The organism is Rhizobium sp. SRDI943, assembly GCF_057653695.1.
Window position 1 is genome coordinate 1,004,738 of record NZ_CM172787.1, and the last position, 54,073, is coordinate 1,058,810.

Below are 54,073 nucleotides of genomic sequence, written 5' to 3' on the forward strand. Positions count from 1 at the left end.
GATGCTGTCGAAATTCTCGATCCGCATCATGCTCGGCATCGCCATCCTCGGCAACGCCGTCAACCTGCTGCTCTTTACCGGTGGCCGGCTGACGCGCGAGGTGCCGCCGATCATCCCGGCGGGTCTCGACAGCTTGCCCGCAGGCACGGCCAACCCGCTGCCGCAGGCCCTCATCCTGACGGCGATCGTCATCTCCTTTTCCTTCCTTGCCTTCCTGCTGGTGCTGACCTACCGCGCCTATCAGGACCTCGGCACCGACAACACCAGCGACATGCGCGCCGCCGAGCCCGACGACCGGCCGCTGCCGCCATTGGGGTATTGAGGATGTTGGTGCGGATGCTCACTACACGGCAAACCCTCTCGTGCGATAGCGGAGGCGCCATCTGATGGCTGCCGCCACCTCCACCGTCGATCTCTCCGCTGCCCTGATCACCGCCCCAGTGCCGATCGGTCACTGGCTTGCCATCCTGCCGGTCGCCCATTGCATCACGCTCGGCGCCGTCCTGCTGATGCTGCGCGCCTATCCCCGCCTGCAGGCCTGGCTTGCCATCCCTGGTCTTGCGGCGCTGGCGCTGATCGATGCGGCGCTGCTCGCCAAGGTCGCGGCCGACGGGCCGCTGACCATGGTCATGGGCCGCTGGCTGCCGCCCTTCGGCATCGCCTTCACTGTCGATCTCTTCGGTGCGCTGATGGCTTTTACCGCGGCCCTTGCCGCACTCGCCGGCGGCATCTATGCGCTGGCCGATATCGGCGAAAGCGGCCGGCGATATGGTTTCTTCCCGCTGCTGATGCTGCTGATGGCCGGCGTCACCGGCGCCTTTCTCACCGGCGATATCTTCAATCTCTATGTCTGGTTCGAGGTGCTGCTGATCTCCTCCTTCGGGCTGATCATCCTTGGTTCCGAACGTGAGCAAATCGACGGCGCGCTGAAATATGCGGTGCTCAATCTGATCGCCACGACCCTGTTCCTGGTCGGCGTCGGCATTCTCTATGCCGCCTTCGGCACCCTCAACATGGCCGATATCGCTGCAAAAGCTGGTGATTTGCGCGGCACGGCGCCGCTGATGACGCTGGCAAGCCTCTTCCTGCTCGCCTTTGGCATGAAGGCGGCGGCCTTCCCGGTCAATTTCTGGCTGCCCGCCGCCTATCATACGCCGCGTATCGTGGTCTCCGCACTGTTTGCCGGCCTGCTCACCAAGGTCGGCATCTACGCGCTGATCCGGGTGATGGTCATGCTGTTGCCGGTGGAGCGCCAGGAATTGAGCCCGGTGATCGCGCTCGCCGCCGCCGCGACCATTGTCGTCGGCGCTCTCGGCGCGCTTGCCGAAAACGATATCCGCAGGCTGTTCGGCTATGTCGTCATATCGGGCATCGGAAACATGCTGGCCGGCGTCGCCCTCGGCGGCCTTGGCGGCATCAGCGGCGCTGTCTTCTATGCGCTCCATTCGATGGTGCTGATGACCGCACTTTATCTTGCCGCCGGCGAGATCGCCCGGCGCGGCGGCGGCTTTTCGCTGTCGGCCCTCGGCGGGCTCTACCGGCAAAGCGGCGGTTTCACCGCACTCTCCCTCGTGCTCTTCCTGGCCGCCTGTGGCCTGCCGCCCTTTTCCGGCTTCTGGCCGAAGGTCATTCTCGTCAAGGCCTCGCTCGATCTCGGCGCCTGGTGGCTGGCGGCCTCGATCCTCGTCGGCGGTTTTCTGACGACGATCGCCTTCGGTCGTCTCTTTCTGCTCGCCTATTGGCGCCCGGCGGCGATAGCACTGACGCCGTCCGGACCGAGGTGGCGCACGGGCCTGCCGCTCGCCGCGCTGACCGCGCTGGTCATCGGCTTCGGCATCTTGCCGGAACAGTTGCTGGCGCTGTCGCAATCGGCCGCCGCCGGCTTGGCCGATCCCCACGCCTATCTTCATTCGGTCTTCCCGGAAGGGCGTGCGCCGTGATCTTCTTCCTCTTCAACCTGCTGCTTGCTACTGCCTGGGTCACTGTTACCGGCAGCGCCTCGCTGCACAATCTCGTCCTCGGCGTCCTGCTCGGGGCCCTGGCGCTGGTCATCATCCGCGAATCCTTCGGCGGCAAGGGACGCATCCCCCGCGTCCTCCCGGTATTCTCGCTCGCCGCTCTGTTCCTCAAGGAGTTGTCGCTGTCGGCCTGGAAGGTCACGGTCACCGTGCTCTCGCCCGATATGAAGCTGAAACCCGGCATCTTCGCCTACCCTTTGACGGTGACGAGCGATTTCGAGATCACTTTGCTGGCAAACCTCATCACGCTGACTCCAGGCACGCTTTCGGTCGACGTCTCCACAGATCGCCGCACGCTCTATGTGCACGCGCTCGATTGTTCCGATCCGGAGGCGACCAGGCGTGATATCGCCAACGGTTTCGAACGCAAGATCATGGAGGCCTTCCGGTGATCACACCTGCCGCCATCGTCGCAGCCGCATCCTCGGCCGCACTCGTCATCCTCGGCCTGGCGCTGATCCTCACCGTCTGGCGCGTCGTTGCCGGCCCGACACTGCCGGACCGGATCCTCGCCCTCGACATGCTGACCGGCATCGCCATCGGTTTCATCGCCGTCATTGCGGTCAAGACCGGATTTTCGCTCTATATCGATATTGCCATCTCGCTCGGCCTCGTCGGTTTCCTGGCGACCGTCGCCTTCGCCCGATTCGTGCTGTCGCGCGGCAATATCAAATCGAAGCCGTCCGCATCTGCGGCAAATGGCAACACGCAAAAACGCCGGGCAGGGGGGAAGAAGCGATGATCGATTATATCGTGGCTGCCGTCACCGCCTTGCTTTTGATCGTTGGTTCGCTCTTTACGCTTGCGGCAGCGATCGGCCTGGTCCGGCTGCCTGATCTCTATACGCGCATGCATTCGGCCTCGAAGGCGGGGACTGTCGGCTCCGGCCTGTTGCTCCTTGCCGCCGGCCTTTATTCGCAGGACCCGGCGATTCTCGCCCGCGCCATTGCCGGTTTCGTCTTCTTCCTGCTGACGGCACCGGTGGCGGCCCATCTGCTTGCCAGAGTTGCCCATCGTTCGGGATATGATCTCGGTGCACTCTCGGTCCGTGACGATATCAGGGATCGTTGAGGCTATGCTGTTCGGCGACTTTACCAGATTTATGCAAAACTTATGCACAGGAAGCTGTGAGTAAAGCTTGCCGAAGAGCCCCTCAATTCTTCATCTGTCATTTTTTCTCAAGAAAAACGACAAATAATAATTGGCCTTTCGACCAAACGATGGTATTTGAAAATGCAAGTAGAGTTCTGATTGTGAATTGCAATCGTACTGCTTCCAAGTCCCTCAGTTTTGATTTTTAATGTCTAAACTGGGGCCATCGCCTGGAGCATGACGTAGTGGTTTCCAGTCAGGCAGTATAAGAACAGGTCAGGCTCTTCGGAATCTAGGGGTGGATTTCGCGTTTTTCGAAACAGAAGGTCGCTTCCTGTGCTTTTGCTGTTCGCTTCTACGAGGCGGGTCTTTGGCGTGTCAGTCAAAGACCGTTTGAGCATGCTAACAGGAGAAAGAATATGACGGATATAGCGACCGGCAGTGCGCCGGAGCTGCTTGTGGAACTGACAGCCGACATCGTCGCAGCTTATGTCAGCAACCATGTTGTACCGGTCAGCGACCTGGCCAATCTGATTTCCGACGTGCATTCGGCACTGAGCAACACGTCCGTACCGCAGCCTGCTGCGGCGATCGTCGAAAAGCAGAAGCCTGCAGTTTCTGTCCGCAAGTCCGTACAGGACGAGCAGATCACGTGTTTGGAATGCGGCGGCAATTTCAAGTCCCTCAAGCGTCACCTGATGACGCATCACAGCCTCTCGCCGGAAGAATACCGCGAGAAGTGGGACCTGCCGACCGATTACCCGATGGTAGCGCCCGCTTATGCCGAAGCGCGTTCGCGCCTGGCAAAGGAAATGGGCCTCGGGCAGCGCCGCAAGCGCGGCCGCGGCTGAGCTTTTTCGAAAGCATCAACGACAAAAAGCCGGGTCTTGTGCCCGGCTTTTTTGTGCCTTCGCAAGGGGAAGAAATACATTTTCCGGTATTTGAAGCGTTGCGTCTGATTCGGCCGGACGCCACGACTGCGCAAGAGATCCCGTCTTATGCTTTGCCGACAGGCTTTGAATGTATTCCTATACTATGAGCAAGTGTTAATATACTCGATTGCAGAGCCGGCACTGACCCGCTTGCTCGCCTTATGGCTCTGAAAGCCGGCCAGCCACGATCGCGGTCAAGCCGCAGCGCGGACTCTTGCCTCTTCGCGGATCCTGTTCACCATCGAGCGCAATCCGTTCGAACGCTGCGATGACAGGTTCTCCACCAGGCCGATCTTCGAGAATATCTCGAAGGCATCGAGCCCGGCGATCTCCGATGCCGTCTTGCCGGAATAGGTGGCAAGCACGATGGCGACGAGGCCGCGCACGATATGGGCGTCGGAATCACCCTCGAAGCTCATGACCGGATTGTCGGGATCGCCTGCCGTATGAGTCACCAGCCAGACCTGGCTGGCGCAACCCATCACCTTGTTCTCCGAGGTGCGCTTCTCCTCGGCCAAATCAGGCAGCGCCTTGCCGAGTTCGATGACATAGCGGTAGCGATCTTCCCAATCGTCCAGGAAAGCGAAGTCGTCGATGATCTGGTCGAGGGATGCCATGGAGAAGCCTTTCACTATTAAAGCAGTTCCAGCAAAAGTGCGCAGCGGTCTTGCGTCCGGAATGCGTCAGGAAATGCTCTAAGAGTGCATATAGGTGAAAGACCGGCAGATTTGAACCGTTAAAAAGAAACGCCGTGAGGGATGGGCATCCTCACGGCGCAGCAACATGCTGAATTAAACAGGGCAGGCACGTCAGGCATGGGGCATCTCCGCGTCATGCGGACCACCGATGCAAGCTGGTTGAGGGTCAGGTCGCCGGCTTCGGCGTCGGCAGCGGAATAGCGCCGGTCACCACCGTCTCAGAGGAGGCGTCATCTTCGACCGGCGGACGGTAAGGCATCGGCTGGTTGAGCGCTGCCTTGGCCTCGCGCACCTTTTCCTGGATGGCAGGCGTGGTGAGGGAAGGCATGTTGAGCGCCACTGGCACCTGCGGGTCGGCAAGCTTTGCGGTTGCCGGCGTCTCATCCTTGAACTGGCTGTCGAGAAGTTCATAGGCAACGCGGGCGCCTTCACGGGCCCGGTAGCCGAGTGCGGTGAGGGTCTCGGTACCCTTGGCGCAGACTTCGGGCTTCTCCGAGCACATGCCGGTCAAATAGTCGTAGGCGCCGCTTGCCGCCGTGAACGCGTCGGAAAGCTGCAATTGCGGGCCGCTGGCCAACTTGTCGGAACTCTCCGTGCTGAAGACGGAAAGAAGCACGAGCACAAGGCCAAACCAGAAGGATCCTTTGATCAGAAACCACATTGTCGTCGCCCATCCTGTTTCCCCGTCCGGTTCTTGTTGCCGAATCAGGCCGGTTGTCCGGTGTGTTTTCACCCTACCGCCAAGTTGCGAATGCCGCTTTTCGAAACTCACGCGCATTTGCGGCAAATTTAGTTCAAATTTTAGCGAACGGCATTTGAGCCGCATTTTAGTCGAATGCGAGCGATCGCCGTTAAGCATCAGGGCAGCACCTGCTTGCAATTGCAGGACTTTTGCCGGCTCGCCTTGCCACAGGAGTTAACGCAATGCTGAAATATGAGGAAAATCCGTCGCTTACCCCCTATTAACCACAAAAAGCAAAGAGCCTTCCAGATGCTTCAAAACGAGAATTTCAGCCGTTTCAGGCTGTGAACAGCGCTTTTGCCTTATCCTTTCTTTAAGTCGCCAAGGCCTATTGTCCGGATCGATCGACAGCCTTTCGGGCGGGTATTGCGTGCGTGTATTGAGTAACATTGGCGGCTGGATGACGGCCCTCGTAGACCGGGCAGCGACAAGCTGGCTCTCCCGGACGGGCGGCGGTGAAGCCGTGCGCCAACGCGAGCTCGCGATCCTGCGCCGCCTCGTGCTGCTCTCGTCGGCCGCTCTCGTTGCCGCTCCCATCGGCCTTTCGGCAGTCACCAGTCCTGCCGTCGCGCTGCCGGCAGGTGTCGCCATGGTCTGCGCCGCCTTTCTTTTTTCCGCCGTCGGCAGCATCGCGCTCGCCCGTCAGGGCTCGGCAGCCGGTATCGCCACGCAGTCGGCCGAGGATTTCTTCCTTGCCGCCACCCCGGGCCTCGTCTTTTTCCTCGACCCGCACGGCAGTGTGGCGACCATCGGCGGTCGCGACCGGCGCGACTTCCTCGGCTGGATGCGTGATCCCAAGGGCAGGGGCTTCCTCGAGCAGGTGCATGTCTCCGACCGCATCCTTTTCCTGCAGGCGCTCGATGGCCTGCGCCGGGGCGAGGATGCTCAGAGCGTCGATCTGCGCCTCGACCGGCCCTCGGTCTCGCGCGATCAGCGCCAGTTTGCATATCTGAGAATGGACATGACGGCCCGGCGCGATGCCGACGGCGAACTTGCCGCCATCATTGCCCAGCTGCGCGATGTCTCCGTCGAGCAGCAGCTGCGTGACGAAGCCCAGAACCGTGCGGCGGACGCCGAATCCGCAAACGACGCCAAGTCGCGCTTCCTCGCCGCGGTCAGCCATGAGCTGCGCACGCCGCTGAACGCCATTCTCGGTTTTTCCGATATCCTGATCGGCGAATATTTCGGCAAGTTCGAAAACGACCGTCAGCGCGAATATGTCGGCCTGGTCCGCGAATCCGGCGCGCATCTGCTGTCCGTCGTCAACACCATGCTCGACATGAGCAAGATCGAAGCCGGCCGCTACGAGCTGATCCTCGAAGCCTTCGATATATCAAGCTCCGTCAAATCCTGCGAGTCGATGCTGGCATTGCAAGCCAAGACCAAGGGCCTCACGCTGACCAGCCGTATTCAGCGCGGCCTCGGCGAGGTCGTCGCCGATCAGCGCGCCATCCAGCAGATCCTCATCAATCTCGTCGGCAATGCCATAAAGTTCACCGAGGCCGGCGGCGTTGTCTCGGTCGATGCGGCAGCGCGCGACGGCATCCTCAAGCTGACGGTCAGCGACACCGGCATCGGCATCCCGGCCGACAAGCTGGCATTGCTCGGCCAGCCCTTCGTCCAGATCCAGAACGATTACACGCGGCGCTTCGAAGGTTCCGGCCTCGGTCTCTCCCTGGTCAAGGGACTGGTGGCGCTGCATGGCGGGTATTTCGCCATCGCCAGCCAGCCGGGCGAAGGCACGATTATCACCATCGAGATTGCGACGGACGGCTCGGGTGCTCAGCACGCCGAAGACGCCGGTCATGGCGCGACTGTCGAGTTTCCGCCGCGGCTGAAGGGCGCGGTCAATAGTGGTGCAGGATTGGAAGAGGGGCGTTTCGATGGCCGCGCGCAAGCGAAAATCGCCTAGGGGAAAACGGCAGCAGCCGGGCCTTCTGATGTCAGGCGCTGCCGCCCTCGGCGGGCTCGGCCTGCAGGGCGCATCCGTGCTCGGCGGGGTCGGCCTGCAGGGCGCCTCGGTGCTCGGCGGCGTCATCGGCCGCAATCCGTCGGTCGCCGGCGGCGCGATCACCTTCGCCGTCATCTTCTCCTTCGTCGCCGCCAATGCGCTCTGGTATCAGCCGGGCCTGCATCCGCATCCGATCTTCCGCACCCGCGATCCGCAGTCTCCGACCGTGATCGGCGCCCGCCGCCCGGCCGAGGAGCAACAGGGTGACGTCACCACCTTCCGGATCGAACGACCGCAGGATACCGCCACCACCAACGCGACACCGGCGCCTGCCCCACCCGGCCAGCAGCCGAGCCAGCTCGTCATGGACATCCAGCAGCAGCTGGTGCGTCGCGGCCTCTATAACGGCATACCCGACGGCATTATCGGCCCCCGCACCAGTGCGGCCATTCTGTTCTTCGAGGAAACCGTCGGCATGACCCAGACCGGCGATCCGACACCGGAGGTGCTAGTGGCGCTGAAGACCGATGCTGCCGGCCCCTCGACCGTACCCGCCGAAAGGCCGCACGAGGATGTGAGCTCGAAGGCGGCGGCGGAAGACCCGGTGGCCGCGGCGATCCGCAGCGCCGAGAAGACCGTCAAAACGGTTCCGTCGGCGGCAAAGCAGGTTCCATCAAGCCAAATCACCAATGTCGACCTGGTGTTGAAGATCCAGAAGGGTCTTTCCAACATGGCCTATGCCAATGTCGGCGTCGACGGCGTCGCCGGCGAGCAGACCCGCGCGGCCATCCGCCATTTTCAGAAGCACTACAACCTGCCCGAAGACGGCGAGCCGAACCAGGCGGTGCTGAAGAAACTCAAGGAAATCGGCGCGATATAGAGCAATTCCAGCAAAAGTGCGCAGCGGTTTTGCGTCCGGAATTGCGCAACCAAAATGTTAGAGCATTTTCGCGACTTGGAGCAAAACGGAAATGCTCTAACCACTAGGATGCCGCCTTCAACAGCCGGTAATGTGTCGTCATCGCCTGGCCCTCGACATCCACCACCTCTTCGATCGGCCCGGCCTCGCGGGCCATCGCCACGCGATAGCGCCTGGGCGCCATACCCGTCATCCGCTTGAAAGCGTTGCTGAAGGCGCTTTCGGATGTGTAGCCGAGCGAAAGCGCCAGCGCCGAAACCGGCATGCTGCCCTCCCGCAGCTCGCGTTCGGCAAGGCGCATGCGCCAGCCGGTGAGATAGGTGAGCGGCGCCACCCCCGCCACGGTCTTGAACCGCAGGGCAAAGCTCGTGCGCGACATGCCGGCCGCCTTTGCCAGTTCGCTAAGCTGCCAGGACCGGCCGGGGTCGCCATGCATCAGCCGCAGCGCCGGCGCAATGCGATCGTCGCCGAAGGCGCGGAGCCAACCGACCGTCATTGGCGCCGAGCTCATGATGTGCGCCCTCAGCACCTGCACGAACATCAACTGCGCAAGCTGGGTCGAGGCGAGCAGGGCGCCTGGCCGCTTTGCCGCCATCTCCCGCACCAGCTGGTCGAGCAGCCAGCGCAGCACGCCGGCTTCGGCAAGGGCGGCGCGCACCTGAATGATCGGCGGCAACACGTCGGACAGCAGCTCCATGCCCTGCGGCCCGAGCGCGATGTGGCCGCCGAGATAATGGAAATCCTCGCCAACGCCATGGCGCGCCATGCCGTCGACCTTCTCCTTGAAGGCGCCGACCGCATCGGCGGGCGCAACGGCAAGGTCGCTCGCCAGGATGAAGGAATGCCGGCCGTTCAGAAGCGCAACGTCGCCCGCCTCGAGCAGAATGGGTTCGCTGCCATTGTCGAGGCAAAGCCAGCAGCGCCCTTTGGCGACCGCGCTGATCTTGATCCGGTTCGGCCGGGGGAAGCGCAGCCCCCAGGCGCCGCCGGCGATCAGCCCGCCCGACACAAGGCAGCGCGCATCGAGCAGATTGAGCATTTCGGAGAGCGGGTCACTGATCATTTTTGAACGATGAAGCAGGAAATCGGGATTTGCAAGCATTCAGAATCCCGTTTCCCGAGCGTACATAAGGCCATCTTGCAACAACGGAGGGCATGCCATGTCCACCCCACAAGCTCCCATCGGTTCCGCCTTCGGTGCGGCATCAACCGCCGCCGACGTCATTGCCGGGCACGATCTTTCAGGCAAGGTCGCGATCGTCACCGGCGGTTATTCCGGTCTTGGCCTCGAGACGGCTCGTGTGCTCGCCGGCGCCGGCGCCAGGGTTGTCGTTCCCGCCCGCAATCTCGAAAAAGCCAAGGCGGCCGTGGAAAGCATTCCCGGCCTTACGGTGGAAAAGCTCGACCTGATGGACCCCGGCTCGATCGACGACTTCGCCGACCGCTTCCTCGGCAGCGGCGAGCCCCTGCATCTGCTCATCAACAATGCTGCCGTCATGGCGAACCCGCTGACGCGTGACGCCCGCGGTTACGAATCGCAGTTCTCCACCAATCATCTCGGCCATTTCCAGCTCACTGCCCGCCTCTGGCCGGCGCTGGTGAAGGCCGAGGGGGCGCGCGTCGTCGCCGTCTCCTCGCGCGGTCACGTCTTCGCCGGCGTCGATTTCGACGATCCGAATTTCGAGAACCGCGAATACGCGCCCTATCTCGCCTACGGCCAGTCGAAGACGGCAAATGCTCTCTTTGCGATCTCATTGGACGCTTTGGGTGCGAAGCACGGTGTCAGGGCCTTCTCGCTGCATCCCGGCGGTATCGTCACCACCAATCTGGTCCGCCATCAGTCGAGCGACTTCCTCAAGGCGAGCGGTTATGTCGACGAGCATGGCAAGCCGGTCATCGATCCGGAAAACAACAAGAAGACGATTGAGCAGGGGGCGTCGACCATCGTCTGGTGCGCCGTCAGCGAGAAGCTTGAGGGTCTCGGCGGCGTCTACTGCGAGAACTGCGATATCGCCGCCGCTGTCCCCGGCGATTCGACCGAGATGCTCGGTGTCCGTCCTTGGGCAACCGATCCGGAATTTGCCGAACGCCTCTGGCAGCTGAGCGAGCGGCTGACGGGCTTCATCGCCAGCTGATCGGGCGCCACACGGCCGGCCCACAGTCACGGAGTCCGATTTCCCTACAACCTAAGTCTAAGGTGCAGCGGCTGTTTGCAACTTGTTAACCATGTTGCCTGAAGCTTTTCTGATTGGGGCGGGGGAGCGTCGGTCATGCATGCGCTGAAGGCGATAGACGATCTGGCCGGAGAACCGGCGGTCGAAGTGGGGGCGGCCCCAGACCCCGAGGCGCTGCACCACATTTTGCTGCGCCTTGCCGAAGAAGCCTCCACCCTTGGCATTGATCTCGTCGATATCGCCGGCGCCATCCAGGACATGGCGGGAATGTCGGCCCGGCATGCCTCCGCCTTCGATCATGTCACCCGCACCGCGCTGTCGATTGCCGAGACCAACCGCTCGGTCGCCATGTCGCTGCGCGAGACCGACCGCACGGCGGCCGAGGCCCGCCACATGTTGAAGGAATCGGCCGATCGCCTGACCGGCTCCGTCGCCGAGATCGGCCACATGGTCCAGTCCTCCAACGAGATCGGCACTGAGATCGCCGGCTTCTCCAAGTCGCTTGCCGATGTCGACAATATCGCCGAGGAGATCAGCACCATCGCCCGCCAGACCAACCTGCTGGCGCTGAATGCCGCGATCGAAGCGGCGCGCGCCGGCGATGCGGGCAAGGGTTTTGCGGTCGTCGCCGCCGAGGTCCGCGCGCTTTCGCTGCAGACCTCGAAGGCGACCGGCTCCATCCAGCAGACGCTGGACGAACTGCGTGTGAAGATCGACCGGCTGTCGGCCGTCGGCAGCGATGCGCGCGACAGTGCGGCCGGCGTGCGTGACAAGTCGGAGGCGATGCGCGGCGCCTTCGAAAGCATGGAACATGTGATCACCCGCATCCTCGACAGTTCGACTGTCATGGCCAACACCACCGAGGCGGTCGACCAGCAATGCGCCGGCTTCGTCGAGAAACTCGGCGAGATGTCGGCCGAGGTCGTCGGCTCGAATGTCAGGCTGCAGCAGGCGGCAAAACGCGTCGACAGCGTCGTCGGCCTCTCGGAAACCCTGATCCAGCTGACGGCGAGCGCCGGCGTCAAGACCGCCGACAGTCGTTGGATCGAGGAAGCGCAATCGGTGGCAAGACAGATTTCCGGCGCCTTCGAACGCGCCGTCGCTGAGGGCCAGATCGGGCTCGATGCTCTCTTCGACCGACGCTGTCGGCCGATAGCAGGCTCCGATCCGGCACAGGTGATGGCAGCCTTCACCGAGCTCACCGACCGCCTGCTGCCACCGATCCAGGAACCCGTCACCGCCCTGGACGAGCGCATCGCCTTCTGCGCGGCGATCGACGAGAATGGCTATCTGCCGACCCACAACCGAAAATTCTCGCAAGCCCAGCGGCCTGGCGACACCGTGTGGAACACTGCCAATTGCCGCAATCGTCGCATCTTTGCCGATCGCGTCGGTCTTGCCGCCGGCCGCAGCACCGCGCCTTTCCTCGTCCAGACTTACAGGCGCGACATGGGCGGTGGCAATTTCGTGATGATGAAGGATATCTCCGCTCCGATCACGGTGCGCGGACGGCATTGGGGCGGATTGCGGCTGGCAATCAAGGTCTGACTCCGGGGTCAAAATCTGACCCCGCATTGCCGCCGCCCACAGGCCGGGGCTAGCGCATCGCAATCCTTCAGATTCGCTCCTCGCCCTCTAAGTCTTTATTTTTCAGCATGCCGTTATCGCAAAACCGCTACACACTTTTGCGCGACATGCTTTATACCGCACCAATGAGATTACGCGCCGACATCTTCGTTTCAGCCCTCCTGCGCCGCGTCTTTGCCAGCGGCGATTTCGCCGCCGTCGAGAAGAAGGGTGCGGAGGAAGCGGGTGCGATCTTCATCCGCCAGCATTTCCGCAGCGGCCTGGAAACGCTCTATGCGCCGGCGCCGCAGACCGCCTTCGACGAGGGTCAGGCCGGTGACCGCCTGTTCGAGATCCGCCTGTCGCGCAGCGAACCGGAAGCGGTGCGTGCGATGCTGGAGCGCGAACGCAAATTCGACCCCGATCTCTGGATCGTCGAGCTGGAGGCGGAGGAACTGGGGGACATGATCCCGCTTGCCAAGGGCGGCTGACGGCCAGGCGCGTCAGCTCCTCGCCATTTCGAACAGCTCACCAGGCGGTGAGGTTAGTCATTCCAGCTCAGCGAGACCGCCGCCCCATGACGCGCATGTCGCGCTGCGGCGGCGCCTGGCGGATGAAGCGATAGTCGGGCGTTGCCGCCGGCGCAGGCGTATCGGCCGCTTCCGGCTTATAGGTGTAGCGATCCGCACGCCGCCAGGCTTCGACGCGTTCGTGGCATTCTTCCGGGTCGAGCGCATCGAGCACCATCCAGCCGCGCGTGACGTTGTGCTGCTGTTCGGCAAGGTGCGGATAGAGCTTTTCGAGCACGAAGACGGCGTCGAGAAAGCCCATGCCGAGGCTGGTCAGCGTCGTGGCGAGCTGCTGGCCGGAAAGATCGAGCATGATGCGCTCGGCAAGCCAGCGGCTGGCGGAAAGCGCATCGGCAAGCGCGGTTGCGAAATGCGTCGCCTCGCGAGAGCGGGCGAAGCGCACCAGCAGCGCCTCCTGAATGTCTGTGAGCGTGCGCAGACCGAGCCGGTCCTCGTCGGCCCGGCCGAGATGACCGGCAAGCCCGAGGATGCGCTCGCGCAATGCCTCTTCATTGGCAACCCGCTGTTCCTCCAGCGCATCTGCCTCGTTGGTTTCGGCAGGCGCTGGTGAAAGCGGGACCGCCGGCGATTCCATGATCGGTGCCGACGCGCCCGCGGAGCGCGGCTGGCTCTGGCGCAGCGCCACCAGCGCATCAATGACCTTCGGCGAGAGTGAATCGCGGCTGACGATCGCCTTGACATGCGCTGCACCCTGCATGCGCGCGATGGTGATCAGCGTATCGTCGGCGACTGCCTTTGAGGCGGCAAGAAAAGGGGCCGCGATCTCGATCGGCTGGTTGCCGATAAACAGCGCCACGGCCGCCGGCATGTTTTCGCATTGGGACAGTGCCGCGACCGCCTGGCGCTTGGCCTCGTCGGAGGAGGCCTGGAACAGCGGCATGAAAAGTTCGGCAAATTGGCGCAGTTCGGACCGTGTCGGATGAGACAGGTTCTCGAAACTGCTGACAGTCGCCATTAACACCACGTCCTTTTTCCTGACGGCCAAGGGGCCTTCTAGGTCTCGAAACCGGTCACGCACAAAAACACCCCGAAAACGCAAAATAAGGGGACCAAGAGCCGATATGCGCTGGCGGAACGCATGTCAGGCCATACGGTTATGAACAAATCCTACACCGGTACGGTTAATGCATGCTGAAGATTTTATTAAAAAGCAACAGAAATATACACGCGTAGCGTGTGACGACATGGTTAGCCGGCAATATAAAAATGCGTGATTTGAAGGGGCGCTGTGACGGTTGCTCGTCGCCGCTGAGATGGTGAAAAAGTTCAGGCGATCCGATGATCGCGCAGCGCGTGCAGCAGCTTTTCGCGGCTGTCGTAACCGGCCTGATAAAGGTCGAGGGCTGCAGATGCCGCGAACTGCGCCTCGACGCTTTTGATGTCGATGCGCCGTTCCGAGCACCAGGCATCGAGCGCACTGCGCAGCACGTCGAGATCGTCAGGCGAGAAGGATGAATTCACCAGCAAAGACACCGCTTACCCTCCGCATTCCGGCAAGAGCGTGGAAAATCCCCGATCGATCGGTGCCCGGAAACGTCTGATCGATATGGGCGAACATACGCGCATCTGAGCGCCTCGCAATTAAATATTTTCATGACGCATTTTTGCAACACCGCCCCTTTCCCGCCAGGGAAATTGCCGCGCCAATGTCAACTATATGAATTGTTTCTAATTTTATGCGCCGATGCCAGGCCGGGCCATTGCGCGGGCGCGGTGAAACCAAATCAACTCTTCGAGCGTTAAAGGAGAAGTCAAGTGAACTGTGTTTGGCATCCGCCGAACATTAGTAAACTGTTAACTGTCATGTGGCTCAATTCGGATAGGAACGACGCGATTTGAGTAGTTGGATCGTTGAAACTCCGCGTCACGGTATTTCAATCAAGTGCCGTGGGAAAGGCGCGAATGCCCTCGGTCCGGTCATTCCGGCACTGCAGGACGCGCCGGCCCGCACATTGGCGGGCAGGGTGAAATCCATCGCAAGTTCATCCGTCTCGGGCAGTGCATGGAGACGAGAATGGCAATAGTAGTTGCATTGGCGGATCGGCGGCCGCGGGCGCCGCGTCGCCCGGACAAAGAGCCCCGCGAAGCCAAGATCCTCTGGTTCACCGGCGTCCGCTACGAGCGGTTGGCCGAGAGCCCGAAACATCGTCCGGCGCCCGCGCCGCGCGTCAATAAGAAGTAACCGCTTGTTCAACCTCAGCGAGCGGCGAATTGCTCGCAGCCGGCTTCCGTCAGGAAGTTGCGCGCGGCCTCATCGAAGCTCGCCTGCGGCGCCAGCGTCCGCAGCACGGCATAACCATCCAGCCGTGCCATTTCCACCAGGATCGCCTGCTGCAGCTCCTGCGGCAGGTTTTTGCGCAGGTCGGTCAGCTGGATCGGACTGCCGGCCAGCACATCGAGCGCACCGCCGACCGACGTCCTGTCGTTCATGCTGAAGACCTCGTTGGAGGCGCTGTCGTAGATCGCGATCGACCAGAAGGGCACATTGCCCTTGGCAGTGAAATGCACCGGCGCATCCTCGACGTCGAAGGAGCAGACGGCGGTGCGCAGGAAGGGGTCGCCATTGGCAAGGCCGGCTTCGTCATACTGGTCGCCGAGCAGGTAGAAATTGTTGAGGTCGCCCTCTGCCTCCACGCGGGTCGCCGCATCCCTGCCGGTGAAATGCGGCAGCGACAGGATGATCACGAGATGCAGCAGGGCTGCGCCGAAAAGACCGGTCAGGACCGCGAAGAATATCCTAAGCATTGCCGCATCCGGTCTTGGTGAGCTTCGGCATGGCGAGGTCGATCACGCCGGAACTGCCGGCGGTCGGGGTGTCGAACAGCGTCAGCACCAGCCGGAAGGTGCCGGCCTGTGGCAAGGCCAGCCAGTTGCCCGGCTGTGCGACGGCTGAGATCTCGATCGAGAAGCCGCTATCTTGCTGGCGCAGCACCGTCCAGGAATTCAGCGCTGAGGGATGCCCGGTCGTCACCGCCGCCGGATTGCCGCCATTGTCGGCGGTAAAGAGGGTCCAGAGCCGGGCAGGCGGCGTCTGCCCGCTGATGCGGTAGCGGCAGCCGGCATTCAGCCGCGCGCCCTCGTCGTCGACGCTCGCCGTAAACGTCAGGCCCTCGGCGCTGCCATAGAGCAGCTTGCCGGCGCGTGCCCGGTGCGACTTGGCATAAGGATCGGCCTCGACCGTCTGCAGCGCTGGAAAGGCCTCCCAGGCGCCGAGCTTGATCGCCCCGAAACCCTGTGTCGCGTCCAGCGCATAAAGCGAAATCATGATCCCGCCGCCAAAGGCGACGATCAGCGTGATCGCGATAAAGAGGGGGAATCGAAACACGTCAAGACCTTGGAAACCATATCGGATGAAAGGGTTACCACTGATTCTGGCAGGGTGGAATGCCGGGCAGTGACATGAGCGCTGATTGATCCACGTTATGCAAAGTGCGGCAACAGGGCTGTCCGGTTTGCGCGAATGGCTGCCCCTCACCCTAACCCTCTCCCCGTAAACGGGGCGAGGGGACGTGCCCTACGAGAGGTGTGCGGGGAACGGAGAGGTGGCAACATGGTCCCTTCGCCCCGTTTACGGGGGTCCGAAGGACGGGTCGAGACCTGTGGCTCGACCCCGGCTGGTGGCGGCAGCCGGATGAGGGGCAGTCCGGCAATCCCCTGGGCGCTACTCCGCGCTCGCCACCTTCGCCGGCGCGAGCGGGGCGGCATCCTTCAGCTTCTCGCCGAGCTTCTTGAGGATGTCAGTCGATTGAACCGAGAGCATGCGCGGCCGGATAAGCTGCGGCAATCCGTCCTGCGGCTTGGCGGCGGCGGTCTTGGCGAGATCCTTTTCCGAGGGCAGGGGGTTTTCGATGCCGGGGATGGCCCGCAGCGTGACACCTTGATGGGCGTAGTCCATGGCGCGCTTGAAGGTCATCGCCGGCAGCGAGCCGCCGGTCATCTCGTTGGTCGAGGTATAGTCGTCATTGCCGAACCAGACGGCGCAGGTGTAATTGCCGGTGAAGCCGACGAACCAGGCGTCGCGATAGGCCTGGGTCGTACCGGTCTTGCCGGCTGTCACGATGCCGTTGTCGAGGGCTGCCTTGCGCGCCGTGCCCACATAGGGAACGCGCGATAACATCTGGTTCATATAGGCATCGGCCTTTTCGGAGAGCACGCGTTTCGGCGCCGGCTCGTCGCGGTCGAAATCGTAGAGCACGTCACCATCGTAATCGAGGATCTGGGTGATGCCGTGGCGACGCGACTGGTAGCCGCCGGCCGGGAAGGTGGCGTAGGCCGTCGCCTGGTCGAGCACCGTCACCTCGGAGGTGCCGATCGGGATGGTGACGTCGTCGCGGATCGGCGTTTCGACGCCGAGGTTCTTCGCCATTGCCCGGATCGGCTGAATGCCGAGCTTTTCCTTGGCGAGCCGCACCGGCACGGTGTTGATCGACTGGGCGATCGCGGTCTCGAGCGTGATGCGGCCGGCATAGCGGTTCGCATAATTATGCGGGCTCCAATTGCCCCAGGAGATCGGCGCGTCGACGATCGTCGTCTGCGGCGTCATCCCGCTCTCCATCGCCACCGAATAAGTGTAGACCTTGAAGGAGGAGCCCGGCTGGCGTAGCGCCCTGGTGGCGCGGTTGAACTGGCTCTCGCCATAATCCCGGCCGCCGACCATGGCGCGCACGGCGCCACCGTTTTCGATCATCACCATCGCGCCCTGCTTGGCGTGATAGGCCTCGCCATATTCGCGCAGCGACGTCTCGACCGAATCCTCCGCCGCCTGCTGGATGCCCATGTCGATGGTCGTGCGCACGATCAGCGAATGCTGGTGGAAGCGCGACGAAAGCCGCTGGACCTCGTCGAAAGCCCAATCGAGGAAGAAATCGGGCGATTCCACCTCGTTGCGGTCGACGACGGTGGCCGGATTGCGCCTGGCGGCGATCACCTGGCCCTCGGTCATCAACCCGCTTTGGACCAGATTGGTCAGCACTTCGTTGGCGCGGGCACGCGCCGCCGGCAGGTTGACATGCGGCGCGTATTTCGCCGGCGCCTTGAACAGGCCGGCAAGCATGGCGGATTCGGCAAGGTTCACATCGGTGATGTTCTTGCCGAAATAGAACTGCGCCGCCGCCGCCGCGCCAAAAGTACCGCCGCCCATATAGGCGCGGTCGAGATAGGTGGAGAGGATTTCCTTCTTGGAAAGGTTCGCCTCGAGCCACAGTGCCAGGAACGCCTCGGTGACCTTGCGGTCGATCGAGCGTTCGTTCGACAGGAACAGGTTCTTGGCGAGCTGCTGCGTCAGTGTCGAGCCGCCTTGGACGACTTCGCCGGCGCGTGCATTCTCGCTCATGGCGCGGAAGAGGCCGATGAAGTCGATGCCGAAATGGTCGAAGAAGCGCCGGTCCTCGGTGGCGATCACCGATTTGATCAGCGAATCCGGCAGCTCGTCGATCGGTACGGAATTCTGGTGGATGACGCCGCGATGGCCGATGACGTTGCCGTAGCGGTCAGTGAAGGTGACGGCGAAATCGCCGCGGTTGCGCCAGTCTTCCTTGGTTGCCTCGAAGGCGGGCTGGGCAAGCAGCAGCATCAGCACCGAGCCGGCCGCCCCGAGCGTCAGCCCTTCGCCGGCAAGTTCGAAGACCATGCGCTTCCAGCCGCGTACGCGGAAGCGGCGGAAGAAAATGGTAATGTCTTCCCAGATCTCGGCAGCGCGGAAGCCGGCGTTCCAGACGGTCGAATCGATCCAGGAGTCGATGCGCAGTAGAATGTGACGGCTCTTCGCCGGCCGCTTTTCCGCTGCCTCGCTCGCCGCTTTTCCGGGCCTTTTTTCTGGCCCGTTTTCTGGCCCATTTCCTGGCCCATTTCCTGGGTTGTCCGGATCCTGCACGTCCTGTATTCCCGCCTGATCTCGCTTCGGTCATATCCGACAAAAGCGCGAGGCCCGCATATGGCCGCAAATCTCTCCGATACCAGGAGAGAATTCTCCGAGTACCAGGAGTATACTGAAGGATTGATTGATTTTGCGGCCGATAACAAGAGAGATGCATAAGGGTCACGCGAATTTGCGGGTCGCTGTTGCATGAAACGACGATGAACGATCTGCCCTTCTGGAAGAGCAAGACGCTTGCCGAAATGACCGTCGCCGAGTGGGAAAGCCTCTGCGACGGCTGCGGCCTCTGTTGCCTCAACAAGATCGAGGAATGGGATAGCGGCGATATCTATTTCACCTCGGTCAGCTGCAAGCTGTTAGACGGCGAAAGCTGTCGCTGCTCCAGCTATGAGAACCGCTGGGATTTCGTGCCGGACTGCGTGCAGCTGACCAAGGAGAACGTGCCCGATATCGCCTGGCTGCCGCCCACCTGCGGCTACCGGCTGGTCAATGAAGGCCGCGACCTCTACTGGTGGCACCCGCTCGTCTCCGGCGATCCGGAGACCGTCCATGCCGCCGGCATTTCCGCGCGAGGCCGCGCGATCAACGAAAATGAGATCGATCTCGACGATCTCGAGGACTACGTCGTCGACTGGCCGCTGACCGTGGGCGAGGAGAAGGACGACGAGGACGCCTGAGACGGCTGGCGAAGGCTTTTCTTGCGGGGCGAATGACGCATTCGCACAGCGCACGCCTTACCTCCGGCGCGATGCGTAAAATTGGCACTGGCCGCTGCTTGATTATTGAAAAGTGAGACCCTACTTGCGGTGCAACCCGCTGGTCCGGGCCCCTCTGGCGAGAGCTTCGGCACTCTTGCGATGTCGGACCTCTTCTCCGACAACCAGTGCCGACAGGGGACTATCCTTGAATCTCTCATTTTTGTTCGTCGAGTGGCTGGGAACACCGCTCTGGATGTGGTCGAGCTTTTTCGCCCTCGTCATCGCCATTCTGTCGTTCGACCTCGGTATTCTTCATAAGCAGAACAAGGAGATCGGCGTCGGCGAAAGCGTCAGGCTTTCCGCTCTCTATATCGCGCTCGGCCTTACCTTCGGTGGTTTTGTATGGTGGTACCTCGGCTCCGAGGCCGGTCTTGCCTATATGACGGGCTTCGTCGTCGAAAAGACGCTGGCCCTCGACAACGTCTTCGTCATCGCCCTGATCTTCTCGTTCTTTGCCGTGCCGCGCATCTACCAGCACCGGGTGCTCTTCTGGGGCATTCTCGGCGTCATCGTGCTGCGCGCCATCATGATCGGCGTCGGCGCGACGCTGGTCGCCGAATTCGCCTGGCTTCTCTATATCTTCGCCGCGTTCCTGATCGTCACCGGCATCAAGATGCTGGTCATCAAGGAGGCAGAGCCTGATGTCTCGAAGAACATCCTCGTGCGCTTCATGCGCAGCCGCTTCAACGTCACCGAGGAACATCACGGCGAACGGTTCTTCGTCAGAAAGGCAAATCCCAGGACGGGGAGGATGACTTGGTTCATCACGCCGCTCTTCATGGCGCTGGTGATGGTCGAGGTGGCCGACGTTATCTTCGCCGTGGATTCGGTCCCCGCGATCTTCGCAATCACCACCGATCCGTTCATCGTCTACACCTCGAACATCTTCGCGATCCTCGGCCTTCGCGCCCTTTACTTCGCGCTTGCTGCGATGATTCATCGCTTCCGTTACCTCAAGCCGGCGCTTGCCATCGTGCTGATCTTCATCGGCTCGAAGATCTTCCTCGCCGACCTGCTGGGCCTTGAAAAATTCCCGGCCGCGCTCTCGCTCAGCATCACCTTCGCGATCATCGCAGCCGGCGTGGTCTGGAGCCTCCTCAAGACGCGGGATCCGCAGCAGCCCGCCTGAGCGGGCTCTGCACAGGGAATACGTCAACAAAGAAGGAAACAGATATGATTTCGAATTTCATCGGTTGGATTTTTGCCCTGCTCGTCGTCGATCCGTTGCAGGCTGAGATCCAGCAACAGGCTGAGCGCGCCCGGCTTCCCGTGGAGATCGTCCGCCAGTCCCAGGCCTGCCTGACATCCCAGGGGCCGAAGCTCATAGAGCGCGCCGCCGGCGACTACGGCTGGGCGGCGGCCACAGTCGTCAGCATAGCGATCGGTCATACCGCGCCGGCCGAACTTCTCGACGGCAGCGACCCGCAATGCGCAGCCCTGGTCGGCGCCCTGAAGGGAGCCGGCGCGGGTGCGTGACGGCGACCAGCTGAAAATGGACTGCGTAATGTCTGATCAAGCCGGAAATAGACGGCCGCCGCGCGGTGTGGCCCGCGCGGCTCCGGGAGATGCTGGAACTCGCCCGGGCGAAGGGCGGCCTCTCCATCGGTGAGGCTCTGGAGGCGATGGGCTCGACCAGCATCGCCTTCACCATCCTGTTCCTGGCAATCCCGGCACTGACCCCGATTCCCGGGCCATTCGGAATGGTTTTCGGTACCGCGCTGGCGCTGGTCTCCCTCCAGATCGTTGCGGGCGGCCGGAAGGTCTGGCTGCCCGCCATCGTCAGGGATCGCCGGGTTTCATCGGCGGCGCTCGATCTCGTCGTGGGTCACGCGGTCCCGGTGATCGCCCGGGTGGAGAAGGTCGTGCGCGCCGGCCGGCTGCAGGCCCTCACCGGCCCGACGGTGCAGGCGCTGCTCGGCATTCCTGTCTTCCTGCTCGCCGTGGTGATCGCGCTGCCGATCCCCTTCGGCAATATTCTGCCGGTGTTCTCGCTGGTGGTGCTCGCCGTCGCCCTGATGGAGCGGGATGGTCTCGTCACCCTGATCGGACTGCTGCTCACATTGGCGACCATCGTCGCGACTGCCGCCTTGCTTTATTTTATCAAGGCGATGATCTTCACGGCCTCTTAACCTGAATGGACAGGTACCGCGGCGAGGAAATGCCGCAACTCCGTCTGGACATAGGCAGCCACCGGCCCTTCGGCGCCAAAACCCCACCAGATGAGCGAACCCTGCCATTGCGACAGCATCAGCCGGGCGATCGTCTCCGGCGCCTTCGCCGAGCCGAAACATCGCGCGATTGCCGCCGTCAGTGCCGCTCCCCAGGCCGCACCCCGGGCACGCAGCACCGGATCGCGAAAATCCTCGCGAAGCACCAGCAGTCCCTCGCCATAGGCGGCGGCATTATCGCCGTAATCCTGCGACAGGCCGACGAGCAGCGCGACGGCGCCTTCTTGCGTTTTCGGCACGACCTCGGCAAGCCGCGCCGTTTCCGCATCAAGCCTGTCCCAGGCATAAAGCAGCGCGGCGCGCAGCATCGCCGCTTTCGTGGCGAAGCGCTGTACCAGCGTCGAGCCGGAAAGACCGCTCGTTTTCGCCACCGCCGCAAAGGTCGCCGCCTCCGGCCCCTCGGCATGGATCAGCGCCAGCACCATGGCGAGAAGCTGTTCGTCGGACAGTGTGCGGCGACGCGGCATGAAATTCCTCTTGCATTCACATTATATATAAACGATCATTCGTTTATAAACAAGGAGCGCCGGCCAATTCCTGGCGCTTCCATTACGGCATAAGGCGTTCTACAGCGCCGCGCCTCTTTAGAGGCGCAAAGGACGCTGTAACACTTTGCATTGGCGTGGAGGATGGAGAAGTGACAGCAAACTTGCGGGAGAAAGTTGCCTTGGTGGCGGGTGCCACGCGCGGCGCCGGCCGCGGCATCGCGGTGGAGCTCGGCGCCGCCGGCGCCACCGTCTACGTGACTGGGCGCACGACGCGCGCCAAGCAATCCGAATATGCCAGGCCGGAGACGATCGAAGAGACGGCCGAACTGGTAACCGCCGCAGGCGGTAAGGGTATCGCCGTGCAGGTGGACCATCTCATCAAACAACAGGTCGAGGCGCTGGTCGCCCGCATCCGCAGCGAAGCCGGTCGGCTGGATATTCTCGTCAACGACATCTGGGGCTGCGAGAAGCTATTCGAATGGGACAAGGCCGTCTGGGAGCATTCGCTGGACAAGGGCCTGCGCATGCTGCAGCTCGGCATCGAGACGCATCTGATTACCGCCCACTACGCCTTGCCGCTGATGATCGAGCGGCCCGGCGGGCTGCTGGTGGAGATGACCGACGGCACAGCCGAATACAATGCCACCCATTACCGGCTGTCGCCCTTTTACGACCTCGTCAAAACGGGCGTCACCCGCATGGCCTGGGCGCATGCGCAAGATTTGGCGAAACACGGCGCCACCGCCGTTTCGATCACGCCCGGCTGGCTGCGCTCCGAAATGATGCTGGATGCTTATGGTGTTCGCGAGGAGAACTGGCGCGAGGCGACGAAAGTGCAGCCGCATTTCGCCATTTCCGAAACGCCGCATTTCGTCGGCCGCGCCGTTGCGGCCATCGCCGCCGATCCCGACCGCGCCCGCTGGAACGGCCAGTCGCTGTCGAGCGGCGGAGTGGCCAAGACCTACGGCTTCGACGATATCGACGGTTCGCGGCCGGATTGCTGGCGCTACATGGTGGAAGTGCAGGAGCCGGGCAGACCGGCTGACGTGACGGGTTATCGCTAAACAATTCCAGGGAAACGGCTTTCCCTGGAATTGGATGCAGGCAAAAGGTTAGAGCGGCTCTGCGCTTCCGTGAAAGCTAAACCGCTCTAACGCCCCGTTATCATGCTGCGGCAAGCCGCGCCGCCTCGCGAAACGAGACCAGTCGCTTCGTCTGTTCGTCCCACAGCACCAGCTTGACGCAACGCAGGCTTTCCATGAGCGTGATGCGGCCCAGATCGGCAAGCTCAGGATGATCTCGCAGCACCTCCGGCAGCCGGTAGTAAGGCACCCGGCTCGACAGATGATGCACGTGGTGGATGCCGATATTGCCGGTGATCCACCGTAGCACTGGCGGCAGGTCGTAATGCGAGGCACCGTGGAGGGCCGCATGCTGGAACTGCCAGTCCGGCTCCTTCGACCAATGTGTTTCCTCGAATTGATGCTGGACGTAGAACAACCAGACGCCGGCAGCGCCTGCCAGAAGCACGGTCGGAAGATGCACCAGTAAAAAGGGGACGATCCCGACCGCCCAGATCAGCAGCGCGGCGACCACTGCGATGGCAAGATTGGTTGCCATGGTCGAGACCCAGGGCAGGGCGCCGGAGCGCATCATGCCGAAAGGCAGGCGCTGCTTGAAGAGGAACAGCCATGCCGGTCCGATCCCGAACATCACGATCGGGTGCCGGTAGAGCCGGTAGCCGAGCCGGCCCCAGCGCGACAGCGCGTTATATTCGGCGATCGTCAGCGTTTCGATGTCGCCAACGCCGCGTTCGTCAAGGTTTCCGGCCGAGGCGTGGTGCTCCGCATGCGCCCGGCGCCAATAGTCGTAGGGCGTCAGCGTCAGGATGCCGATCGTGCGTCCAACCCAGTCGTCGACGCGGCGACGGGCGAAAAACGAGCCGTGGCCGCAATCATGCTGGATCATGAACAGCCGGAGCAGGAAGGCGGCGGCGGGAAGGACGAGGATCAGGCCGGGCCAGAAGCTGTAGTGAACCGCTGCCCAGGCGGCAGCCCAGAACAGCGCGAAGGGGACGACGGTGACGACAAGCTCGAAAGCGCTGCGTCCGGCTCGTGGCTGGCGATATCCGGCAAGGATCTTCAACCAGCGCTTTTCAGCGAAAAGCTCGGCATTCCCCCGGGATCGCTCCGGGTTTTCGTCGGGCTCGCCCAAAGGGGCCACTTGGATTTCCTCGCACTCGCTGCGGCGCGCAGATTCGATCACAGAGTGACGCCGTGAAAGGCCGCGACGGCCGAAAGGCCGAGTGCAATCACTACGGCCGAGCGGATGAGGAAGAGCGGATAGTCGAAGTGGTACATTGTAAGAAGTGTGGTCATGGTTGCAGCAATTCCTGTTTTTCTGAAGACATGTCAATAGGTGATGATGTCACGCCGGCGCGTCCGCCAGGACGCGTTATCACTTGCGCTGTTAGGCGCAGCGAGGGCGAGAGCGGCGGCTCGATAAGAGGTTCTATTTCTTTGGAGCACTGCCCTGCGGGGCGGTTTTGGTCGCCGTCTTCATCTGATTGGCGAATGTGCTTTCCACCTTCGCTGCCTGCTTGTCCTTCTTCGGCTTCCGGACCTCGCGATTGCTTCTTACCTGTCCTTTTGCCATCGATAAAATCTCCCTTTAGATCGAAATTGAAAGCCGCAGCCTGCGTGGTATTAGCCCCGTTTGTCGGTCGCGATCGGAGATCGCGGGATCGTCATGAGGGGCAACCCGACAACACCGGGCCGCAGGGATGGAATGAAAATGATGCCTGCTGAAACCGCATCGCTGTCTGGAGGCGGATGACCGGAGAGGTCACCGAAAGCCAAACCCGACGTTGAGACGAGACGTCACCATGCTTTCGCGATCGGGAAAATGGCGGGGCCGGAAACCCGGTCACCGCTAACGCCGCATCGGCCAAATCAGCGAGCTTCCCTTATAGACTAAAATTGAGGTGCCATTAAGGCCGCCGCCGCAGGAAAGCCATATTTCCACAGGGCATAAAGCGCGCCGCGCAAAACTGCGCAGCGATTTTGCGATAGCGACACACGTAAAAACAGGACCTGATGCGCGAGCAACGAATCTTGCGAACGCCTTAGTCATTCACGGAAAACAGGCGGATCAACTTCGTTCTTTCCATCTCCGCTCGGCCTGATGTCGACATGATGCCGCGGTCCAAACAGAGTTCTATGTCCCGTCCGATATCGAGCGGCACCAGCATGCCGCCGGCCTTGAGCAGGCGGTCTGTCATCGACAGAAGCATATCCACTTTCGCCTGGCAGCCATCGACTTCCAGGAGCGCCACCCGGCGCTCCCTGTCGATGTCGGCAAGATCTCTAGCCTGTTGCCGTTGTTGGTAAGCCCCGAATTGCACCCATCCGAAATAACCGGCCGCTGCGACGCAGATACAAAGCAAGAGGGTTTTTCGCACAATATTCCTTCGGAGCCGGGCGGCTCGCTTGCCGCTAAAGCATGTCGCGCAAAAGTGTGAAGCGGTTTTGCGCCAACGGCATGCGTAAAACAAAGACCTAAAGCGCGAGGAGTGAATCTGAAAGATCGCGACGCGCTTTAGAACATTCAGTGAGAGCATGAGGTCGTCCGAAAACCGCTCACACTTTTCGCGTTATGCTCTAGCCAGCAGCGCGTCTTTCGCGGGGCAATCCCTGTATCGCATATCGGTTAAAGACGGGGGTTACCGGTTTCGGCGGCGTCTTCAGCTTGCCGAAATGGTGTTCGAGCGCTTGTGAGAGCATGGCCGGCGAGGTGACGCCCTCTTCGAACAGCCTGATCAACAGTATGGCCGCGACGTTGAAGACACGTTCGTTGCCGATCAGGATTTTGGCGTCGTAGCCGGCGTCGTCGAGCACGCCTTGCAGCATGTCGAGATCGGACGAAGTCAGATGCGACTTTTCGAAAGTGGAAGACATCGGTCCTCCTTTCATCGGGGCAAGGGTATAAAAACCCTCAGTCGGCAGCGCCCGTACACTGGCTGCCGAAGTTGCGACCATGCGCCTTTCACCCAGGCAACGCAACGGGATTCTTGCTGCAGATATCGCTCCGGTTCATGAGCAGCCCGCACCGGTCAGGGTGCGGGCCGATGACGGTTATTCCGCCGCCTGATAGCTGGGTCTCCGGGCGGCCGATGTCCGCGGACCGGCAGCGGCAAGCAGGGTAATCGCCACCGCAAGCAGCGCCACGAAGGCGATGCCGGCGACATAGGGGTTCCAGCCGAAATGCGGTGCGGCGCCGAAGACTGCCGAGGCGGCCGCAAGCACGATGCCGCCGCCGATCTGGAATGAGGCAAAGAGCAGTCCGGAGGCGAGTCCCGCCTTGTCATCCTCCACATCGGAAAGGGCCGCAACCTGCACCGAGGGGTAGGTCAGGGCGTAACCGAGGCCGAGCGGGATCTGCGAGAACAGCACGAGCAGGATCGGATCGACATGTCCAAATGCGGTCACCCAGAAGATGTAGCTGAAGGCCTGCAGACCGACCCCCACTGCCATCAGCCCGGTGGCGCCGCGATTTTGCGCAAGCGTCGCAAAGCGGGGCGCCAGGAACATCACGAAGACACCGCCAAGCGCAAAACAGAAGCCGGTGGTGAAGGCCGACCAGCCGAGGACGTTCTGATAATAGAGCGTCGCCAGGAACTGGAAGCCGACATAGGCGCCCTGGAAGAGGGCGGCAATCGCATTGGCATGCCGGAGCTTGGCCCGCCGGAACATGCCGAGCGGCACCATTGGATCGGCATGGCGCGCTTCGACCACGAGGAAGAGCAGGATCAGCGCCAGCGACGCGACGAGCGAACCCCAGGTCGCAAAAGCCTGCCAGCCGGCGGCCGCAGCATTGGTGATGCCGAAGACGAAGAGCAGCAGCCCAGGGGTGATCGTCAGCGCGCCGGCCCAGTCGAAGGCCGGCCGCGGTCCCGTCCTTTTCGGGTCGGCGGGCAGCACCAGTGGCGCAACAAAAAGCGTCAGGATGGCGACGGGCGCGCCCATGACCAATGTCGCCCGCCAGCTGATAATCGTCGCAGCACCACCGAGCACCATGCCGAGCACGAAGCCGGCGGCGCCGGTGGAGGAGAAGACCCCGAGCGCCTTTGCCCGTGCCGTTCCCTCGCCGAAGACGGAGAGCAGCAGCGCAAGCGCCGCGGGCGCGGTGAAGGCGGCGGCAATGCCCTTGACCAATCGGGCGGCGATCAGCGTCGGGCCGCTGTTGACGAAGCCGCCGGCGATGCTGGCGGCGGCAAAGATCGCCAGCGACCAGAGAAAGACGCGGCGATGGCCGAAGACATCGGCGACCCGGCCGCCGAGCAGCAGGAAGCCGCCATAGCCGAGCACATAGGCGCTGACGGCCCATTGCAACGAGGTCGCCTCCATGCCGAGTTCGGCCTGGATGGCGGGGAGCGCAACGCCGATGGTGGAGACGTCCATGGCGTCGAGGAAATTGGCGGCGCAGAGCAGCAGCAATGCCAGCCCCGCTCCGCTTCGCGATTTGGAAAGAGTCATCGAAATCGTTCCTTCTTTGCTGCCGCCTCATCGGGGGAGGTTGCCGGGCGGCAGGGAACGAGAAAATGTACAGCTTCCATTCCTATTGCAAATTGATAGTAGCCATGCCAGGTATTACTGACGATGATGAATGATGTCACCCTTCGCAAGATCGACCTCAATCTCCTGCTGGCCTTTTCGGTGCTGATGCAGGAGCGCAATGTCAGTCGCGCCGCCGAGCGCCTGCTGCTCGGTCAGCCAGGCCTGTCGGCCGCTTTGCGGCGCCTGCGCGAGGCGCTGGACGATGAACTATTCGTGCGTGTCGGGCGCGGCCTGCAACCGACGCCGCGCGCCCTTTCCATCGCCCCGGCGATCGAGGATGCGCTGTCGGGTATCGAGCGCGCCATCCGCCCGCAGGCCGAGTTCGATCCGGCAAGCTGGCAGGGCGAGTTCCGCATCGGCATGTGCGACAATCTCGAGTCGGCCTTCTTCGGCCCGCTTGCCGCGCGTCTCCTCCAGCTTTCACCCGGCGCCCGGCTGATCGGTATCGCTTCCGAAAAGCGCGATGCCGCACGCCGGCTGGATGAAGGCGTCTTCGATTTCAGCGTCGCGATGCACGACGAGCCCGCCTCCTGGCACATTCGCGCGCCGCTGTTCGACCAAGTCTCGATCTGCATCTACGATGAAGCTCAGCTCGGGCTGAAGGCGCCGTTGAGCCTCAAGGATTTCGCCAATGTCGCGCATGTCACCGTCTCGTTCGAAGGCAACACCTCGACCGGTATCGACATGGCGCTAAACCGCACCGGCGATGTGAGACAGGTAGTGGCGACCGTCCCGCGCTTTTCCGCTCTGCCGATGGTGCTGAAGGCGATGCCCGCCATTGCCACCGTGCCGGAATCGATCGGTCGCTGCATGGCGCAATTGCATGGGTTGATGCTTTGCGAGCCGCCGCTTTCGCTGCCGGCCGATCCCGTGACGATGCTTTATCGCCGAGTCGACCAGACGGACGGCCGGGCGCGCTGGTTCCGTCGCCTGTTCATCGATGTCGCCAATAAAGCGCTCGAAGCTTCCGGCTGCTGCGTATCCATTCCGAGAGCCGCTGCCTGACGGTCCGTTATAGCTCGCCTTTGTGGAAATAAGCTTCGAGGCGATAGCCGTCCGGGTCGATGATGAAGGCGGCGTAATAGAATTGCCCATAATCCGGCCGCACACCTGGTTCGCCGTTATCCGTGCCGCCGGATGCAACGGCCGCCGCGTGAAAGGCATCGACCGCGGCCTCATCAGGCGCGACGAAGCAGAAATGCAGCCCGGATCGCATGTCGGCAACAACGGGCTGTTCGACCTGCATCACCCAGAGCCCGACCCTTTCCGGGCCGTAGCCGATCATGGAGTCGGAGTTGGACAGGCGCTCATATCCGAGCGGCGTCAGCGCCGCATCGTAGAAACGGCGGGCTCTTGCGAGGTCTTTTACGCCGATGGAAATGTGATCGAACATGGACTGCCAACTCCCTATCTTCCGCTAACCCCGAAGGACTGCCCACACCCAAGATGGCTCGACGCCAACATCTTTCAACCGTTGTTCTAAGCATGTCGGACAAAAGTGTGTGGGACAGGCAGTCCTGCGACATCTGCCGCCTGCGGCAAAGCCTGCGGCTGGACATTGCCGCATCCGTTCAGGTCTCGTTCTAAACAGCTTCCTCGGCGACGTTTTGCATCTGCTGCACGTTCGTCACCTCATAGGTCCAAACGCGAAACGCTTTCAGCACATGCGGTCCGAAGGAATTGATGAGCGGGATGTCGGCGGCGTCGCGCCCGCGTGCGACGATGATACGACCGATCCGCGGCGTGTTGTTGCGCGGATCGAATGTATGCCAGGCACCGTCGAGGAAGACCTCGATCCAGGCGCTGAAGTCCATCGGATCGACGACCGGAATACCGATGTCGCCGAGATGGCCATTGATATATCGGGCAGGAATGTTGAGGCAACGGCACAGCGCTACCGCGAGATGCGCAAAGTCGCGACAGACGCCGACACGTTCGTGGAACGCCTCGAAGGCTGTCCGCGTCGATCGCGCCTGCATGTAATCGAATTGGATATGGCCGTGGACGAAGTCGCAGATCGCCTGAACGCGGCCCCAGCCGGGTGAGACGGTGCCGAACATATCCCATGCAATCTGGCTGAGACGATCCGTCTCGCAATAGCGGCTGCCCATCAGGTAGACGAGGCAATCATCCGGCAACTCCGAAACCGGGACTTCCCTGGCGCCTGGCAGCGACCTGTCCAGTTTGCCGTCGTCTTCGATCGTCGCATCGCCCCATATGGTCAGGTCGCCCGCTGGCGCAACCAGCCGAAGACAGCGGTTGCCGAAGAGATCGCGATAGGAAGAAGTGGGGACATCGGGCGTGGTGAAGACCGTTTCCGGAATTCTGATGTCGGCCGCGCGATCGTCATGAACCGACAGCAGACAGACCAATGCGGTCGGCTGCGAGCAGGTCAGCGTCATTTCATAGCCGTAACGGATCAACATGGAGCGTTCTCGCGCGTCCGGATCCGTCTAGCGGAAATCCGCCGCAGTTAGAGTATAGAAGGCGCGGCGGCGGTACGAATAGGCTTTGTGCGCCACATCCTGAATGGAGTTGCGCAGGGCGTCGAACGACGAAAGCCACCCGGTTTCCGAAGGCTCGGTTCTTTGCAATGCGGCGTCGGATTTCGCCAGCGCGCCAACCTCGACGAAAAACAACACCTGGAACATGCCGTCATGGCCGATGAAGCGCACTGCATTTCTCGCCGCATCGAAGCTGCGGCTTTGGTTCAGAAAGGCTAGCGCCATGGTTGAACCGGCGGGGTCTGGCGACCGCTCCGGGCGGCGTCCGACAGCCTCAGCCATTCCTTCCGGTATCCTATGTTGAGAAGATTGAAGGACATCATGTCTTCACCGGCCTCGGAACGGCTCTTGCCGATCATGCCATGGTCGGCGTGCACTGGAACGCTTGCAGAGACACGATAGACGGTCCACGAACGGGCAGATTCGATCCGGCGGTCATGTTCGACCTCCATCAAGTAGCGGCCCGACGCACCACATTTATTTTCCCATGTGCCGACGGCAACGGCATTCCGTCTGCGTTCGGCTTCGTCTTCATGACTGTTCACGATGTCAACCTTTCGTCATTCGGGCCGTGGCCATGGCCAAACGTCCTCTCGATCAGTGTTGCGCCGCTGCCGGCGGGCGATAGGTTTACCAGTTCCAGGCTATCTTCCGTCGCGACCCGCTCATGACGTTCATCGTCACTGTGGATACGGTATTGCAGCACATTTCCTCTCAGAGGCAGTGTGGCGGTAATGCGGTATGTGTCGGGAAGCTTGGAGGGAACGACCAAGAACCCGTCCTTCACTCGGACAGTCTGCCCCACCTTGAAGATATGCGTTGCTGCCTCGCGCCGGATTGAGCGTCCATTGCGTTGCGGGATGCGCGTAGCGGTCATGACGGTTTGTGGTCCTTTTCGATCGCGGTTTCGAGATCTGACAGGTGGATAGGCATCATCTGCTGCGTCGAACTCTGCGCAGCGATCGCCGGCAGGTGGATGAAGGCGCCGACCCGTCGCCAGGCAAGCCTGGAAAAGCTGTCGATCAATTCCTCGTCATAGTCGACGCGGTATTCTCCGGCTGGCTGCGCCCCGTCGAAACCGGGCAGACGGAATGGGGATGAAAAGCGGACGACGGTTTGTGTGGTACGACTGGTCACGGCTGAGGCCTCCGCAGGAATACACCGATGCGTTTCCTGTATCGTTGAGATCCGAACCGGACGAACTCGAGGCTGCCGGTACATCCGCGGTCAGCGCCAAGCTCATTCCGGATCGGAACAGGCGAACTCAACGCCGGAACGACGTCATGGATCGCTATCGAGAATTCAGTGGTGATGGCGGGTCGTAGGTCTCTGACACCGCGAAGCCAAGTCGGCCAAATCGACGAAGCCTATCATTGCGCCTCGATTGAGTTTAAATCAAGATAAATTCTGATTTATCTATGAAAAACGCCAAATTAACTCTTCGCTCACGAAAATAAAATGGAGCGCGATGGCGTAAAAAATTCTATTTATTTGCTGATCAATACAAAATATCCGGTCGGATTGATTTCCTGAATATCTCAAAAAAGTTCATGGGCGAATAATATTTCTTAGCACTCCTATCAATCGAGTGCCACGAGTGCTATTTATGAGTTGCAGCCGCCCTACGCGCCGGCAGCAGAAAGACCTCTATGAAATTCCGTTCACTTCACGACCGCGTCGTCATTCGACGTGCGGAAGGCGATGTCAAATCCAAGGGCGGGATCATCATTCCAGACACCGCCAAGGAGAAGCCGCAGCACGGCGAAGTGGTCGCAGTCGGCCCGGGCCTTCGCGACAAAAGCGGCAATCTGGTCCCGCTCGATGTCGAGATCGGTGATCTCATTCTGTTTGGAAAATGGTCGGGGACAGAGGTCACGATCGATGGCGAAACCCTTCTGATCATGAAGGAGACCGACATCATGGGCATCGTCGAAAAGACTGAAGCGGCTGCCGACAAAGCTGCCTGACCGTCGAATTTGTGACCAGCATCTCAAGACCGAACTGGGAAGAAATATCATGTCTGCCAAGGAAATCAGGTTCTCCACCGACGCGCGCGACCGCCTGCTGCGCGGCGTCGAATTGCTCAACAACGCCGTCAAGGTGACGCTTGGCCCGAAGGGTCGCAACGTTGTCATCGACAAGGCCTATGGCGCGCCGCGCATTACCAAGGACGGCGTTAGCGTCGCCAAGGAGATCGAGCTCGCGGACAAGTTCGAGAACATGGGCGCGCAAATGGTGCGTGAAGTGGCTTCGAAGACCAATGATCTTGCCGGCGACGGCACGACGACGGCAACCGTTCTCGCCGCCTCCATCTTCCGCGAAGGCGCCAAGCTCGTCGCTGCCGGCATGAACCCTATGGATCTCAGGCGCGGCATCGATCTCGGCGTTACCGCCGTCGTCAAGGAAATCAAGGCGCGGGCGATGAAGGTCAAATCGTCAGGTGAGATCGCCCAGGTCGGCACCATTGCCGCCAATGGCGACGCCGCCATCGGTGAGATGATCGCCAAGGCGATGGACAAGGTCGGCAATGAGGGCGTCATAACGGTCGAAGAGGCGCGAACCGCCGAGACCGAACTCGACGTCGTCGAGGGTATGCAGTTCGACCGCGGCTATCTCTCCCCCTATTTCGTCACCAATGCCGAGAAGATGCGCGTGGAACTGGAGGATCCCTATATCCTCGTTCACGAGAAGAAACTCGGCAGCCTGCAGGCGATGCTGCCGATCCTGGAAGCCGTCGTACAGACCGGCAAACCGCTTCTGCTCATCTCGGAGGACGTCGAAGGCGAGGCCTTGGCGACGCTTGTTGTCAACAAGCTGCGCGGCGGCCTGAAGGTCGCAGCCGTCAAGGCGCCGGGTTTCGGCGATCGCCGTAAGGCGATGCTCGAAGACATTGCCGTGCTGACCGCCGGCCAGATGATTTCCGAGGATCTCGGTATCAAGCTCGACAACGTCACGCTCGATATGCTCGGCCGCGCCAAGCGCGTGCTGATCGACAAGGAGAGCACCACGATCATCGACGGCTCCGGCGAGAAAGCGGCCATCCAGGCGCGCATCCAGCAGATCAAGGCGCAGATCGAGGAGACCACCTCCGATTACGATAAGGAAAAGCTGCAGGAGCGCCTGGCGAAACTCGCCGGCGGCGTCGCGGTCATCCGTGTCGGCGGCGCCACCGAGACGGAAGTCAAGGAAAAGAAGGACCGCATCGACGATGCACTGAACGCCACCCGTGCGGCGGTCGAAGAGGGCATCGTGCCCGGCGGCGGCGTGGCACTGTTGCGCGCCAAGTCGGCGCTGACGGGGCTGACCGGGGAGAACGCCGACGTGACGGCGGGCATCTCGATCGTGCTCAGGGCGCTCGAAGCCCCGATCCGGCAGATCGCCGACAATGCCGGGTTCGAGGGCTCCATCGTCGTTGGAAAACTCGCCGGCAGCAATAATCACAATCAGGGCTTCGACGCACAGACGGAGACCTATGTCGATATGATCGAGGCCGGCATCGTCGATCCCGCCAAGGTCGTGCGCACCGCTCTGCAGGACGCCGGCTCGATTGCGGCGCTGCTGATCACCGCCGAGGTGATGATCGCCGACATTCCCGCAAGAGACTCCGCCCCTGCAGCCGGAAATGGCGGCATGGGAGATATGGGATACTGAGAACAGCCTGAACTGTTCCGGCGTGGCCGGACGGCGCAACCCGAACAATAGACAGGGAGAATTCCAATGTCCGTGCAGAGCAGCAGCAAGACATCGATCACCCAGCGTTTCGAGAGTTACCAGCCATCCAAGACGCTTCTCGTCTGGGCCTGCGTCGTCACGGCGATCGCCACGATGATTATCGGCTTCAGCTGGGGAGGTTGGGTAACAGGCGGCACGTCAAGCAAAGCGGCAGTCGCCGCCGGCGACACCGCACGCGGAGAGCTGGCGTCGGCCATTTGTGTCGAGCGGTTCAATGCGGCGCCGGACGCGAGCGCTAAACTGATCGAGTTCAAGGCGATTACCGAAGGCTACAAGCAGCGGCAGTTCGTCGAGGCCGGCGGTTGGGCGACCATGCCTGGGCAGACTTCACCCGACAGCCGAAGTGTTCAAGCCTGCGCCACCGCGCTTGCCGTCTGACACCATTTTCAGAGCGCTCCGATATGTGTGCGGAGCGCTTCCACTCTCAAAGCAGGAAATGACCAATGATCCGTTTCGTGAAAAAGAGCGACCCGCAGCCACCCGCAGACGACAACCGCTTCCAGAAAATCCGCGAGGCAGCTGCCGACGAGCATAAGAAAGCCGCCAATGACAGCACGCCCCGCCGCGCGCCGCGGGCGCCGGAAGATGAAGACCCGCTTATCTGAGAGGGTATGGAAAGGCGTCCTTGAACAGGTCTCCAGCGCAGCTGTGTAAAGCCGGCATACGGCGCGATCTGAGAACAGGGACGCACCAGGGCCCCTTGAACACCTAGCGATAATCCAGCCAGATCCCGCCGGCATCGGCGGAACGCACGCAGTTTTCCACCCAGCGCACCCCTTCCAGTCCGGCATCGACATCGGGAAAGACCAGCTCTTCGATCCCCGCAGGGGCGAGGCCGCGCTCTCTGTTGATGGCGAAGCCGAAGCGGCGATAGAGGTTCGCCCAGGCTTCGAAGAGACCTTCCGGGTGGCCGCCGCCGATCCGGTCGTCGATCCTGGCCTCGGGATAGAGATAGTCCATGCCACGCTCGAGAATACGGGCCGGTTCGCCCTGGATCTCGTAGGAGAGCTGGTTCGGCCGCTCGTCCCACCATTCGATACTGGCCTTCGAGCCGACGATGCGGATCTTCTGGCCGTGCATGGAGCCGGCATTGACGGCGCTCGACCAGATGGTGGCGATCGCGCCATTATCATATTCCATCAGGGTCACCGCATTGTCTTCGAGCGGCGCTCGGCTTTTGACGAAGCTCTGGCGGGTGCAGAGGAGACGTCTGATCTTGAGGTGCGGCAGGATGACCTTGGCGATATAAAGCGGGTGGGTCCCGACATCGCCGAGGACATAGCTAGGACCTGCGAATTTCGGATCGACGCGCCACCGCGTCGAGGGGTTCTGTTCCTCCACCGCAGCACTATGGAAGCCATGGGCGAATTGCAGGTTGACGATGCGGATCTCGCCGAGATCGCCATTCCTGACCATGGCGCGCGCCTGCTCGATCATCTGATGGCCGGCATAACCATAGGTCACGCCGACGATCCGGCCGCGCGCCTGGGAAAGCGTTTTCAGTTCTTCGGCCTCGGCGATCGTGAAGCAGAGCGGCTTTTCGCAGATCACATGCAGATCATGTTCAAGTGCTGCCTTGCAGATCGCGAAATGGGTGTTGTTGGGTGTCGCGATCGACACGGCCTCGATGCCGTCGGCCCGCCGGGCCTCAGTCGCAAACATCGCCGCATAGTCCCGGTAGCTCCTGGCTTCGTCGAGCCCGAGATCGACGCCGAACGCGCGGCCGCGTTCCGGATCGATATCGAAGGCACCCGCCGCAAGGGCAAAGACGTCGTCGCGATGCGCTGCCGAGCGATGAATATAGCCGATCTGGCTGCCTCTGCCGCCGCCGACCATGCCCCAACGGATCGGCTTTCGCCTGTCATTCGTCATCATCTTTTCCCTAAAAACCAACCGACCGCAGGTAATCGCGGCTTTGCTTCACATCTTCGAGGCTGCCGGCGACATTCCTCGGATCACGCTCCTGCTCGACGGTGATGAAGCCGTGATAGCCGATCTCCTCGAGCGTTCGCTTGACGGCGGGATAATCGATGACGCCGCGGCCGATCGGGCACATCACGCCCTGTCCGCAGGCATCGAAGAAGCGGATCGTCTCGCCAAGCACACGATCGAAGACGGTCTGGTCGATGTCCTTGAAGTGGACGTAATCGAGCCTGTCGGCATAGCGGCGGAGCATCTCCACGGGATCCATGCCGGCATAATAGCTATGGCCGGTGTCGAGGCAGAAGCCGGCGATCTCCTGCGGAATGTCTCTTGCCACCCGCTCGATCTCATCGGCGAATTCGATATAGCCACCCGCATGCGGGTGGATGACGGCGCGCACGCCATATTTGCGCTGAGCGAGTTCAGCAATCGCCGTGATATTGGCGATCATCCCGGCCCAGGCCTTGTCATCGAGACGCGGCGCCCGATCGGAATGGCCGGCGGCATAGTCGCGCTCGTCGTGGCCCCAGTCCATCACTGTGAGATAGGGTGTCCTGAACCGCTGGCCTGCCACCTGATCCGGCTGCGGCAACTTGGTGATGACGGCGCAGATCTCATCCGTCTGCCGCAGCAATGTCTCCCGGTTTTCAGGAGAGACCAGATCGTCGAAGATCGTGCCGGCGACGATGAAGAGATTGCGCTCGGTGAGCGCCTTGGCGACGAGCGCATCATCGAGCGGCACGTAACCATAGGGGCCGAGTTCGAGGCCGCCATAGCCGGCCGCCGCCGCCTCGTCGAAGACGCGTTCCCAGGCGGGAAGGTTTGGATTGTTGACGTCGTCCACGCCCCAGCAGCAGGGGGCTGTCGTAATGGTGATGGTCACGGTTTTATTCCTGATAGTGGTGCCGGGGCGGATGTTGACGATCAGCCAAGTTTCCCGGGCCAGTATTTGTCGACATATTTCTGGATTTCGGAGCGCATGAAGCGCCCGGAATCGTCGGCGCGCTCCTCCCAGCCGAAGACGCAGGCGGTGATGATGCCGTCGAATCCGACCGCGGCGAGCGAGGAGAAGAAGACATCCCAATTGATCTCGCCTTGGTACATATCCATGTGCTGATGGATGGTGACCTTCGCGCCCGGCGGATTGATGATGTAGCGCAGCCCGGAAGAGGCCTTGTGATTATAGGTATCGGCCACATGCACATGGGCAATCAGCGGGCCGGCATCGCGGATCATCTGCGCCATGTCGTCACCGAAATAGAAGGTATGCGGCGCGCAGTAGAGGAACTTGACGTTCTTCGAGCCGATGGTCTTCAGCATGTCGATCGCCGGATGCAGCGTTTCGCACCAGTCTTCCGGATGCGGTTCCATGTTGAGCGTGACGCCTTCGCGCTCGAACACCGGAACGAGTTCTTCTATCGAGCGCCACCAGGCGGCCTCGCTGTGCTCGTGGGTATGCATGCCGCCGCAGCAGCTGGCGCGGTGGCTGCGATCCGGCGATGGCCCGCGGCCGAATTCCGAGTTCATCGTATCGCAGCCCATTTCGGCCGAAATCGCGATCGCTTCCTTCCAGTAACGCACTGCTGCCTGCCGCTCGTCCTCATGCGGGCTCGCCCAGCGGTACATCGGCAGGATCGAGGCGAGCTGGACGCCGTGATCCTTGAGGGCCGCCTTGAATTCCGCGATGCGTTCCTTATGCGCCCGCGGGCGCACCCACCAGGGCAGAAAATCGTCGCGCGGTGAAAGCTCGATATGCTCATAACCGAGTTCCGCTGCCTTGCGGCAGAGGTCGCGCAGGTTGAGGTGACGGTGCATATGCGGGTCGAGTGCGATCTTCATCTGGCTCCTCCGTCATCCCCGGCCGCTTCGTGCCGGCGGATGATCCTTGATCTCGGTTGTTTTGGACCGTCCGGTGCTCCTCCCGGATTGCTGGTACGATACGGCTGCGGCGCCCCCATGCTCCAATGCTTACTTGATCAAATTTGATCATTGACCTCACAGCAGGCCGATGCTTTGCTGTGTCAAGCTTTGGGAGTGGGTGAGCCTGATGAAGGTGACTTTGAAGGATGTCGCAAGCCAAGCCGGCGTTGGCACCGCGACCGTGGAGCGCGTCCTTAACGGCCGCGGCGGCGTGCGGCCGGAGACGGTGGAGAAAGTCTTCCTGGCGGCAAGGCGGCTTGAATACCGGCAAAGCCTGCCGGTCGCCCATCGCGGCCTGATCCGGATAGAGGTGATTCTCGTTAGACCGGAGACCAGCTTCTATTCGCGTCTGAACCGGGCGTTCGAGCGCATCGCCGCCTCGCTCGGCGACAGCATCACCGTTCACCGCACCTTCGTCCGCGAGAACGAGCCGGCGCAATTCGCCCGCTACATCGCCAACCCGACGACACGCCGGTCGGCGCTGATCGTGGTCGCGCCCGACCATGCCGATGTCGTCACAAGCGTGCGCAAGGCGGCCGGTCTCGGCATTCCCGTTGTACAGATCATGACCCGTCCGGCCCCCGAACTGCCCTATGTCGGCATCGACAACTATGCTGCAGGACGCACCGCAGCTCACTACATGTCGGGCATGCTGGCGCAGCGCACCGGTTCGTTCGTCGCTCTCTGCCACAGCGGCGCCTATGAGAACCATAAGGAGCGGATCCGCGGCTTCTCCAGCTATCTCTCGGAGAAGGGTTCAAATGAACATCGTTTCGTCGAGGTTATGTTCGACCTCGATGACGAGCACAATGCCATGGAGTTGCTGCAAGCGGCGCTCAGACGGGAGCCCGGCATCATCGGCGTCTATAGTGCTGGCGGCGACAACAAGGGTGTTGCCAGGGTGCTCGAGGCAAACAAGGCTGGGCGGCCCTTCTGGGTCGGCCACGAATTGACGCGAGAGACGAAGGACTATCTCAGTCGTGGCATCATGTCGATCGTCCTCGACCAGGCGCCGGAGGTCCAGGCGAGGCGATCGATAGACCTTGCCCTGAACAGGCTCGGTCTCATCGAAGTGGAGGTCAGCGCCGAGCCGGTGCGCTTCCTGACGATCACATCGGAAAATCTCTGAGGCGGGATATGGATGCCCGGACAATCCGCTCGAATGAGCGCCAGCGGCTTTCACGGCGCCGGCGCGGACTTACTGCAGCTGCGGTTTCTTAAGAAAGCTGTTGCGGTCGGCGGACTTGATGCGCAGCCAGGCTTCCCGGCCGTTCCTGAGGATGCGCATGGGGATCTCGGCGCCGGCCGGGCCGCTGCTCCAGACCTTGCGGTAGAAATCGGCCAGGCCATCGACCTCTTCGTCGCGGATTTCCGAAATGATATCGCCCTGACGCAGGCCCGCCTGAGCGGCCGGCCCGCCTTCGGCCACGCTCATGACCACCACGCCGCCATTGCTCTCGGCGGAGAAGGCGCCGAGCCAGGGCCGCGGCGGTCTGTTGACCTGGCCCCGGTTCAAGAGATCGTCGAGGATCGGCGGCAAAAGGTCGATCGGCACGACCATGTTGATATCGGCGACCTCGTCGCCATCGCTCATCTGCAGGCGAAGCGAACCGATGCCGAGAAGCTTGCCGTCCGAACCGATCAGCGCCGCACCGCCCCATGAGGGATGGGCTGGTGACGTGAAAATCGCCTCGTCCAGCAGATATTCCCAATAGCCGGCGAATTCCTGCCGGGCGACGATATTAGCCTCGACGAATTCTCCGATGCCATCGGCCAGCACGACGGGATCGCCGGCCTTGGCCGTGGCCGCGTCGCCGAGATCCACCGCCGGCGCATTCAGAGGGCCAAGCGCCTGCACCAGACCGAAGCCGCTTTCCTGATCATAGGCAAGCGCATGCGCGGGAACCACACGCCCGTCATGGGTCGTCAGCCAGACCTCTTCGGCCTCGGTGATCAGATAACCGATGGTCAGCACCAGCCCGTTGCCGCGAATGACCACGCCGCTGCCCTCCCGGACAGTGCCCAGCGTCTCCGCTGTGAAGGCATCTTCCGGAATGGAGGAACGGACGGCCACGACTGACCGCAAAATCGGATCGATATTCATGCTTTCATCCCGATGGGCGCCGACGCGAAAGGCCGAAAGCCGGCGCATTCTTCCTTGAATAGGTAAGAGAATCGACGGCAGGTGCAAGACCGTATCGGAGCGAATTTCGGCAGGCCAACGCGCGACCTCCCTCCGATGCCTGCACCAATCAAGGTTTCACTGAGCGCCGAGACTATCTCGCATGGCACCGGCGGGCGGCTGAGCGCGACCATATTGCCGCGGCGAGCATCCCATCACTCTCTTGAAAGCGGTGCTGAATGCGCTTTCGGATTCATAGCCGAGCGACAGGGCGACACCGGCAATTGCTTCGGCCGAGCTTGTCAATCGGTCACCGGCGAGAAGCATGCGCCAGCGCGTCAGATAATCCATCGGCGCAAGCCCGACCTTTTCTTTGAAGTGGAGAGCAAAACTGGACCGCGACATCGAGGCACGTTCAGCCAGTGACTGCAGCGTCCACTTGCGGGCTGGATCGGCATGCAGGGCACCGATAGCCGCACCGATCCGCCGGTCGGTAAGCGCGAAAAGCCAGCCGACGCCGCGCGCATTCGGCGATGCGATATGGAGGCGCAACACCTGCATGAGCATAACATGAGCAAAATGCTCCGCCATCAGAAAGCCACCCGGCTGCTGGTCGCGCAATTCGCGCGTCATCCGATCGAGACACCAGCGCAGCACGGCGGCGTGATCGGAATCCCTCTTCACGTGGACGATCGGCGGCAGGATTCCGAGAAGGATGTCCGAATTTCCTCCCGAAAAGGAAAAACGGCTGCCGATCAGGAAGAAATCGCCGCCGCCATTGCAAGTCGCAATGCCGTCGCGGGCGATCGAATAGATCGCATCGGACGGGATCGCTTCGAGAGCCGGATCGCTGGCGAGACGAAAGGCTCGGCGGCTCGTCAGCAGAAAGCAGTCGCTTTCCTCCAGGCGGACAGCTTCGGGGACGCCATCGACGCTCAGCCAGCAAGCGCCTGAAATCACTGCGTTGAACTTGATGCCGTCAGGGGGCGGAAAATCGATCGCCCAAGCACCGCCAGCGTCAAGCCCCGCGGAAACATAGCTGCGCGGTTTGAGCAATGCGAGAACATCGGATAACGGGTCCATGTAGAAATCCGGACGATGGCGAAGAGATGCCGGACTTTAGCGCATGGATCGTCTGGAAGCCACGCCTTATTCTCGCGACCGTCATCCCAAGCGACGGCAACGCGCCGCAGAACAAAGGTAATTATCATGAGTGACAAACAAGTCCCCATCCGCTCCGGATTTGGAGCCCACACGACGGCCGGCGAGGTTCTGGCCGGTCTCGATCTTTCCGGCAAGCGCGCCATCGTCACCGGCGGCCATTCCGGCCTCGGGCTCGAGACCACGCGCGCTCTGGCGGGCGCCGGCGCCAAGGTGACCATCGGCGCAAGGAGCATCGAGGCGGCGCGTAGCGCGGTCGCCGGTATCGATGGCGTAGAGATTGATCGGCTCGACCTTTCCGACCTCGAAAGCGTTCGCGCCTTTGCCGAGCGGTTCGTCGCATCTGGCCGCAGCGTCGACATTCTGATCAACAGCGCCGGCATCATGGCCTGCCCGGAAACGCGTGTCGGCGACGGATGGGAGGCACAGTTCGCGACCAATCATCTCGGCCATTTCGCCTTGGTCAACCGCCTCTGGTCGGCGATCTCGCGCGGCACTCGCATCGTTTCGGTTTCCTCCGGTGGCCATGGCAACTCGGCCATACGATGGGAGGATGTGCATTTCGAGACCGGTTACGACAAATGGCAGGCCTACGGCCAGTCGAAGACCGCCAACGCACTTTTCGCCGTGCATCTGGACAGGCTCGGGCGCGACACCGGCATCCGCGCCTTCTCGCTGCACCCGGGCAAGATTTTTACCCCCTTGCAGCGCCATCTCGCAAAGGAGGAAATGGTCAGTGCCGGCTGGATCGATGCAGACGGCAATCCGATTGATCCGACGTTCAAGACACCAGCCCAGGGGGCAGCGACGCAGGTTTGGGCGGCGACCTCGCCACAACTCGAAGGTATGGGAGGCCTCTATTGCGAGGACTGCGATATCGCCATCCGCGCAACGGTTGGAGAACCCGGCGGCGTCAGCGACCATGCAGCCGATCCCGAGGAGGCGGCACGCCTGTGGATCTTGTCGGCAAGGCTGACCGGCATTGACGCTTTCGCGGCGTACGCCTGAAGCCATGGCTCGCGGCGTCGTCAATGCGCGCTGAAGACGCTGCCGATTGTCTTGCCGTCCTCGCGCCTCACCCGGGACTTCTCGGGTGAAGCCCGATCGGCAAGCCGAGCGGATCGTCTGCACGTCATTGGCGCACACGCTGCCGAAATCGGCCTGCGACAGCGCGGTCGTCGTGCCAGATCGAATTTGCGCAAACAGCAGTCAAATCCGGCGACAATCCGTCATTAAATTGTATCAAGGCGTGCGCAAAAGCTGCGGCATTTCGTCGTGCATCATTCTCGGGACTTGGCGCGCGACATTTTTCGTGACAGCGGCATTATGCAACAATATACGGTCAATCTCATCAGGAATCAGACCGACACGGATCACGACATGAAAGACTGGCATCCCGATCTCAGCCGCAGCAGCAGTCCGCGTTATATGGCGATCGCCGATGTGATCGAAATGGATCTGCGCAGCGGGCATCTGGTGGTTGGGGACCGGCTGCCGCCGCAACGCGAACTCGCCAAGCGGCTGAATGTCGATTTCACGACGGTGGCGAGAGGTTATGTCGAGGCGCAGAAGCGTGGGCTTGTGGATTCGCATGTCGGCCGAGGCACCTTCGTTACCGGTGGCGCGGACAAGGAGCGCCAGGGATTCGCGCCCGACGCCGCGCCCGATCCCCGCCGCGCCTCCATCGTCGATTTCTCGATGAACATGCCGCCGGAAACGCACGACCCCGAGCTGATCGCCCGCATGCGCGAGGGCATGTCGGCGGTGACGGCGAACCTCATTCCGCTTCTGCGCTACCAGGGCTTCGGCGGCTCCAGCATGGACAAGGAGGCTGCGGCCTCCTGGCTCAGCCGTCGCGGGCTGGTGCCCTCGCAGGAGCGCATCTTCGTCACACCCGGCGCCCATCCGGCCCTGCTGGCGATCTTCGGCCTGCTGGCAAAACCGGGCGAAACCGTGCTTTCGGAAATCATCACCTATCCCGGCATGCGCTCGATCGCCGCCCAGCTGCGGCTCAATCTGGCCGGTCTGCCGATGGACGAGGACGGTATCCTGCCGGACGCCTTTGCCGAGGCCTGCGAGAGATTGAAGCCGAAGGCGCTCTATCTCAATCCGACGCTGCAGAATCCGACGACGCTGACCATTCCGGCCAGGCGCCGCGAGGAGATCTGCGCCGTTGCCCGCAAATATCATGTGCCGATCGTCGAGGACGATGCCTATGGCTTCATTCCGCAGCACGGCCCGGCGCCGCTCGCGGCAACAGCGCCCGATCTGACCTGGCATATCGGCGGGCTGGCGAAATGCATCGGCGCGGGTCTGCGACTTGCTTATGTCGTAGCGCCGGACAGCAAGGCCGTGTGGCCCTTCGTCAGCGCCATGCGCGCCAACAATGTTATGGCCTCGCCGCTGACCGTGGCGCTCGCCACCCGCTGGATCGAGGACGGCACCGCCGATACGATCCTGCGTTTCATCCGCGCCGAGGCCGCCGCCCGCCAGCAGATGGTCGCCGCCATCCTGCCGCCCGGCAGCTACCGCGCCGATCCGATCAGTTTCAACATCTGGCTGCCGCTCTCCAACGGCTGGACCCGCTCGACCTTCGGCAGCCACACCCGTTCTTCCGGCATCGGCGTCGTCGCAAGCGATGCCTTCACGGTCGAGGGCGCGGCGCCCGAGGCCGTGCGTGTCTGCCTTGGCGGACCGATCACCCGGGAGAAACTGCAGGGCGCACTGGAATTCATGGCCCATGCGCTGGAAGGCCCGCCGGAAATGGCAGCGTCGTTCTTCTGACGCGGAAACGCCGCCCCAGGCTGATCAGGCACGAGCGGTCGAGATCAGATCGGTCTGGCCCTGATCTGTCGGGGCCTGGGCGAAGCGAAACCGTCACGTTCACGTCTGATTCGCCCAGGCTGCCAGGCCTGGCTGCGGCCCCAAATGCTGCTTGATAAATCTGCAGTCAGCTTGCTGCCGGCATGCGCTGGGGGCTCCGCGGCATTCTGACGAATTGACTGGTAATTTCCTTATAATGTAATTATATTGAATGCAGTCATTACAGATATTGATGGCATCAATGTTTGCGAAGCAAGAAAGCGAGATCGTCATGAATACGGAATATCCCCCACTACCTCCGGTACAGACCGGCATCAGGGGGCGCTGCCCGCGCTGCGGCCAGGGCCATATGTTCAGGGGCTTCCTGACGTTGCGGCCGGAATGCGAGGTCTGCGGTCTCGATTATTCCTTCGCCGATCCGGCCGACGGTCCGGCCTTCTTCGTCATCTGCTTCGCCTGCGTCCCGAGCGTGCTGCTCGGCGTCTGGCTGGAGGTGGCCTTTTCGGCGCCGATCTGGGTACAGCTTCTGGTCACCGGTCCGTTCATGCTCGCCACCTGTATTCCGCCGCTCCGGCCGCTGAAGGGCTGGCTGGTCGCCAGCCAGTATTTCTACAAGGCGGAAGAGGGCAAGCTCGCCTAGAGCATGATGCCGAAAAGTGTGAGCGGTTTTCGGACGACATCATGCTCTACTTCTTTGATCTAGATCAGGATTCAGATTTTAGGCCGATCGGGCCTAAAATCATCCTGATCTAGGACTTGTTTAGCGTCGCGCGCAGGCGCGGCGTCGCGAAATCGAGCAGCGCCCGCAGTTTCAGGGGCACCAGTCCCTGCGCGGGATAAACGAGATGCACCGGCGCCGGCGGCGGTTCGAAATCTTGGAGCAGCGGCACCAGCAGGCCAGCCATCTCGGCGCGTGCGGCCTGGTAGGAGAGCACGCGGGTGATGCCGAGGCCGGCGACAGCCGCATCGACCGCGGCCTCGGCAGTGTTGACGGCAAGCCGCGAGCGGATCGGCACCGTGAGATCATGTTTCCCCTCGGTGAATGTCCAGCTCAGCATCGAGGCCATACCCTCGAAGGTGACGCAGTCATGCCCGGCGAGATCGCCTGGGTGCCGGGGGTGAGCGTGCCGTGTGAGATAATCCGGGCTGGCATAGACCGTGCGGTGGATCGCGCCGAGCCTTGTGGCGATCAGGTTACTATCAGGCAGGTTGCCGATCCTCAGCGCCACGTCGATATGATCCTCGACGAGGTTCGACAGCCGGTCGCCAAGCATCAGCCGCAGATTGATATCGGGATAGGCTTTCAGGAAATCCACCACGACAGGCAGGACATGCAGCCGCCCGAAGACGATCGGTGCGGTCATCGTCAGTTCGCCCTTCGGGGCGCTGTATTCGCCGGCTGCCGTCCGTTCCGCCTCTTCCACCCGATCGAGAATTTCCCGCGCCGCCTCGACATAGGAGCGGCCGGCCTCCGTCAGCGTGATCTTCCGGTTGCTCCGTTGCAGCAGCTGGGCGTTGAGATGGGCTTCCAGTTCCGAAACCTTGCGGCTGACGGTTGCGAGCGGGGATCGCAGATGCCGTGAGGCGGCCGACAGGCTGCCCTGTTCGACGACGGCAAGAAGCACGATCATGGCGTCGAGGCGGTCCATTCTATCCTTCCATGAATTGGTAAGATGCCTCCCAGATTAGCATTCTACTGCAGCCAGATGGAAGGCAGTAAATTATGCCGCAGATGGTTCGAAGCGGCCATCGGCAACCGCGTCCCGTCGATTAGAAGACCAGAGGAACCATCATGAAGCTCTATCACCACCCGCTTTCCGGCCATGCCCACCGGGCTCACCTGTTCCTGTCGCTGCTTGGCGTGCCCTATGAACTGGTCGAGGTCGACCTGGCGGCTGGCGCTCACAAGGCGCCGGACTTTCTGAAGCTCAATCCCTTTGGCCAGGTGCCGGTGCTCGACGACAATGGCACGGTCATTGCCGATTCCTCTGCCATCCTCGTCTATCTCGCGCGCAAATGTGGCCGCACCGACTGGTTGCCGGAAGAGTCGGTGGCCGCGGCGCGGATACAGAAATGGCTCTCGGTTGCAGCAGGCGAGATCGCTTATGGGCCATGTGCTGCGCGCCTAGTCACCGTCTTCGGCGCTGACTTCCGCACCGACGAGGTGATCGCCCGGGCGCACCGCATTCTTGCGCTGATCGAGGCGGAGCTCCACGGTCACAGCTTCCTGCTCGGCGACAATCCTGTGATCGCCGACGTGGCGCTCTACAGCTACATCGCCAATGCGCCGGAGGGTAATGTCGATATCTCGGCCTATCCAAGCGTTCGCGCCTGGCTTGCGCGCATCGAGGCGCTGCCGGGTTTCGTCGGTTTTCGCAAGACCAAGATCGGCCTTGCCGCGTGACAAGCCGCCGGGGCAGGGACGCTGCCCCGGTTCCCAAAATGCTGCCCCGAAGGAGGCCGTGATGCTGGAACAGACAAGACAGGATGCCACATCGCCCTGGCATGCGGGCGAACTCGCCATGCAGCGCAGTGTCGGTGTCGCCGAACGCATGGACGGGCCGGGCCGGAATTTCGTCCGCAAGGCCATGCCGGAGCAGCATCGCGCCTTCTTTCCGATGCTGCCTTTCGTCGTGCTCGGCGCGGTCGATGCCAAGGGCGATGTCTGGGCAACGGTCAGGGCCGAGCGCCCGGGGTTCATGGCCTCGCCGGAGCCGGAGATTCTCGAGGTGCACCTGCCGCGTGACGCAGCCGATCCTGCCGATGCCGGCATGGAGGATGGTGACGCGATTGGAATGCTCGGCATCCAGCTCGAGACCCGGCGGCGCAACCGGCTGAACGGCGTGATCCACAGGACGGATGCTGAAGCTTTCCAAGTACGCGTCGGCCAGAGCTTCGGCAATTGCCCGCAATATATCCAGCTTCGCTCCTCCGCCTTCGTCCGCGATCCCGATCTGCCGACGGCGATGCCGACGCTTCATTCCAGCCAACTCGACGATCGGGCGCTAGGGATGATCGAGGGCGCCGATACGTTTTTCGTCGCCTCCTATGTCGACCGCGACAATGGCGAGCGACAGGTGGACGTGTCCCATCGCGGCGGCAATGCCGGCTTCGTCCATGTCGGCGCCGATGGCGTACTGACCATTCCCGATTTTCCCGGCAATCGGTTCTTCAACACGCTGGGTAATTTCCTCGTCAACCCGAAGGCGGGGCTGGTCTTCATCGATTTCGAAACCGGGGACATGCTGCAGATGACGGGCAGGGCCGAGGTGCTGCTGGATGCGCCTGAGATCGCCACCTTTCAACGGGCGGAACGGTTGTGGCGTTTCACGCCGCAAGAGATTGTGCTTCGCCCGGATGCCCTGCCGTTGCGGTGGCGCCGGCCTCCCGGCCTTTGAGAAACGCCGCCTGGAAGCGGCTTGCCAATCAATGTACTGATCAGTACAATGATAACCGTTCAGTACAGGAGTGCCCGGAGAACCTATGTCCAGCCTCGTCCCGCCTTTCACCCTTGAGACCGCCACCCTGAAAGTCCGTCTTGCCGAGGATGGCTGGAACAGCCGTGATCCCCAGCGCGTCTCGCTCGTCTATACGCCGGACAGCCGCTGGCGGAACCGCGCTGAATTCATCACCGGCCGCGCCGAGATCGTCGCTTTCCTCACCCGCAAATGGGCAAAGGAGCTGGATTACCGGCTGATCAAGGAGATCTGGGCCTTCACCGATCATCGCATCGCCGTGCGCTTCGCCTATGAATGGCACGATGACAGCGGCAACTGGTTCCGCTCCTATGGCAACGAGAACTGGGAATTCGACGCCGCCGGCTTGATGCAGCGCCGCTTCGCCTGCATCAACGACCTGCCGATCCGGGAATCGGAGCGCAAGTACCATTGGCCACTCGGCCGGCGGCCGGATGACCATCCCGGTCTGACCGAACTCGGCCTCTAAACTAGCCAGGGAAGCCACGGGTGAAGACCGTCTACGAACGCGCCGACATCGTACAGCTGCTCGCCGAAATCTTCCGCGAGCTCGGCTATGAGGGCACGTCGCTCAGCCGCATCACCGAACGCACCGGCATCGGCAAGGGCAGCCTTTACCACTTCTTCCCCGGTGGTAAGGAGGAGATGGCGGGCGCCGTGCTCGCCGATGTCGATGCCTGGTTCGAACATGCGATCTATCAGCCGCTGAGAAAGGACGACGCCGATCAGGCGATCGCGGCGATGTGGACGAATGTGAACGACTACTTCCGCTCCGGTCGCCGCATCTGCCTCGTCGGCGCCTTCGCGCTTGACGAAACCCGCGAGCGGTTTTCGGCAGAGATCGGCGATTATTTCATTCGCTGGATCGACGCCTTGCGCTCGGCGTTGATGCGGGCAGGCTGCTCTGAGGGGGAGGCGCAAACACTCGCCGAGGAGGGCGTCGCGGGCATTCAAGGCGCACTGGTGCTGTCGCGTGCGCTCGACGACAGGATGATTTTCACCCGATCATTGGACACGCTGGCGAAACGGCTAGATGCTGTGATGCGATGAGGGGCGGTCAACCGCTGGGACGTGTATTGTACCTATGAAAAAATTCACCCGGCCATGAGTGACTGGCCGGGGCGTTGATCGGGCGCTGGGGCGGCGCTCGAGCTTAAATCGGTACCGCTTTGCGTCTATTTCAGCGTTGCTGTTGAGGCTGCTGGGCCGGGCGCGTATTTTCCCGTTCAGGGCGAACCTGGCGCCATTCGTTTTCCATCTGGTCGACGACATGCTGGGGAATGGTGGTTGGGCTATTGGCGGACGTCTGCATCGGAAGTCTCCTCTTTTCGCAGTAAGGCTTCAGGGCAGGAAGATGCATTGCACAAGACAAAAGGCGTGTAAATCAGTGGCTTAAACACTTTAAACGATTAAATCGAATTTAATCGATTAAGATAGTTTTAACCTTGATATTTGAGGGAAGCGCGGAATGGTTGTCCACATGGACCGGGCATTCTTTTTCGATACGGTACGGCACGGACTCTTCAAGGGAAACCTGACTCAGCCTCAGGTAGTGGGCATCACGGCGATTCTCGACGCCTGGGAAGAACGGTTTGCCGATGCCGACCGGCGGTGGCTCGCCTATATCCTCGCAACCGCTTACCACGAGACCGCCTATACGATGCAGCCGGTGCGTGAGACGCTGGCGGAAAGCGATGCGCGCGCAGTCGAGATCCTCGAGACGGCCTTTGCCGCAGGCCGGCTCTCTTGGGTGAAGACGCCCTACTGGCGGCCGGACGAGGATGGCTGCAGCTGGCTCGGACGCGGCCTGGTGCAGCTCACCCACAAGCGGAACTACGAGGCGATGAGTGTGCTGACGGGGATCGATCTCGTTGCCGATCCCGACCGGGCGATGGAGATGGATGCGGCGGTGACGATCCTGATCGAGGGCATGCTGCAGGGAAGTTTTACCGGCCACAAGCTCGCCGATCACCTGAACGCGACGACCGCGGATTGGGTGAATGCGCGCCGCATCGTCAATGGGAGCGACCGGGCGGAAAAGCTCGCCGCTTATGCCATGGTCTTCGATGCGGCGATACGTCCCGATGCGGCCCGTGGCATGCTCGCGCGGTTGAAGGCCTGGGGCGCGCGTGTTATCGCCCGGCTGACAGCTGGAGCGCCGCGCCTCCGATAGGGTGCGCCAAGGTCGCTTCATCATTTTGATAAATCTGACAGGAGCTTCCGCGTGATCCGTCATATCGTCTTCTTCACCGTGCAGGAGGAACATCTGCAGGAGGTGAGGGCCGGGCTTTCTATACTGACCGGCATTCCGCATGCGCGGCTGCTGGAAATCGGCACCAATGTGAAGACCGATCAGCTGGGCACCGAGATCGATCTCGTAGTCTATGGCGAATTCGACGACGAGGCGGCCCTTGCCGCCTACAAGGCGCATCCCGATTATCAGCTCTCGATCGATCGCGTGCGGCCGCTCCGGGAAAAGCGCATCGCCGCCGACTACGATAACCGCACGGCTGTGACGCGGCCGCTCTGACTTGCCCAGGCGTTTGGCCACGCTGTATTCCATCGAAATTTCAACTGGATGAATGATTTTCCGGATTCGGATCGCCCGGAAGCTGACTCAACTTCTGAGTCCTCAGACTCACCTTTCGAAAAAGCGGCGGCAAGCGATTCAAAAGATTCGTGAAAAGCGGCTTCTGGTTCATGATCTGGCTGCCGCAGCGGTTGCGGCGTATGGACGGAAAGCCGCGCTCGTCCATGCTTGGATGATAATCAAGAGACATTAAGAATGGCTGACTCTGATGCGCGGGCACCGCGCACCAGCGCCATCAGCATCAGCACGAAGGCCAGCGACAAGGCCGCGAGAACGGCGCAGGCGGCGAGCGCCGGGCCGGTGCCGGCGCGATCGAGGATGGCGGTGAAGATGACGGGGGCGATGGCGTTGGCGAGGTTCTGCGGCAGCGACAGCCGGGCCGATTGCAGTCCGAATTCGCGCGGTGAGAACAGCGCCAGCGGTAGCAGCGCGCGGGCGACGGTCATGACCCCGGTGCCGAACCCGTAAAACAGGACGAAGGTGACAAGCAGCGGCGTCGACGGGCTGGCAACCAGCATCATCAGGAAACTGATCATCATCAGGCTGATGCCCATGACCGCGCTGAGCATGGGGTTGCCGTGCCGGCCGAGCAGCATGTCGAGGAAACGTGCAGAGATGCCGAGGACGCCGCGTGCCGAGCCGAGCTGCAGCGCAAAGGCCGGCGAGGCGCCGGACTGGCGGAAGATTTCGAGCAGTGATGGCGAGATGCCGAAGGTGACGAAGGTCGAGATCGTCGTCGCCGCGGCGATCAGCAGGAAGGCTTTTCGCTGCTTGGCTTTCGACAGCGGCACCGGAGCGATTTCGGCTGTGCCGCCTTCGACATGTGTTGCGATCGGCTTCGGCAGGCCTAAGAGATGCAGCGGCAGACAGACGAAGAATTGCAGCGCCGCACAGACCAGGAAGGTGAGGCGCCAGCCGACCGCCTCGTTGAGCAGGCTGAGGATCGGCCAGAAGATGGCGCTCGAAAGCCCGGTGAACAGCATCAGGATGGCGATGACGCGTTTGCCGTTTGCTCCTTCGCGCTCGACGACGGCGGTATAGGCCGGCGCCGAGAGGCCAAATGCGCCGCCGATGCCGATGATGACCCAGGCGCTGGCATAGAGCACGATGCCGTTTGCGGCGGCAAGCAGAAGCAGCCCGAGCGCAAAGGTCAGCGAGGCGGCCGAAAGCACACGGGCAGCACCATAGCGGCCGAGCCATCGGCCGGTCGCCGGACCGACGATGGCGCTGACCACCATCATGATCGTCAGGCCGGCAAACGCCACTTCGTTCGCCAGGCCGAGATCCGGCGCGACGACACGGCCCATGACCCCGAGCATGTCGAACGTCGTGCCCCAGCCGATCAGCTGGGTAACGGCGAGGACGGTGACCGTCTGCGCCGAGCGGAAGCGGGAGGATTTTGGCATTGGTGCTGAAACGGTCTGAAATGTGGGGGCGGCAAGGACATAACAGTTTCAACCGGCCCGTGAAAGCTGCGGTCGGCAGGAATCGGAACGGCGCGGCCGATTCGCGGACAAAGACTGTGGTGTCGGTCCCGCCGGCTCCCCACCTTTACCGGAGGTGACAAAGAACGCGTGGATAAGGCTGGAGGTCATCGTTTATGGGTGCAATGGCGGTGGCCGTAGCTGGTTGCTGCGGCGTTTTCCAGGCCCTGAAACCGGCTGCATCGAACAGTCGAGAACAGTTCTAAACACCCTGCATTACGGGGCATTCATTTGCCATTCAGGTCGCGTGAGTACATATTCGGAGCAAGTTGGCATTACCTTGAAAGCATAACACATGGCCTTTCCTCTGAGCGTCGCAGCATTGGCCGCCGGACTGGTGGTATCGGCGCCCTCACCGGACGCCACGAGCAGTTTTGTCGTGCGTATCGGAGGCGATTGCAGCGCCGCCGCAGCCCAGGTCGTCGAGCAGACAGGCGGCCAGCTCCTGTCCGTGCAACCGGTGGGCGATACCTGCATCATCACCGTTCTTGTGCAGGGCAATGGACAGCGCCCACGCAAAGTCACGGTAAAGGTTCCGATGTAGGCGGAATCGGCTTATTCAGGACATTGATTGATTTGAAGCGGACGAAGGCGGACCGATGCGCATCCTGGTAGTCGAAGACGACGTGAATCTGAACCGGCAGCTGGCCGACACGCTGAAGGAGGCGGGCTATGTCGTCGACCAGGCGTTCGATGGCGAGGAAGGCCATTTCCTCGGCGACACCGAACCCTATGACGCCATCATCCTCGATATCGGCCTGCCGGAGTTGGACGGGGTCACCGTTCTAGAAAAATGGCGTGGCGCCGGCCGCGGTGTGCCGGTGCTGATCCTGACGGCGCGCGACCGCTGGAGCGACAAGGTCGCCGGCATCGATGCCGGTGCCGACGACTACGTCACCAAGCCCTTCCATGTCGAGGAAGTGCTGGCCCGCCTTCGGGCGCTGATCCGGCGCGCGGCCGGGCATTCCTCATCCGAGATCATCTGCGGGCCGGTGCGGCTCGATACCAAATCCTCGAAGGCGACGGTCAACGGCGCGACGCTGAAGCTGACCTCGCACGAATATCGCCTGCTTTCCTATCTCATGCACCACATGGGCGAGGTCGTCTCGCGCACGGAACTGGTCGAGCATATGTACGACCAGGATTTCGACCGTGATTCCAACACGATCGAGGTCTTCGTCGGCCGCCTGCGCAAGAAAATGGGGGTCGATCTGATCGAAACGGTGCGCGGTCTCGGTTACCGTATCCAAGCGCCGAAACATGCGAATTAAGTCGCTCACCGCACGTGTGTTGCTGCTGACCACGGTCTGGTCGACGGTGGCGCTGGTGGTGATCGGCCTCTTGATCTCCACCCTCTACCGCAAGAGCGCCGAACGCGGTTTCCAGGATCTGTTGCGGGCGCAGCTCTACAACGTCATCAATTCGGTGACGATCGGCGATCAGGGCGCTCTCAGCGGCAGCCCGCAGCTCGGCGACCTGCGTTTTGCCCAGCCGAAGACCGGCTGGTACTGGGTGGTGGAGCCGCTCGGCACCTATACGACCGCGCCGCTGGTGTCGCCTTCGCTCGGCTCGGCGCTCATTCCGGTTCCCTCCGTCGTCGAGGCGCCCTTCGACAAGAATTACGAGCGCTACTATCAGGTGACGGATGCTTCCGGGAACCGCGTGCAGGTGGCCGAGACCGAAGTGGTGCTCGATACCGACGGCCGCGCGGCGCGCGTCCGCGTCACCGGTAACGTCGATGTCGTCGAGGACGACGTGCGCACCTTTTCCCACAGCCTCTATCTGGCGCTCGCCGGTTTCGGCGTCGGCAGCCTGATCGTCAATGCGCTGGCGATTCTCTACGGCCTGAAGCCGCTCGACAAGGCACGCGCCGCGCTGGAGCGCATCCGCGCCGGCGAGAGCGAGCAGCTGAAGGGCGACTTCCCGCGCGAAATCCTGCCGCTCGCCAACGAGGTGAATGCGCTGATCGACAGCAATCGTCGCATTGTCGAGCGGGCCCGCATGCAGGTCGGCAATCTCGCGCATTCGCTGAAGACGCCGATCGCCGTGCTTCTCAACGAGGCGCGCGTGCTCGAAAAATCCCATGGTGAGCTGGTGCGCAGCCAGGCGGAAGCGATGCAGGGGCAGGTGCAGTCCTATCTCAATCGGGCGCGCATCGCCGCGCAGCGCGAATCCGTGCTCGCCCGCACCGATGCCGAGCCGGCGCTTGAACGGCTGGTGCGCGTCATGCGCCGGCTGAACGTCGATACCGAATTCGATCTCGTCGTCTCGCCGCCGCATCTGGCCGTTGCCATGGAGCAGCAGGATCTCGAAGAGACCGTCGGCAATCTCCTGGAAAATGCGGCGCGTTTTGCCAAAAGCCGGGTGCGGCTTTCGGCCGTCGAGGCCGGCGAGGATGTGAAGGGGGTTGAGGCGAGCGGCCGCCGCCACTGGGTGGAACTCGCCGTCGAGGATGACGGGCCGGGCCTGGAGCCGGACCAGATCCGCGAGGCGTTGAAGCGAGGCCGCAGGCTCGACGAAAGCAAGCCTGGAACCGGGCTCGGGCTTTCGATCGTCACCGAGATTTCCAATGAGTACCAGGGACGGCTCGAGCTTTCCCGCGGTGAATGGGGCGGGCTGAAGGCGAAGCTTATCCTGCCCGGCGTCACAAAGGATGTTGCATGAGCAACTGCTTGATGTCACAAAGATACTG

62 protein-coding genes and 1 pseudogene (1 of these 63 only partly in view) are annotated in these 54,073 nt (G+C 62.0%); 35 read left to right on the forward strand and 28 right to left on the reverse strand.

All coding sequences use genetic code 11. The annotated features are described in order from the left end of the window. From AC245Y_RS05110 to AC245Y_RS05135, 6 genes are all read left to right on the forward strand, one after another. Positions 1-322: the 3' portion of a Na+/H+ antiporter subunit C gene (locus AC245Y_RS05110; protein ID WP_032994420.1), read on the forward strand. 56 nt of this gene lie to the left of the window's left edge; 322 of the gene's 378 nt are visible here — the last part of the coding sequence; the start codon falls outside the window, past its left edge; it ends in the stop codon at positions 320-322. Between the two features lie 64 nt (positions 323-386). Then, positions 387-1,940: a Na+/H+ antiporter subunit D gene (locus AC245Y_RS05115; RefSeq protein WP_012756651.1), complete on the forward strand. Its 1,554-nt coding sequence runs from the start codon at positions 387-389 to the stop codon at positions 1,938-1,940. After that, a complete protein-coding gene (locus tag AC245Y_RS05120; protein WP_012756652.1) occupies positions 1,937-2,410 on the forward strand; it encodes a Na+/H+ antiporter subunit E in 474 nt (157 codons plus the stop codon). The genes AC245Y_RS05115 and AC245Y_RS05120 overlap by 4 nt, the downstream gene beginning before the upstream one ends. Further along, complete coding sequence (locus AC245Y_RS05125; protein WP_017993413.1) at positions 2,407-2,760, forward strand: cation:proton antiporter; 354 nt, start codon at positions 2,407-2,409, stop codon at positions 2,758-2,760. The genes AC245Y_RS05120 and AC245Y_RS05125 overlap by 4 nt, the downstream gene beginning before the upstream one ends. After that, positions 2,757-3,089, forward strand: a complete 333-nt coding sequence (gene mnhG / locus AC245Y_RS05130) for a monovalent cation/H(+) antiporter subunit G (RefSeq protein ID WP_012756654.1) — start codon at positions 2,757-2,759, stop codon at positions 3,087-3,089. Before AC245Y_RS05125 ends, mnhG begins: the two co-directional genes overlap by 4 nt. Before the next feature lie 440 nt (positions 3,090-3,529). Beyond that, positions 3,530-3,961, forward strand: a complete 432-nt coding sequence (locus AC245Y_RS05135) for a Ros/MucR family transcriptional regulator (protein ID WP_003546634.1) — start codon at positions 3,530-3,532, stop codon at positions 3,959-3,961. Positions 3,962-4,236: 275 nt separating this feature from the next. Here the strand turns inward: AC245Y_RS05135 and AC245Y_RS05140 are convergent, their stop codons facing one another. Both AC245Y_RS05140 and AC245Y_RS05145 read right to left on the reverse strand, forming a co-directional pair. Then, positions 4,237-4,659: a SufE family protein gene (locus tag AC245Y_RS05140; RefSeq protein WP_003557812.1), complete on the reverse strand. Its 423-nt coding sequence runs from the start codon at positions 4,657-4,659 to the stop codon at positions 4,237-4,239. 247 nt (positions 4,660-4,906) lie between these two features. Then, positions 4,907-5,401 carry a DUF5330 domain-containing protein gene (locus tag AC245Y_RS05145; RefSeq protein ID WP_012756656.1) on the reverse strand — a complete coding sequence of 165 codons (495 nt, stop codon included), beginning with the start codon at positions 5,399-5,401 and terminating at the stop codon, positions 4,907-4,909. Between the two features lie 412 nt (positions 5,402-5,813). On the opposite strand from AC245Y_RS05145, the gene AC245Y_RS05150 reads away from it, so the two are divergent. Beyond that, the gene (locus tag AC245Y_RS05150; RefSeq protein WP_017993415.1) at positions 5,814-7,394 is read left to right on the forward strand and encodes a sensor histidine kinase; all 1,581 of its coding nucleotides are present in this window, start codon (positions 5,814-5,816) and stop codon (positions 7,392-7,394) included. Further along, the gene (locus AC245Y_RS05155) at positions 7,366-8,313 is read left to right on the forward strand and encodes a peptidoglycan-binding domain-containing protein (RefSeq protein WP_017993416.1); all 948 of its coding nucleotides are present in this window, start codon (positions 7,366-7,368) and stop codon (positions 8,311-8,313) included. Before AC245Y_RS05150 ends, AC245Y_RS05155 begins: the two co-directional genes overlap by 29 nt. 103 nt (positions 8,314-8,416) lie before the next feature. On the opposite strand, the gene AC245Y_RS05160 is transcribed toward AC245Y_RS05155, so the two are convergent. Further along, positions 8,417-9,454 (reverse strand): AraC family transcriptional regulator, encoded by a 1,038-nt coding sequence (locus AC245Y_RS05160; RefSeq protein ID WP_017993417.1) that lies wholly within the window; start codon positions 9,452-9,454, stop codon positions 8,417-8,419. 58 nt (positions 9,455-9,512) lie between these two features. On the opposite strand from AC245Y_RS05160, the gene AC245Y_RS05165 reads away from it, so the two are divergent. The 3 genes from AC245Y_RS05165 to AC245Y_RS05175 all read left to right on the forward strand — a co-directional run bounded on the left by AC245Y_RS05165 (position 9,513) and on the right by AC245Y_RS05175 (position 12,583). Then, on the forward strand, positions 9,513-10,487 hold the full coding sequence (locus tag AC245Y_RS05165) for an oxidoreductase (protein WP_017993418.1): 975 nt from the start codon (positions 9,513-9,515) through the stop codon (positions 10,485-10,487). Positions 10,488-10,622: 135 nt separating this feature from the next. Further along, positions 10,623-12,074 (forward strand): methyl-accepting chemotaxis protein, encoded by a 1,452-nt coding sequence (locus tag AC245Y_RS05170; RefSeq protein ID WP_017993419.1) that lies wholly within the window; start codon positions 10,623-10,625, stop codon positions 12,072-12,074. A 164-nt stretch (positions 12,075-12,238) separates the two neighbouring features. Then, positions 12,239-12,583: a DUF1491 family protein gene (locus tag AC245Y_RS05175; protein ID WP_026157293.1), complete on the forward strand. Its 345-nt coding sequence runs from the start codon at positions 12,239-12,241 to the stop codon at positions 12,581-12,583. A 67-nt stretch (positions 12,584-12,650) separates the two neighbouring features. Here AC245Y_RS05175 and AC245Y_RS05180 read toward each other — a convergent pair whose 3' ends face one another. Together AC245Y_RS05180 and AC245Y_RS05185 are read right to left on the reverse strand one after the other, a co-directional pair. After that, the gene (locus AC245Y_RS05180) at positions 12,651-13,700 is read right to left on the reverse strand and encodes a DUF2336 domain-containing protein (RefSeq protein ID WP_017993421.1); all 1,050 of its coding nucleotides are present in this window, start codon (positions 13,698-13,700) and stop codon (positions 12,651-12,653) included. Positions 13,701-13,948: 248 nt separating this feature from the next. After that, the gene (locus tag AC245Y_RS05185; RefSeq protein ID WP_017963548.1) at positions 13,949-14,155 is read right to left on the reverse strand and encodes a hypothetical protein; all 207 of its coding nucleotides are present in this window, start codon (positions 14,153-14,155) and stop codon (positions 13,949-13,951) included. Between the two features lie 541 nt (positions 14,156-14,696). Between AC245Y_RS05185 and AC245Y_RS05190 the strand changes: the two genes are divergently transcribed. Then, the gene (locus tag AC245Y_RS05190; protein WP_003546657.1) at positions 14,697-14,864 is read left to right on the forward strand and encodes a hypothetical protein; all 168 of its coding nucleotides are present in this window, start codon (positions 14,697-14,699) and stop codon (positions 14,862-14,864) included. Between the two features lie 14 nt (positions 14,865-14,878). Here the strand turns inward: AC245Y_RS05190 and AC245Y_RS05195 are convergent, their stop codons facing one another. The 3 genes from AC245Y_RS05195 to AC245Y_RS05205 all read right to left on the reverse strand — a co-directional run bounded on the left by AC245Y_RS05195 (position 14,879) and on the right by AC245Y_RS05205 (position 18,554). Beyond that, entirely contained in the window at positions 14,879-15,427 is a 549-nt protein-coding gene (locus AC245Y_RS05195; RefSeq protein WP_017993422.1) for a DUF1254 domain-containing protein, read from the reverse strand. Beyond that, positions 15,420-16,007: a DUF1214 domain-containing protein gene (locus AC245Y_RS05200; RefSeq protein WP_012756668.1), complete on the reverse strand. Its 588-nt coding sequence runs from the start codon at positions 16,005-16,007 to the stop codon at positions 15,420-15,422. Before AC245Y_RS05200 ends, AC245Y_RS05195 begins: the two co-directional genes overlap by 8 nt. Before the next feature lie 336 nt (positions 16,008-16,343). After that, complete coding sequence (locus tag AC245Y_RS05205) at positions 16,344-18,554, reverse strand: transglycosylase domain-containing protein (RefSeq protein ID WP_017993423.1); 2,211 nt, start codon at positions 18,552-18,554, stop codon at positions 16,344-16,346. 203 nt (positions 18,555-18,757) lie between these two features. Between AC245Y_RS05205 and AC245Y_RS05210 the strand changes: the two genes are divergently transcribed. From AC245Y_RS05210 to AC245Y_RS05225, 4 genes and pseudogenes are all read left to right on the forward strand, one after another. Next, positions 18,758-19,234: a YcgN family cysteine cluster protein gene (locus AC245Y_RS05210; RefSeq protein WP_012756671.1), complete on the forward strand. Its 477-nt coding sequence runs from the start codon at positions 18,758-18,760 to the stop codon at positions 19,232-19,234. 226 nt (positions 19,235-19,460) lie between these two features. Then, complete coding sequence (locus AC245Y_RS05215; protein ID WP_012756672.1) at positions 19,461-20,444, forward strand: TerC family protein; 984 nt, start codon at positions 19,461-19,463, stop codon at positions 20,442-20,444. Between the two features lie 44 nt (positions 20,445-20,488). Then, the gene (locus tag AC245Y_RS05220; protein WP_012756673.1) at positions 20,489-20,791 is read left to right on the forward strand and encodes a hypothetical protein; all 303 of its coding nucleotides are present in this window, start codon (positions 20,489-20,491) and stop codon (positions 20,789-20,791) included. 28 nt (positions 20,792-20,819) lie between these two features. Beyond that, a pseudogene (locus tag AC245Y_RS05225) lies at positions 20,820-21,444 on the forward strand (exopolysaccharide biosynthesis protein). Here the strand turns inward: AC245Y_RS05225 and AC245Y_RS05230 are convergent. Next, on the reverse strand, positions 21,441-22,010 hold the full coding sequence (locus AC245Y_RS05230) for a TetR/AcrR family transcriptional regulator (RefSeq protein ID WP_012756675.1): 570 nt from the start codon (positions 22,008-22,010) through the stop codon (positions 21,441-21,443). The pseudogene AC245Y_RS05225 and the gene AC245Y_RS05230 sit on opposite strands and share 4 nt — an antisense overlap. Positions 22,011-22,180: 170 nt before the next feature. Between AC245Y_RS05230 and AC245Y_RS05235 the strand changes: the two genes are divergently transcribed. Further along, positions 22,181-23,095, forward strand: coding sequence for an SDR family oxidoreductase (locus tag AC245Y_RS05235; protein ID WP_017993424.1), 915 nt, complete (start codon positions 22,181-22,183; stop codon positions 23,093-23,095). A 100-nt stretch (positions 23,096-23,195) separates the two neighbouring features. Here AC245Y_RS05235 and AC245Y_RS05240 read toward each other — a convergent pair whose 3' ends face one another. The 5 genes from AC245Y_RS05240 to AC245Y_RS05260 all read right to left on the reverse strand — a co-directional run bounded on the left by AC245Y_RS05240 (position 23,196) and on the right by AC245Y_RS05260 (position 27,565). After that, positions 23,196-24,245, reverse strand: coding sequence for a fatty acid desaturase (locus tag AC245Y_RS05240; protein ID WP_017993425.1), 1,050 nt, complete (start codon positions 24,243-24,245; stop codon positions 23,196-23,198). A gap of 297 nt (positions 24,246-24,542) precedes the next feature. Next, positions 24,543-24,686, reverse strand: a complete 144-nt coding sequence (locus AC245Y_RS05245; RefSeq protein ID WP_003546677.1) for a hypothetical protein — start codon at positions 24,684-24,686, stop codon at positions 24,543-24,545. 469 nt (positions 24,687-25,155) lie between these two features. Beyond that, entirely contained in the window at positions 25,156-25,491 is a 336-nt protein-coding gene (locus AC245Y_RS05250) for a hypothetical protein (protein ID WP_012756679.1), read from the reverse strand. Between the two features lie 199 nt (positions 25,492-25,690). Next, positions 25,691-26,068, reverse strand: coding sequence for a hypothetical protein (locus AC245Y_RS05255; RefSeq protein ID WP_017993428.1), 378 nt, complete (start codon positions 26,066-26,068; stop codon positions 25,691-25,693). 96 nt (positions 26,069-26,164) lie between these two features. Next, positions 26,165-27,565 (reverse strand): MFS transporter, encoded by a 1,401-nt coding sequence (locus tag AC245Y_RS05260; RefSeq protein ID WP_017993429.1) that lies wholly within the window; start codon positions 27,563-27,565, stop codon positions 26,165-26,167. Positions 27,566-27,688: 123 nt separating this feature from the next. Here AC245Y_RS05260 and AC245Y_RS05265 point away from each other — a divergent pair, with 123 nt between their 5' ends. Further along, a complete protein-coding gene (locus AC245Y_RS05265) occupies positions 27,689-28,651 on the forward strand; it encodes a LysR family transcriptional regulator (RefSeq protein ID WP_017993430.1) in 963 nt (320 codons plus the stop codon). Positions 28,652-28,658: 7 nt separating this feature from the next. Here the strand turns inward: AC245Y_RS05265 and AC245Y_RS05270 are convergent, their stop codons facing one another. The 6 genes from AC245Y_RS05270 to AC245Y_RS05295 form a co-directional block, all read right to left on the reverse strand. Continuing rightward, positions 28,659-29,039 carry a VOC family protein gene (locus AC245Y_RS05270; protein WP_012756683.1) on the reverse strand — a complete coding sequence of 127 codons (381 nt, stop codon included), beginning with the start codon at positions 29,037-29,039 and terminating at the stop codon, positions 28,659-28,661. A 190-nt stretch (positions 29,040-29,229) separates the two neighbouring features. After that, complete coding sequence (locus tag AC245Y_RS05275; RefSeq protein ID WP_017993431.1) at positions 29,230-30,072, reverse strand: transglutaminase-like domain-containing protein; 843 nt, start codon at positions 30,070-30,072, stop codon at positions 29,230-29,232. A 27-nt stretch (positions 30,073-30,099) separates the two neighbouring features. Continuing rightward, positions 30,100-30,375, reverse strand: coding sequence for a DUF1488 family protein (locus AC245Y_RS05280; protein WP_012756685.1), 276 nt, complete (start codon positions 30,373-30,375; stop codon positions 30,100-30,102). Then, positions 30,366-30,695 (reverse strand): hypothetical protein, encoded by a 330-nt coding sequence (locus AC245Y_RS05285; protein WP_012756686.1) that lies wholly within the window; start codon positions 30,693-30,695, stop codon positions 30,366-30,368. The genes AC245Y_RS05280 and AC245Y_RS05285 overlap by 10 nt, the downstream gene beginning before the upstream one ends. After that, positions 30,692-31,027, reverse strand: a complete 336-nt coding sequence (locus tag AC245Y_RS05290; protein ID WP_012756687.1) for a hypothetical protein — start codon at positions 31,025-31,027, stop codon at positions 30,692-30,694. The genes AC245Y_RS05285 and AC245Y_RS05290 overlap by 4 nt, the downstream gene beginning before the upstream one ends. Further along, on the reverse strand, positions 31,024-31,287 hold the full coding sequence (locus tag AC245Y_RS05295) for a hypothetical protein (RefSeq protein ID WP_017993432.1): 264 nt from the start codon (positions 31,285-31,287) through the stop codon (positions 31,024-31,026). The genes AC245Y_RS05290 and AC245Y_RS05295 overlap by 4 nt, the downstream gene beginning before the upstream one ends. Before the next feature lie 512 nt (positions 31,288-31,799). Between AC245Y_RS05295 and AC245Y_RS05300 the strand changes: the two genes are divergently transcribed. The 4 genes from AC245Y_RS05300 (at position 31,800) to AC245Y_RS05315 (ending at position 34,487) form a co-directional block, all read left to right on the forward strand. Then, positions 31,800-32,117, forward strand: a complete 318-nt coding sequence (locus tag AC245Y_RS05300) for a co-chaperone GroES (RefSeq protein ID WP_017993433.1) — start codon at positions 31,800-31,802, stop codon at positions 32,115-32,117. Between the two features lie 49 nt (positions 32,118-32,166). Further along, positions 32,167-33,801, forward strand: a complete 1,635-nt coding sequence (gene groL / locus AC245Y_RS05305; RefSeq protein WP_017993434.1) for a chaperonin GroEL — start codon at positions 32,167-32,169, stop codon at positions 33,799-33,801. A gap of 66 nt (positions 33,802-33,867) precedes the next feature. Further along, positions 33,868-34,260, forward strand: a complete 393-nt coding sequence (locus tag AC245Y_RS05310) for a hypothetical protein (RefSeq protein WP_012756691.1) — start codon at positions 33,868-33,870, stop codon at positions 34,258-34,260. A gap of 65 nt (positions 34,261-34,325) precedes the next feature. Continuing rightward, positions 34,326-34,487 (forward strand): hypothetical protein, encoded by a 162-nt coding sequence (locus AC245Y_RS05315; protein ID WP_012756692.1) that lies wholly within the window; start codon positions 34,326-34,328, stop codon positions 34,485-34,487. A 103-nt stretch (positions 34,488-34,590) separates the two neighbouring features. On the opposite strand, the gene AC245Y_RS05320 is transcribed toward AC245Y_RS05315, so the two are convergent. From AC245Y_RS05320 to AC245Y_RS05330, 3 genes are read right to left on the reverse strand one after another with little or no spacing between them, the layout of a single operon-like run. After that, the gene (locus AC245Y_RS05320) at positions 34,591-35,757 is read right to left on the reverse strand and encodes a Gfo/Idh/MocA family protein (protein ID WP_017993435.1); all 1,167 of its coding nucleotides are present in this window, start codon (positions 35,755-35,757) and stop codon (positions 34,591-34,593) included. Positions 35,758-35,764: 7 nt separating this feature from the next. After that, positions 35,765-36,688: a TIM barrel protein gene (locus tag AC245Y_RS05325; protein ID WP_017993436.1), complete on the reverse strand. Its 924-nt coding sequence runs from the start codon at positions 36,686-36,688 to the stop codon at positions 35,765-35,767. A gap of 41 nt (positions 36,689-36,729) precedes the next feature. Beyond that, positions 36,730-37,644, reverse strand: coding sequence for a sugar phosphate isomerase/epimerase family protein (locus AC245Y_RS05330; RefSeq protein WP_012756695.1), 915 nt, complete (start codon positions 37,642-37,644; stop codon positions 36,730-36,732). Between the two features lie 208 nt (positions 37,645-37,852). Here AC245Y_RS05330 and AC245Y_RS05335 point away from each other — a divergent pair, with 208 nt between their 5' ends. Beyond that, a complete protein-coding gene (locus AC245Y_RS05335; RefSeq protein ID WP_017993437.1) occupies positions 37,853-38,854 on the forward strand; it encodes a LacI family DNA-binding transcriptional regulator in 1,002 nt (333 codons plus the stop codon). A gap of 69 nt (positions 38,855-38,923) precedes the next feature. Here AC245Y_RS05335 and AC245Y_RS05340 read toward each other — a convergent pair whose 3' ends face one another. Together AC245Y_RS05340 and AC245Y_RS05345 are read right to left on the reverse strand one after the other, a co-directional pair. Then, positions 38,924-39,829, reverse strand: coding sequence for a S1C family serine protease (locus AC245Y_RS05340; RefSeq protein ID WP_026157294.1), 906 nt, complete (start codon positions 39,827-39,829; stop codon positions 38,924-38,926). A gap of 156 nt (positions 39,830-39,985) precedes the next feature. Continuing rightward, complete coding sequence (locus AC245Y_RS05345) at positions 39,986-40,930, reverse strand: AraC family transcriptional regulator (protein WP_017993439.1); 945 nt, start codon at positions 40,928-40,930, stop codon at positions 39,986-39,988. 126 nt (positions 40,931-41,056) lie between these two features. Here AC245Y_RS05345 and AC245Y_RS05350 point away from each other — a divergent pair, with 126 nt between their 5' ends. From AC245Y_RS05350 to AC245Y_RS05360, 3 genes are all read left to right on the forward strand, one after another. Next, positions 41,057-42,016, forward strand: a complete 960-nt coding sequence (locus AC245Y_RS05350; RefSeq protein ID WP_017993441.1) for an SDR family NAD(P)-dependent oxidoreductase — start codon at positions 41,057-41,059, stop codon at positions 42,014-42,016. Between the two features lie 372 nt (positions 42,017-42,388). Then, complete coding sequence (locus tag AC245Y_RS05355; RefSeq protein WP_026157295.1) at positions 42,389-43,792, forward strand: aminotransferase-like domain-containing protein; 1,404 nt, start codon at positions 42,389-42,391, stop codon at positions 43,790-43,792. A 310-nt stretch (positions 43,793-44,102) separates the two neighbouring features. After that, positions 44,103-44,471, forward strand: a complete 369-nt coding sequence (locus AC245Y_RS05360) for a DUF983 domain-containing protein (RefSeq protein WP_026157296.1) — start codon at positions 44,103-44,105, stop codon at positions 44,469-44,471. 109 nt (positions 44,472-44,580) lie between these two features. On the opposite strand, the gene AC245Y_RS05365 is transcribed toward AC245Y_RS05360, so the two are convergent. After that, entirely contained in the window at positions 44,581-45,480 is a 900-nt protein-coding gene (locus AC245Y_RS05365; RefSeq protein WP_017993444.1) for a LysR family transcriptional regulator, read from the reverse strand. 143 nt (positions 45,481-45,623) lie between these two features. On the opposite strand from AC245Y_RS05365, the gene AC245Y_RS05370 reads away from it, so the two are divergent. The 4 genes from AC245Y_RS05370 to AC245Y_RS05385 all read left to right on the forward strand — a co-directional run bounded on the left by AC245Y_RS05370 (position 45,624) and on the right by AC245Y_RS05385 (position 48,357). Continuing rightward, complete coding sequence (locus AC245Y_RS05370) at positions 45,624-46,235, forward strand: glutathione S-transferase family protein (RefSeq protein WP_012756702.1); 612 nt, start codon at positions 45,624-45,626, stop codon at positions 46,233-46,235. A 61-nt stretch (positions 46,236-46,296) separates the two neighbouring features. Further along, positions 46,297-47,229, forward strand: coding sequence for a pyridoxamine 5'-phosphate oxidase family protein (locus AC245Y_RS05375; RefSeq protein ID WP_026157297.1), 933 nt, complete (start codon positions 46,297-46,299; stop codon positions 47,227-47,229). Positions 47,230-47,314: 85 nt separating this feature from the next. After that, positions 47,315-47,776 carry a nuclear transport factor 2 family protein gene (locus tag AC245Y_RS05380; protein WP_017993446.1) on the forward strand — a complete coding sequence of 154 codons (462 nt, stop codon included), beginning with the start codon at positions 47,315-47,317 and terminating at the stop codon, positions 47,774-47,776. A gap of 20 nt (positions 47,777-47,796) precedes the next feature. Then, entirely contained in the window at positions 47,797-48,357 is a 561-nt protein-coding gene (locus AC245Y_RS05385) for a TetR/AcrR family transcriptional regulator (RefSeq protein WP_017993447.1), read from the forward strand. A gap of 130 nt (positions 48,358-48,487) precedes the next feature. Here AC245Y_RS05385 and AC245Y_RS05390 read toward each other — a convergent pair whose 3' ends face one another. Beyond that, complete coding sequence (locus tag AC245Y_RS05390; RefSeq protein ID WP_020486941.1) at positions 48,488-48,619, reverse strand: hypothetical protein; 132 nt, start codon at positions 48,617-48,619, stop codon at positions 48,488-48,490. A gap of 156 nt (positions 48,620-48,775) precedes the next feature. On the opposite strand from AC245Y_RS05390, the gene AC245Y_RS05395 reads away from it, so the two are divergent. Both AC245Y_RS05395 and AC245Y_RS05400 read left to right on the forward strand, forming a co-directional pair. Further along, entirely contained in the window at positions 48,776-49,480 is a 705-nt protein-coding gene (locus AC245Y_RS05395) for a hypothetical protein (protein WP_017993448.1), read from the forward strand. 51 nt (positions 49,481-49,531) lie between these two features. Continuing rightward, positions 49,532-49,837, forward strand: coding sequence for a Dabb family protein (locus AC245Y_RS05400; RefSeq protein ID WP_012756708.1), 306 nt, complete (start codon positions 49,532-49,534; stop codon positions 49,835-49,837). Positions 49,838-50,076: 239 nt separating this feature from the next. On the opposite strand, the gene AC245Y_RS05405 is transcribed toward AC245Y_RS05400, so the two are convergent. Next, positions 50,077-51,303 carry an MFS transporter gene (locus tag AC245Y_RS05405; RefSeq protein WP_012756709.1) on the reverse strand — a complete coding sequence of 409 codons (1,227 nt, stop codon included), beginning with the start codon at positions 51,301-51,303 and terminating at the stop codon, positions 50,077-50,079. Positions 51,304-51,676: 373 nt separating this feature from the next. On the opposite strand from AC245Y_RS05405, the gene AC245Y_RS05410 reads away from it, so the two are divergent. From AC245Y_RS05410 to AC245Y_RS05420, 3 genes are read left to right on the forward strand one after another with little or no spacing between them, the layout of a single operon-like run. After that, on the forward strand, positions 51,677-51,925 hold the full coding sequence (locus AC245Y_RS05410) for a hypothetical protein (RefSeq protein WP_012756710.1): 249 nt from the start codon (positions 51,677-51,679) through the stop codon (positions 51,923-51,925). A gap of 55 nt (positions 51,926-51,980) precedes the next feature. Next, positions 51,981-52,652, forward strand: a complete 672-nt coding sequence (locus AC245Y_RS05415; protein ID WP_003557932.1) for a response regulator transcription factor — start codon at positions 51,981-51,983, stop codon at positions 52,650-52,652. Further along, positions 52,642-54,045, forward strand: coding sequence for a sensor histidine kinase (locus AC245Y_RS05420; protein WP_017993450.1), 1,404 nt, complete (start codon positions 52,642-52,644; stop codon positions 54,043-54,045). Before AC245Y_RS05415 ends, AC245Y_RS05420 begins: the two co-directional genes overlap by 11 nt. The last annotated feature ends 28 nt before the right edge of the window (positions 54,046-54,073 follow it).

What these genes read in the sequence shown, in the direction of transcription:
- AC245Y_RS05390 (WP_020486941.1), bottom strand. Translation starts at nt 48,619, where the DNA reads ATGCAGACGTCCGCCAATAGCCCAACCACCATTCCCCAGCATGTCGTC.
- AC245Y_RS05370 (WP_012756702.1), top strand. Translation starts at nt 45,624, where the DNA reads ATGAAGCTCTATCACCACCCGCTTTCCGGCCATGCCCACCGGGCTCAC.
- AC245Y_RS05165 (WP_017993418.1), top strand. Translation starts at nt 9,513, where the DNA reads ATGTCCACCCCACAAGCTCCCATCGGTTCCGCCTTCGGTGCGGCATCA.
- AC245Y_RS05195 (WP_017993422.1), bottom strand. Translation starts at nt 15,427, where the DNA reads ATGCTTAGGATATTCTTCGCGGTCCTGACCGGTCTTTTCGGCGCAGCC.
- AC245Y_RS05405 (WP_012756709.1), bottom strand. Translation starts at nt 51,303, where the DNA reads ATGCCAAAATCCTCCCGCTTCCGCTCGGCGCAGACGGTCACCGTCCTC.
- AC245Y_RS05320 (WP_017993435.1), bottom strand. Translation starts at nt 35,757, where the DNA reads ATGATGACGAATGACAGGCGAAAGCCGATCCGTTGGGGCATGGTCGGC.
- AC245Y_RS05175 (WP_026157293.1), top strand. Translation starts at nt 12,239, where the DNA reads ATGAGATTACGCGCCGACATCTTCGTTTCAGCCCTCCTGCGCCGCGTC.
- AC245Y_RS05395 (WP_017993448.1), top strand. Translation starts at nt 48,776, where the DNA reads ATGGTTGTCCACATGGACCGGGCATTCTTTTTCGATACGGTACGGCAC.
- AC245Y_RS05255 (WP_017993428.1), bottom strand. Translation starts at nt 26,068, where the DNA reads ATGGTCGCAACTTCGGCAGCCAGTGTACGGGCGCTGCCGACTGAGGGT.
- AC245Y_RS05160 (WP_017993417.1), bottom strand. Translation starts at nt 9,454, where the DNA reads ATGCTTGCAAATCCCGATTTCCTGCTTCATCGTTCAAAAATGATCAGT.
- AC245Y_RS05420 (WP_017993450.1), top strand. Translation starts at nt 52,642, where the DNA reads ATGCGAATTAAGTCGCTCACCGCACGTGTGTTGCTGCTGACCACGGTC.
- AC245Y_RS05265 (WP_017993430.1), top strand. Translation starts at nt 27,689, where the DNA reads ATGATGAATGATGTCACCCTTCGCAAGATCGACCTCAATCTCCTGCTG.
- AC245Y_RS05290 (WP_012756687.1), bottom strand. Translation starts at nt 31,027, where the DNA reads ATGACCGCTACGCGCATCCCGCAACGCAATGGACGCTCAATCCGGCGC.
- AC245Y_RS05330 (WP_012756695.1), bottom strand. Translation starts at nt 37,644, where the DNA reads ATGAAGATCGCACTCGACCCGCATATGCACCGTCACCTCAACCTGCGC.
- AC245Y_RS05245 (WP_003546677.1), bottom strand. Translation starts at nt 24,686, where the DNA reads ATGGCAAAAGGACAGGTAAGAAGCAATCGCGAGGTCCGGAAGCCGAAG.
- AC245Y_RS05230 (WP_012756675.1), bottom strand. Translation starts at nt 22,010, where the DNA reads ATGCCGCGTCGCCGCACACTGTCCGACGAACAGCTTCTCGCCATGGTG.
- AC245Y_RS05310 (WP_012756691.1), top strand. Translation starts at nt 33,868, where the DNA reads ATGTCCGTGCAGAGCAGCAGCAAGACATCGATCACCCAGCGTTTCGAG.
- AC245Y_RS05410 (WP_012756710.1), top strand. Translation starts at nt 51,677, where the DNA reads ATGGCCTTTCCTCTGAGCGTCGCAGCATTGGCCGCCGGACTGGTGGTA.
- AC245Y_RS05380 (WP_017993446.1), top strand. Translation starts at nt 47,315, where the DNA reads ATGTCCAGCCTCGTCCCGCCTTTCACCCTTGAGACCGCCACCCTGAAA.
- AC245Y_RS05375 (WP_026157297.1), top strand. Translation starts at nt 46,297, where the DNA reads ATGCTGGAACAGACAAGACAGGATGCCACATCGCCCTGGCATGCGGGC.
- AC245Y_RS05350 (WP_017993441.1), top strand. Translation starts at nt 41,057, where the DNA reads ATGAGTGACAAACAAGTCCCCATCCGCTCCGGATTTGGAGCCCACACG.
- AC245Y_RS05170 (WP_017993419.1), top strand. Translation starts at nt 10,623, where the DNA reads ATGCATGCGCTGAAGGCGATAGACGATCTGGCCGGAGAACCGGCGGTC.
- AC245Y_RS05340 (WP_026157294.1), bottom strand. Translation starts at nt 39,829, where the DNA reads ATGAATATCGATCCGATTTTGCGGTCAGTCGTGGCCGTCCGTTCCTCC.
- AC245Y_RS05210 (WP_012756671.1), top strand. Translation starts at nt 18,758, where the DNA reads ATGAACGATCTGCCCTTCTGGAAGAGCAAGACGCTTGCCGAAATGACC.
- AC245Y_RS05365 (WP_017993444.1), bottom strand. Translation starts at nt 45,480, where the DNA reads ATGGACCGCCTCGACGCCATGATCGTGCTTCTTGCCGTCGTCGAACAG.
- AC245Y_RS05335 (WP_017993437.1), top strand. Translation starts at nt 37,853, where the DNA reads ATGAAGGTGACTTTGAAGGATGTCGCAAGCCAAGCCGGCGTTGGCACC.
- AC245Y_RS05220 (WP_012756673.1), top strand. Translation starts at nt 20,489, where the DNA reads ATGATTTCGAATTTCATCGGTTGGATTTTTGCCCTGCTCGTCGTCGAT.
- AC245Y_RS05355 (WP_026157295.1), top strand. Translation starts at nt 42,389, where the DNA reads ATGAAAGACTGGCATCCCGATCTCAGCCGCAGCAGCAGTCCGCGTTAT.
- AC245Y_RS05140 (WP_003557812.1), bottom strand. Translation starts at nt 4,659, where the DNA reads ATGGCATCCCTCGACCAGATCATCGACGACTTCGCTTTCCTGGACGAT.
- AC245Y_RS05345 (WP_017993439.1), bottom strand. Translation starts at nt 40,930, where the DNA reads ATGGACCCGTTATCCGATGTTCTCGCATTGCTCAAACCGCGCAGCTAT.
- AC245Y_RS05190 (WP_003546657.1), top strand. Translation starts at nt 14,697, where the DNA reads ATGGCAATAGTAGTTGCATTGGCGGATCGGCGGCCGCGGGCGCCGCGT.
- AC245Y_RS05415 (WP_003557932.1), top strand. Translation starts at nt 51,981, where the DNA reads ATGCGCATCCTGGTAGTCGAAGACGACGTGAATCTGAACCGGCAGCTG.
- AC245Y_RS05260 (WP_017993429.1), bottom strand. Translation starts at nt 27,565, where the DNA reads ATGACTCTTTCCAAATCGCGAAGCGGAGCGGGGCTGGCATTGCTGCTG.
- AC245Y_RS05315 (WP_012756692.1), top strand. Translation starts at nt 34,326, where the DNA reads ATGATCCGTTTCGTGAAAAAGAGCGACCCGCAGCCACCCGCAGACGAC.
- mnhG (WP_012756654.1), top strand. Translation starts at nt 2,757, where the DNA reads ATGATCGATTATATCGTGGCTGCCGTCACCGCCTTGCTTTTGATCGTT.
- AC245Y_RS05270 (WP_012756683.1), bottom strand. Translation starts at nt 29,039, where the DNA reads ATGTTCGATCACATTTCCATCGGCGTAAAAGACCTCGCAAGAGCCCGC.
- AC245Y_RS05135 (WP_003546634.1), top strand. Translation starts at nt 3,530, where the DNA reads ATGACGGATATAGCGACCGGCAGTGCGCCGGAGCTGCTTGTGGAACTG.
- AC245Y_RS05280 (WP_012756685.1), bottom strand. Translation starts at nt 30,375, where the DNA reads ATGGCGCTAGCCTTTCTGAACCAAAGCCGCAGCTTCGATGCGGCGAGA.
- AC245Y_RS05115 (WP_012756651.1), top strand. Translation starts at nt 387, where the DNA reads ATGGCTGCCGCCACCTCCACCGTCGATCTCTCCGCTGCCCTGATCACC.
- AC245Y_RS05360 (WP_026157296.1), top strand. Translation starts at nt 44,103, where the DNA reads ATGAATACGGAATATCCCCCACTACCTCCGGTACAGACCGGCATCAGG.
- AC245Y_RS05145 (WP_012756656.1), bottom strand. Translation starts at nt 5,401, where the DNA reads ATGTGGTTTCTGATCAAAGGATCCTTCTGGTTTGGCCTTGTGCTCGTG.
- AC245Y_RS05275 (WP_017993431.1), bottom strand. Translation starts at nt 30,072, where the DNA reads ATGTTGATCCGTTACGGCTATGAAATGACGCTGACCTGCTCGCAGCCG.
- groL (WP_017993434.1), top strand. Translation starts at nt 32,167, where the DNA reads ATGTCTGCCAAGGAAATCAGGTTCTCCACCGACGCGCGCGACCGCCTG.
- AC245Y_RS05155 (WP_017993416.1), top strand. Translation starts at nt 7,366, where the DNA reads ATGGCCGCGCGCAAGCGAAAATCGCCTAGGGGAAAACGGCAGCAGCCG.
- AC245Y_RS05300 (WP_017993433.1), top strand. Translation starts at nt 31,800, where the DNA reads ATGAAATTCCGTTCACTTCACGACCGCGTCGTCATTCGACGTGCGGAA.